The organism is Limnothrix sp. HT2024 (genome assembly GCF_059138625.1).
In genome coordinates this window covers 2965028-3022698 of sequence record NZ_CM181121.1, presented here as the reverse complement: position 1 = coordinate 3022698, position 57671 = coordinate 2965028, and the positions used below count along the sequence as shown (strand labels likewise).

48 protein-coding genes and 1 riboswitch (1 of these 49 cut by a window edge) are annotated in these 57671 nt (G+C 55.8%); of the genes, 29 read left to right on the top strand and 19 right to left on the bottom strand.

The features are described 5' to 3' along the window. Together psaA and psaB are read left to right on the top strand one after the other, a co-directional pair. A protein-coding gene (psaA, locus tag AC2IAX_RS12260; protein WP_099532036.1) for a photosystem I core protein PsaA crosses the window boundary here: on the top strand, window positions 1–1473 show its 3' portion. Its footprint begins 786 nt before the window's first position; 1473 of the gene's 2259 nt are visible here — the last part of the coding sequence; its start codon lies beyond the left edge, outside the window; its stop codon occupies window positions 1471–1473. A gap of 74 nt (window positions 1474–1547) precedes the next feature. Further along, window positions 1548–3761 (top strand): photosystem I core protein PsaB, encoded by a 2214-nt coding sequence (gene psaB / locus AC2IAX_RS12255; protein ID WP_494387735.1) that lies wholly within the window; start codon window positions 1548–1550, stop codon window positions 3759–3761. A 293-nt stretch (window positions 3762–4054) separates the two neighbouring features. Here psaB and AC2IAX_RS12250 read toward each other — a convergent pair whose 3' ends face one another. The 4 genes from AC2IAX_RS12250 to AC2IAX_RS12235 form a co-directional block, all read right to left on the bottom strand. Then, window positions 4055–5593 (bottom strand): beta-barrel domain-containing protein, encoded by a 1539-nt coding sequence (locus AC2IAX_RS12250; protein ID WP_494387734.1) that lies wholly within the window; start codon window positions 5591–5593, stop codon window positions 4055–4057. Window positions 5594–5664: 71 nt separating this feature from the next. After that, the gene (locus AC2IAX_RS12245) at window positions 5665–8730 is read right to left on the bottom strand and encodes an ABC transporter transmembrane domain-containing protein (protein ID WP_494390380.1); all 3066 of its coding nucleotides are present in this window, start codon (window positions 8728–8730) and stop codon (window positions 5665–5667) included. 223 nt (window positions 8731–8953) lie between these two features. Continuing rightward, window positions 8954–9706 carry a peptidylprolyl isomerase gene (locus tag AC2IAX_RS12240; protein ID WP_494387733.1) on the bottom strand — a complete coding sequence of 251 codons (753 nt, stop codon included), beginning with the start codon at window positions 9704–9706 and terminating at the stop codon, window positions 8954–8956. A gap of 414 nt (window positions 9707–10120) precedes the next feature. After that, on the bottom strand, window positions 10121–10279 hold the full coding sequence (locus tag AC2IAX_RS12235) for a hypothetical protein (RefSeq protein ID WP_494387732.1): 159 nt from the start codon (window positions 10277–10279) through the stop codon (window positions 10121–10123). On the opposite strand from AC2IAX_RS12235, the gene AC2IAX_RS12230 reads away from it, so the two are divergent. Continuing rightward, window positions 10258–11976, top strand: a complete 1719-nt coding sequence (locus AC2IAX_RS12230; RefSeq protein ID WP_494387731.1) for a methyltransferase domain-containing protein — start codon at window positions 10258–10260, stop codon at window positions 11974–11976. The genes AC2IAX_RS12235 and AC2IAX_RS12230 overlap by 22 nt on opposite strands. Window positions 11977–12449: 473 nt before the next feature. Here the strand turns inward: AC2IAX_RS12230 and AC2IAX_RS12225 are convergent, their stop codons facing one another. Both AC2IAX_RS12225 and pip read right to left on the bottom strand, forming a co-directional pair. Further along, window positions 12450–12668 carry an NAD(P)H-quinone oxidoreductase subunit O gene (locus AC2IAX_RS12225; protein ID WP_099533059.1) on the bottom strand — a complete coding sequence of 73 codons (219 nt, stop codon included), beginning with the start codon at window positions 12666–12668 and terminating at the stop codon, window positions 12450–12452. 87 nt (window positions 12669–12755) lie between these two features. Beyond that, on the bottom strand, window positions 12756–13706 hold the full coding sequence (gene pip / locus AC2IAX_RS12220) for a prolyl aminopeptidase (RefSeq protein WP_494387730.1): 951 nt from the start codon (window positions 13704–13706) through the stop codon (window positions 12756–12758). Between the two features lie 91 nt (window positions 13707–13797). Here pip and AC2IAX_RS12215 point away from each other — a divergent pair, with 91 nt between their 5' ends. The 11 genes from AC2IAX_RS12215 to crtB all read left to right on the top strand — a co-directional run bounded on the left by AC2IAX_RS12215 (window position 13798) and on the right by crtB (window position 25499). Beyond that, window positions 13798–14391: a peroxiredoxin gene (locus AC2IAX_RS12215; protein ID WP_099533057.1), complete on the top strand. Its 594-nt coding sequence runs from the start codon at window positions 13798–13800 to the stop codon at window positions 14389–14391. Between the two features lie 243 nt (window positions 14392–14634). Continuing rightward, window positions 14635–15789: an RNA-guided endonuclease InsQ/TnpB family protein gene (locus AC2IAX_RS12210; protein ID WP_494387729.1), complete on the top strand. Its 1155-nt coding sequence runs from the start codon at window positions 14635–14637 to the stop codon at window positions 15787–15789. 213 nt (window positions 15790–16002) lie between these two features. Further along, window positions 16003–16431 (top strand): sll0565 family protein, encoded by a 429-nt coding sequence (locus AC2IAX_RS12205; protein ID WP_494387728.1) that lies wholly within the window; start codon window positions 16003–16005, stop codon window positions 16429–16431. Further along, window positions 16404–17693, top strand: coding sequence for a hypothetical protein (locus tag AC2IAX_RS12200; protein ID WP_494387727.1), 1290 nt, complete (start codon window positions 16404–16406; stop codon window positions 17691–17693). The genes AC2IAX_RS12205 and AC2IAX_RS12200 overlap by 28 nt, the downstream gene beginning before the upstream one ends. Before the next feature lie 47 nt (window positions 17694–17740). After that, entirely contained in the window at window positions 17741–17920 is a 180-nt protein-coding gene (locus AC2IAX_RS12195) for a hypothetical protein (RefSeq protein WP_494387726.1), read from the top strand. 77 nt (window positions 17921–17997) lie between these two features. Further along, window positions 17998–20154, top strand: a complete 2157-nt coding sequence (locus AC2IAX_RS12190; RefSeq protein WP_494387725.1) for a polyribonucleotide nucleotidyltransferase — start codon at window positions 17998–18000, stop codon at window positions 20152–20154. Window positions 20155–20956: 802 nt separating this feature from the next. Next, window positions 20957–21349, top strand: coding sequence for a hypothetical protein (locus AC2IAX_RS12185; protein WP_099533052.1), 393 nt, complete (start codon window positions 20957–20959; stop codon window positions 21347–21349). A gap of 4 nt (window positions 21350–21353) precedes the next feature. Continuing rightward, complete coding sequence (locus AC2IAX_RS12180; protein WP_494387724.1) at window positions 21354–22619, top strand: glutamate-5-semialdehyde dehydrogenase; 1266 nt, start codon at window positions 21354–21356, stop codon at window positions 22617–22619. A 363-nt stretch (window positions 22620–22982) separates the two neighbouring features. Continuing rightward, window positions 22983–23759, top strand: a complete 777-nt coding sequence (gene nth / locus AC2IAX_RS12175; RefSeq protein WP_494387723.1) for an endonuclease III — start codon at window positions 22983–22985, stop codon at window positions 23757–23759. A 129-nt stretch (window positions 23760–23888) separates the two neighbouring features. Beyond that, a complete protein-coding gene (locus AC2IAX_RS12170) occupies window positions 23889–24353 on the top strand; it encodes a CBS domain-containing protein (RefSeq protein WP_494387722.1) in 465 nt (154 codons plus the stop codon). A 171-nt stretch (window positions 24354–24524) separates the two neighbouring features. Continuing rightward, complete coding sequence (crtB, locus tag AC2IAX_RS12165) at window positions 24525–25499, top strand: cyanoexosortase B (RefSeq protein WP_494387721.1); 975 nt, start codon at window positions 24525–24527, stop codon at window positions 25497–25499. Between the two features lie 105 nt (window positions 25500–25604). Here crtB and AC2IAX_RS12160 read toward each other — a convergent pair whose 3' ends face one another. Next, entirely contained in the window at window positions 25605–26819 is a 1215-nt protein-coding gene (locus tag AC2IAX_RS12160) for a M20 family metallopeptidase (protein ID WP_494387720.1), read from the bottom strand. 340 nt (window positions 26820–27159) lie between these two features. On the opposite strand from AC2IAX_RS12160, the gene AC2IAX_RS12155 reads away from it, so the two are divergent. Further along, window positions 27160–27642, top strand: coding sequence for a tellurite resistance TerB family protein (locus AC2IAX_RS12155; protein ID WP_393009617.1), 483 nt, complete (start codon window positions 27160–27162; stop codon window positions 27640–27642). Window positions 27643–27913: 271 nt separating this feature from the next. Here the strand turns inward: AC2IAX_RS12155 and AC2IAX_RS12150 are convergent, their stop codons facing one another. Continuing rightward, entirely contained in the window at window positions 27914–29122 is a 1209-nt protein-coding gene (locus tag AC2IAX_RS12150; protein ID WP_494387719.1) for an aldo/keto reductase, read from the bottom strand. A gap of 259 nt (window positions 29123–29381) precedes the next feature. Here AC2IAX_RS12150 and AC2IAX_RS12145 point away from each other — a divergent pair, with 259 nt between their 5' ends. The 5 genes from AC2IAX_RS12145 (at window position 29382) to AC2IAX_RS12125 (ending at window position 34028) form a co-directional block, all read left to right on the top strand. Next, the gene (locus tag AC2IAX_RS12145) at window positions 29382–30407 is read left to right on the top strand and encodes a DUF2325 domain-containing protein (protein ID WP_494387718.1); all 1026 of its coding nucleotides are present in this window, start codon (window positions 29382–29384) and stop codon (window positions 30405–30407) included. A 585-nt stretch (window positions 30408–30992) separates the two neighbouring features. Further along, a complete protein-coding gene (locus tag AC2IAX_RS12140) occupies window positions 30993–32009 on the top strand; it encodes an ABC transporter ATP-binding protein (RefSeq protein ID WP_494387717.1) in 1017 nt (338 codons plus the stop codon). Window positions 32010–32073: 64 nt separating this feature from the next. Further along, window positions 32074–32940, top strand: a complete 867-nt coding sequence (locus AC2IAX_RS12135) for an ABC transporter permease (protein WP_494387716.1) — start codon at window positions 32074–32076, stop codon at window positions 32938–32940. Window positions 32941–32973: 33 nt separating this feature from the next. Next, window positions 32974–33660: a hypothetical protein gene (locus tag AC2IAX_RS12130; protein ID WP_494387715.1), complete on the top strand. Its 687-nt coding sequence runs from the start codon at window positions 32974–32976 to the stop codon at window positions 33658–33660. Further along, window positions 33657–34028, top strand: a complete 372-nt coding sequence (locus tag AC2IAX_RS12125) for a hypothetical protein (RefSeq protein WP_494387714.1) — start codon at window positions 33657–33659, stop codon at window positions 34026–34028. Before AC2IAX_RS12130 ends, AC2IAX_RS12125 begins: the two co-directional genes overlap by 4 nt. Before the next feature lie 341 nt (window positions 34029–34369). Here AC2IAX_RS12125 and ilvD read toward each other — a convergent pair whose 3' ends face one another. The 3 genes from ilvD to AC2IAX_RS12110 form a co-directional block, all read right to left on the bottom strand. After that, on the bottom strand, window positions 34370–36055 hold the full coding sequence (gene ilvD, locus AC2IAX_RS12120) for a dihydroxy-acid dehydratase (RefSeq protein ID WP_494387713.1): 1686 nt from the start codon (window positions 36053–36055) through the stop codon (window positions 34370–34372). 97 nt (window positions 36056–36152) lie between these two features. Continuing rightward, window positions 36153–37127 carry a DNA-methyltransferase gene (locus tag AC2IAX_RS12115; protein ID WP_494387712.1) on the bottom strand — a complete coding sequence of 325 codons (975 nt, stop codon included), beginning with the start codon at window positions 37125–37127 and terminating at the stop codon, window positions 36153–36155. Window positions 37128–37718: 591 nt separating this feature from the next. Beyond that, window positions 37719–38741, bottom strand: a complete 1023-nt coding sequence (locus AC2IAX_RS12110) for a Gfo/Idh/MocA family oxidoreductase (protein WP_494390379.1) — start codon at window positions 38739–38741, stop codon at window positions 37719–37721. Between the two features lie 141 nt (window positions 38742–38882). Here AC2IAX_RS12110 and queC point away from each other — a divergent pair, with 141 nt between their 5' ends. Further along, a complete protein-coding gene (queC, locus tag AC2IAX_RS12105; RefSeq protein ID WP_494387711.1) occupies window positions 38883–39638 on the top strand; it encodes a 7-cyano-7-deazaguanine synthase QueC in 756 nt (251 codons plus the stop codon). Between the two features lie 141 nt (window positions 39639–39779). Then, window positions 39780–41228, top strand: coding sequence for a DNA cytosine methyltransferase (locus AC2IAX_RS12100; protein ID WP_494387710.1), 1449 nt, complete (start codon window positions 39780–39782; stop codon window positions 41226–41228). A 119-nt stretch (window positions 41229–41347) separates the two neighbouring features. Here the strand turns inward: AC2IAX_RS12100 and AC2IAX_RS12095 are convergent, their stop codons facing one another. Next, a complete protein-coding gene (locus AC2IAX_RS12095) occupies window positions 41348–43024 on the bottom strand; it encodes an ATP-binding protein (protein WP_494387709.1) in 1677 nt (558 codons plus the stop codon). Beyond that, on the bottom strand, window positions 42915–43466 hold the full coding sequence (locus AC2IAX_RS12090; RefSeq protein WP_494387708.1) for a heme NO-binding domain-containing protein: 552 nt from the start codon (window positions 43464–43466) through the stop codon (window positions 42915–42917). Before AC2IAX_RS12090 ends, AC2IAX_RS12095 begins: the two co-directional genes overlap by 110 nt. A 344-nt stretch (window positions 43467–43810) precedes the next feature. On the opposite strand from AC2IAX_RS12090, the gene AC2IAX_RS12085 reads away from it, so the two are divergent. After that, window positions 43811–44634 (top strand): IS5 family transposase gene (locus AC2IAX_RS12085; protein ID WP_494387266.1). Its coding sequence is split into 2 segments (ribosomal slippage): window positions 43811–44189 and window positions 44189–44634, totalling 825 coding nucleotides; the frame shifts between segments, so codons are not numbered across the junction. A gap of 402 nt (window positions 44635–45036) precedes the next feature. On the opposite strand, the gene AC2IAX_RS12080 is transcribed toward AC2IAX_RS12085, so the two are convergent. The 3 genes from AC2IAX_RS12080 to recQ all read right to left on the bottom strand — a co-directional run bounded on the left by AC2IAX_RS12080 (window position 45037) and on the right by recQ (window position 49473). After that, window positions 45037–45387 (bottom strand): hypothetical protein, encoded by a 351-nt coding sequence (locus tag AC2IAX_RS12080; RefSeq protein WP_494387707.1) that lies wholly within the window; start codon window positions 45385–45387, stop codon window positions 45037–45039. 379 nt (window positions 45388–45766) lie between these two features. Further along, the gene (locus tag AC2IAX_RS12075; protein WP_494387706.1) at window positions 45767–47158 is read right to left on the bottom strand and encodes an AAA family ATPase; all 1392 of its coding nucleotides are present in this window, start codon (window positions 47156–47158) and stop codon (window positions 45767–45769) included. 68 nt (window positions 47159–47226) lie between these two features. After that, window positions 47227–49473 carry a DNA helicase RecQ gene (recQ, locus tag AC2IAX_RS12070; RefSeq protein WP_494387705.1) on the bottom strand — a complete coding sequence of 749 codons (2247 nt, stop codon included), beginning with the start codon at window positions 49471–49473 and terminating at the stop codon, window positions 47227–47229. 184 nt (window positions 49474–49657) lie between these two features. On the opposite strand from recQ, the gene AC2IAX_RS12065 reads away from it, so the two are divergent. Continuing rightward, window positions 49658–50413 (top strand): prepilin-type N-terminal cleavage/methylation domain-containing protein, encoded by a 756-nt coding sequence (locus AC2IAX_RS12065; protein ID WP_494387704.1) that lies wholly within the window; start codon window positions 49658–49660, stop codon window positions 50411–50413. A gap of 54 nt (window positions 50414–50467) precedes the next feature. On the opposite strand, the gene AC2IAX_RS12060 is transcribed toward AC2IAX_RS12065, so the two are convergent. After that, window positions 50468–50956, bottom strand: coding sequence for a hypothetical protein (locus AC2IAX_RS12060; RefSeq protein ID WP_494387703.1), 489 nt, complete (start codon window positions 50954–50956; stop codon window positions 50468–50470). 305 nt (window positions 50957–51261) lie between these two features. Between AC2IAX_RS12060 and argB the strand changes: the two genes are divergently transcribed. Both argB and AC2IAX_RS12050 read left to right on the top strand, forming a co-directional pair. Next, a complete protein-coding gene (argB, locus tag AC2IAX_RS12055) occupies window positions 51262–52161 on the top strand; it encodes an acetylglutamate kinase (RefSeq protein ID WP_494387702.1) in 900 nt (299 codons plus the stop codon). Between the two features lie 140 nt (window positions 52162–52301). Further along, window positions 52302–53399 (top strand): Gfo/Idh/MocA family protein, encoded by a 1098-nt coding sequence (locus AC2IAX_RS12050; RefSeq protein WP_494387701.1) that lies wholly within the window; start codon window positions 52302–52304, stop codon window positions 53397–53399. A 50-nt stretch (window positions 53400–53449) separates the two neighbouring features. Here the strand turns inward: AC2IAX_RS12050 and AC2IAX_RS12045 are convergent, their stop codons facing one another. Beyond that, entirely contained in the window at window positions 53450–53986 is a 537-nt protein-coding gene (locus AC2IAX_RS12045) for a GNAT family N-acetyltransferase (protein WP_494387700.1), read from the bottom strand. 380 nt (window positions 53987–54366) lie between these two features. Continuing rightward, window positions 54367–54507, top strand: a riboswitch (cobalamin riboswitch). Between the two features lie 23 nt (window positions 54508–54530). Between AC2IAX_RS12045 and AC2IAX_RS12040 the strand changes: the two genes are divergently transcribed. The 3 genes from AC2IAX_RS12040 to cobW all read left to right on the top strand — a co-directional run bounded on the left by AC2IAX_RS12040 (window position 54531) and on the right by cobW (window position 57046). Beyond that, the gene (locus tag AC2IAX_RS12040) at window positions 54531–55091 is read left to right on the top strand and encodes a DUF1636 domain-containing protein (protein ID WP_494387699.1); all 561 of its coding nucleotides are present in this window, start codon (window positions 54531–54533) and stop codon (window positions 55089–55091) included. Window positions 55092–55160: 69 nt separating this feature from the next. Then, window positions 55161–55802, top strand: a complete 642-nt coding sequence (locus AC2IAX_RS12035) for a HupE/UreJ family protein (protein ID WP_494387698.1) — start codon at window positions 55161–55163, stop codon at window positions 55800–55802. A gap of 179 nt (window positions 55803–55981) precedes the next feature. Further along, entirely contained in the window at window positions 55982–57046 is a 1065-nt protein-coding gene (cobW, locus tag AC2IAX_RS12030; RefSeq protein WP_494387697.1) for a cobalamin biosynthesis protein CobW, read from the top strand. Between the two features lie 30 nt (window positions 57047–57076). Here cobW and AC2IAX_RS12025 read toward each other — a convergent pair whose 3' ends face one another. Further along, window positions 57077–57622, bottom strand: a complete 546-nt coding sequence (locus AC2IAX_RS12025; RefSeq protein ID WP_190356245.1) for a DUF456 domain-containing protein — start codon at window positions 57620–57622, stop codon at window positions 57077–57079. Window positions 57623–57671 lie beyond the last annotated feature (49 nt).

Sequence of the window (57671 nt, the reverse complement as noted above, 5' to 3'; positions counted from 1 at the left end):
TTCTTCACGCTGAACTGGGGCGCTTACGCCGATTTCCTCACCTTCAAGGGCGGTCTGAACCCCGTCACGGGTGGTCTGTGGCTGTCGGATACGGCTCACCACCACTTGGCTTTGGCGGTGCTCTTCATCGTTGCTGGTCACATGTACCGCACGAACTGGGGCATTGGTCATTCCATGAAGGAAATCCTGGAAGCCCACAAGGGCCCTTACACCGGCCAAGGCCACAAGGGTCTCTACGAAATCTTCAATACCTCGTGGCACGCACAACTGGCCGTTAACTTGGCTGTGTTGGGTTCGCTGACGATCGTGATCGCGCACCACATGTACGCGATGCCTCCTTACCCCTACATTGCGACGGATTACCCGACGCAGATCTCGCTGTTCACCCACCACATGTGGATTGGCGCGTTCTGCATCGTGGGTGCTGGCGCTCACGCTGCGATCTTCATGGTTCGTGACTACGATCCGGCGAAGAACGTTGATAACTTGCTCGATCGCGTGATTCGTCACCGCGATGCGATCATCTCGCACCTGAACTGGGTGTGCATTTTCCTGGGCTTCCACAGCTTCGGTCTGTACATCCACAACGACACGATGCGTGCTTTGGGTCGCCCCCAAGACATGTTCTCGGATACCGGTATTCAGTTGCAGCCAGTGTTTGCGCAGTGGGTGCAAAACCTGCATGCCCTTGCGCCTGGTAACACGGCTCCTAATGCCTTGGAAATCGTCAGCCACGCTTTTGGCGGCGGCATCGTGGCGGTGGGTGGCAAGGTGGCAATGATGCCGATCACCCTGGGTACGGCGGACTTCATGGTTCACCATATCCACGCCTTCACGATTCACGTGACGGCGCTGATTCTCCTGAAGGGCGTGCTGTATGCGCGTTCGTCTCGCTTGATCCCCGATAAGGCGAACTTGGGCTTCCGGTTCCCTTGCGATGGTCCGGGTCGTGGCGGTACTTGCCAAGTGTCCGGTTGGGATCACGTGTTCCTCGGTCTGTTCTGGATGTATAACTCGCTGTCGATCGTGATCTTCCACTTCTCCTGGAAGATGCAGTCGGATGTGTGGGGCACGGTGAACCCTGATGGGTCGGTGGCTCACATCACGGCGGGTAACTTCGCTCAAAGCGCCATTACCATTAATGGTTGGCTGCGTGACTTCCTGTGGGCACAAGCTTCGCAGGTGATCACCTCCTACGGTTCGGCTTTGTCGGCCTATGGTCTGCTGTTCCTGGGTGCTCACTTTGTGTGGGCGTTCAGCCTGATGTTCCTGTTCAGCGGTCGCGGCTACTGGCAAGAACTGATTGAGTCGATCGTGTGGGCGCACAACAAGCTGAAGGTGGCTCCGGCAATCCAACCCCGTGCTCTGAGCATCACTCAGGGTCGTGCGGTGGGTGTTGCTCACTACCTGCTTGGCGGCATTGTGACCACTTGGTCGTTCTTCCTGGCTCGAATTATTTCGGTCAGCGGCTAATCCCTTTAGCCCCGGATTGCATCTGAGGTCGAGACGCGACTTCGGCAACGAGGATTAAGACAAAAACAGGACTTATGGCAACCAAATTCCCAAAATTTAGCCAGGATCTCGCCGCTGATCCCACGACGCGGCGGATCTGGTACGGGATTGCCACAGCCCACGACTTTGAAAGCCACGATGGCATGACGGAAGAAAATCTTTATCAAAAGATTTTCGCGTCGCACTTCGGTCACCTGGCAATCATCTTCCTGTGGACTTCGGGCAACCTGTTCCATGTGGCCTGGCAAGGCAACTTTGAGCAGTGGGTGAAAGATCCCCTGAACGTCCGTCCGATCGCCCACGCAATTTGGGATCCGCACTTCGGCCAAGCGGCTGTGGATGCGTTCACCCAAGGTGGTGCTTCGGGCCCCGTGAACATTGCGTTCTCTGGCGTTTACCACTGGTGGTACACGATCGGGATGCGCACCGTGGGCGACCTGTACCAAGGCGCTGTGTTCCTGCTGGTGTTGGCGGCTTTGATGCTGTTTGCCGGATGGCTGCACTTGCAACCCAAGTTCCGCCCCAGCCTCTCCTGGTTTAAGAACGCAGAATCGCGTCTGAACCACCACTTGGCGGGTCTGTTCGGCGTGTCGTCGCTGGCTTGGACGGGTCACTTGGTGCACGTGGCGATTCCCGAATCGCGCGGCGTGCATGTGGGTTGGGATAACTTCCTGTCGGTGGCTCCTCACCCGGCTGGTTTGGCTCCCTTCTTCACCGGTAACTGGGGCGTTTATGCCGAGAACCCCGATACGGCTGGCCATGTGTTTGGCACGGCTCAAGGGGCTGGCTCCGCAATTTTGACCTTCCTGGGCGGTTTCCACCCCCAAACGGAATCCCTGTGGCTGACGGATATTGCCCATCACCATCTGGCGATCGCGGTGATCTTCATCGTTGCTGGTCACATGTACCGGACCAACTTTGGTATCGGGCACAGCATCAAGGAAATCTTGGAAGCGCACAAGCCGCCTTCGGGCAAGCTGGGCGACGCTCACAAGGGTCTGTTTGATACGCTGAACAACTCGCTGCACTTCCAACTGGCTCTGGCCCTGGCTTCGCTGGGTGTTGTGACCTCGTTGGTGGCTCAGCACATGTATTCGATGCCGTCGTATGCCTTCATTGCGAAGGACTTTACGACCCAGGCTGCCCTGTTTACTCACCACGAGTACATTGCTGGCTTCCTGATGGTGGGTGCGTTTGCCCACGGCGCAATCTTCCTGGTGCGTGATTACGATCCCGCCCAGAACAAGAACAACGTGCTCGATCGCGTGCTCCAGCATAAAGAAGCGATCATCTCGCACCTGAGCTGGGTCTCGCTGTTCCTGGGTTTCCACACCCTGGGTCTGTACGTTCACAACGATGTGGTTGTGGCATTCGGTACGCCTGAGAAGCAAATCCTGATCGAACCCGTTTTCGCTCAATGGATTCAAGCGGCTCACGGCAAACTGCTCTACGGCTTCGATACGCTGCTGTCGAACCCCGATAGCTTGGCGGCGACGGCTTGGCCGAACCATGGCGATGTGTGGCTGCCCGGTTGGTTGGAAGCCATCAACAGCAACGCTAACTCGCTGTTCCTGACGATCGGCCCTGGCGACTTCCTGGTTCACCATGCGATCGCTCTGGGTCTGCACACCACCACCTTGATCCTGGTGAAGGGTGCTTTGGATGCCCGTGGCTCCAAGCTGATGCCCGACAAGAAGGACTTTGGTTACAGCTTCCCTTGCGACGGTCCCGGCCGTGGCGGTACTTGCGACATCTCGGCTTGGGATGCGTTCTACCTGGCCATGTTCTGGATGCTGAACACGATCGGCTGGATCACCTTCTACTGGCACTGGAAGCACCTGTGCGTGTGGCAAGGCAATGTGGCTCAATTCAATGAGTCCTCGACTTACCTGATGGGCTGGTTCCGCGATTACCTGTGGCTAAATTCGTCGCAGTTGATCAACGGCTACAACCCCTATGGCATGAATAACCTCGCTGTTTGGGCTTGGATGTTCCTGTTCGGTCACCTGATCTGGGCAACGGGCTTCATGTTCCTGATTAGCTGGCGTGGTTACTGGCAAGAATTGATCGAAACCCTGGTTTGGGCGCATGAGCGCACCCCGCTGGCGAACCTGGTTCGTTGGAAGGACAAGCCGGTGGCCCTGTCGATCGTGCAAGCTCGCTTGGTTGGTTTGGCCCACTTCACCGTTGGCTACTTCGTGACCTACGCAGCCTTCTTGATCGCCTCAACTTCGAGCAAGTTCGGCTAAATCTGATTGCCTCCTAGGTAACTAGCAAAAATCCCCCGGTCTCGTTGAGATTGGGGGATTTTGCTATTGAAGAATGGGGCGATCGATTCAATTCAATCGATTGAGATTCCACTGGCTCGCTTGGTAGGGCGCTGCAATCTCTGGAGACCGAGGGCGATCGATTCAGCATCGCTTGAATGACGCAAGTCCCCATTAATTCAACGGGAGACCCATGCAAAAGCGGGGCGCACAGGTTGCCCTGCCTTCGCCCCGCTTAACTATTGCAGTTCTGAGTGGTTGAAAGAGAATGGAGTTTAGCGCACCGTCTCGAAGCTGTCGGCACGTGATTTGAATTGACCCAGGAAGATATCCAAAACCGATCGCTTGCGGGTCTTGATCCGCGCCGAAACCGACATCCCGGCTTGAATCTTTAACTCCAAGCCACGATTGGTTTTCAGGGTTTGCCGTTCTAGCTCAATCCGAATGGGAAACGTATAGGTGGGGCGCTCTTGGGTGGGTGCCAGAGCATCCGACCCGATCGAGACTAGTTTCCCCTTAATGCTGCCAAATTCTAGGGAAGGGAACGTGTCCACACTCACCTCCACCGGCATTCCCACTTCCACAAACCCAATGTCCTTGTTGGTCACATAGACCGATGCCACCAACTCGCCATCGGGCACGATGCTCAGCATGGGTTCCGTGGGGCTAGCCACATAGCCCGGCCCGCTGGCCTTGATATCAAAAACCGTGCCAGCAATCGGGGCGCGTAGCTCCTGATAGCGTACCGCTTGCTCTGCTTTCACCAATTGGCTTTGCACTTGGGCAAGCTGACCAACCACGCTGGCATCCTGGCGACGGTTATCCAGACGGGACTTCGCCAATTGGGTGTCGATATCGGCGATCGCCCGATCGTTGTCCGCAATCCGGTTTTCCAAATCCGCCGCCCAACTGGTTTGGGTGGTGCGAATTTCCGCCAACTGCGTCCCAATCTCCGCCTGCTTCGTTTGAATGGAAGCCATCAGGCGAGCTTCTTGCTCATTCAAACTGGCGATTTGCCCCTCCAGGGTCGCCACCGCATCAGCATTCGACAGCACGGCCTGCTGTTGGTTCTTGAATTGCAGTCGGGCAACGGCCCCTTCTTCAACCAGGGGCTGCAAATCAGCGATGATTCCCTCATTGATATTCAGGCGCTCTTGGGCTTGCCCCAGTCGAATTTGGATGGCCCGGCGTTGGGCGCGGGTGTTGGCCACGTCACTGCGTAATTCGTTGATTTGCGAGTTCAGTTCCGACACGCGTGATTGCAGTTGTGACAGTCGAGAAGCTTGGGCTGCTCGATTTTCTGCCAAACGACCGGCTTGGCCGGCCGGAGCCGCGCGATCGCCCCGCAGCAGCGCCCGCAGGTAGATATTTTCCGCCACCCGCACAGCTCGATTGCGTTGAAGGTCAATGATACTAGCCTGGCCCTCGCGGGTTAAGCCCAAGCCAGCGGCCTCCGCTCGAATCAGTTGCTTTTGGCGTTCGAGGGAGTCCTGGTTGGCCTTCAGGGATTGCACATCCGCCGCCTGCCCCGTGGGGTCAAAGGTGGCGAGCAGTTGGCCCTTTTCGACCCGTTCGCCGTCTTTGACCACAATTTCCCGCACCACCCCACCGGCCGGTGCTTTGATCGGCTTTGTGGAATCCTTAGGCTGCAACTTACCGGCCGCCGGAACGGACTGGTCAATCTGGGCCACTGCGGCCCAAGTGATGCCGCCGACCACAAAGGTCACAATCAACCAAATAAATCCACTGGCGAGCAATGCCGGCCGTTGTAGCAAGACCGGTTGCTCTTCCCGTTCGATAAAGGCCTTTAGCATTGAGTTTCACCAAATTGCAGACTGAAAGGATTGACGGGTCACAAACAAACGGGGTTAGGACTGGGGAAGTGCTAGCTAAACGACCCTTCCTGTTGTTGGAACAGACAATAGTAGCGACCCTTCATGGCCATCAATTCCTCGTGGGTTCCCTGTTCAACCACTGCCCCCTTATCCATCAGGATGATGGAGTCTGCGTTCAGAACCGTGTTCAAGCGGTGGGTAATGAAGAACACCGTGCGGTTTCGGAACTCAACGGCCAGGTTATTACAAACCTGTCGTTCTGAGTTGTAGTCCAGGGCGCTGGTGGCTTCGTCCAAAATCAGGAGCTTGGGTTGTTGCAGAACGGTACGGGCGATCGCAATCCGCTGCCGTTGTCCCCCAGAAAGACCGGTTCCCCGTTCCCCAACCACGGTGTTGTAGCCGTTGGGCAACTGCATGATGAAGTCGTGGGCGGCGGCCACCTTGGCGGCGTGAATTACTTCCTCGGTGGTGGCATCCGGGTTCGCCAGCATGATGTTTTCTTGCACCGTGCCCGTAAACAGGAGGGTGTCTTGTAGCACCATCCCAATTTGTCGGCGCAGGGAGTAGAGTTCCACTTTGCTGATGTCGTAGCCATCAATTTGGATGTAGCCAGCGGTGGGATCGTATAGCCGCTGTAGAAGTTTCATCAGGGTGGATTTCCCGGAACCGGATTCCCCCACAATGCCCACAAAAGTGCCCGGGGCAAAGTCTAGATTGACGTTGGCCAACTGCAAGGGGCCCGTTTCTGCAAAGCGGAAGGAGAGATCGGAGAACTTGACGGAGCCGACCAATTCCGGCATGGGAATGTTGTCGCGATCGGCATCGCTGGACTCCGGTTGGCTGTCAACAATATCCGCCAGACGTTCCACGGAAATTGAAATTTCCTGCACCTGTTGCCAAGCACCCACCAGGCTGAGGAGGGAACCCGTGACGTTTCCGGCCAGGATTTTGAAGGCGATCAATTGCCCCAGGGTGATTTGGTTGCCAATCACCAAATAGGCCCCCGCCCAAAGCAGGGCTAGGGTAGACAGGCTGTTCAGGAAGGAGGTGGCCCCCCCGATCGTGGTGCCGGTCATGATCGTTTTGAAGTTCGCCTGGATCATGCGGGCGTAGCGCTCTTGCCACTGCCACAGCACCTTGGTTTCGATGTTTTGGGCCTTGACGGTTTGGGCCCCGGAAATCACTTCCACCATGTAGGAGTCCACGTCGGCGCGGCGTTCCGCTTGGCGACGAATCAGTTGGCGGATGATCGGGGCAGCGAAGACGATAATCCCGCCCAAGATGGGTACAACCGCCAAGGCCACCAAGGTAAGCAGCCAACTGTAGACCACCATCACCACGATGTAGATCACCGAGAAGATGGCGTTCAGGAAAACGGTCAGGGCCGTACCGGTCAGGAAGTTCCGAATGCTGTCGCGCTCATTGACCCGACCCGCCAGTTCACCCACCCGGCGCACGTCAAAGTAGCCCAGGGGCAAGCGCATCAGGTGGCTAATGATGGCGGAACCGACGTTCATGTCGATCCGGTTCATGGCATCGACAAACAGGTAAGTCCGCAGGATGTTGAGGATCCCTTCAAAGACGGCCACGCCCAACATGAAGAAGCCGAGGGCATCCATGGTTTCGATGCTGCCTTGGCCCAACACTTTGTCGATAATCACCTGGGTGATGATCGGCTGCACCAACCCGAAGGTTTGAACGAAGAAGGACGCGACGACGACTTCGATCAGGGCGCGTTTGTAGGGCAGGATCCAGGGAACGAACCAACTGAGACCGAATTTTTCCGGCAGTTCTTCGACGGGGGCTTCGAGAAGCAACACCATGCCGCTTTCGCCCCAGCTTTCTAGGAACTGTTGGGGGGTCTTGCGCATCACGCCTTCTTCGGGGGTGGCCAGGATGATGCGGGTTTCAGAAATGTCGTAGATGACGGCGAAGCTATCTTTCCAGGGGGTGAGGGCGGGTGCTTTCAGCCGATTGATCAGGACACCGGAAATTTGGATCAGTTGGGGCCGAAAGCCAATGGTTTGGGCGATCGCCCCGCAAACCTGCATGGAAATTTGCCCGGTGGCCCGCAGTTGATCTTCCAGGAGCCGCCGAATTCGGTCTTTGCGGAATTGCAACCCGGGCACGAATTCATTCAGCATCTGGAAGCAGGCCAGGGTGCCGTTGACGGGCCCCCGCCCCCGCACATGGGGATAGGTGGCGGGCTGGGTTAGTAGGGCTTCTCGGGGGAGTTCGGGCGGTTTTTCGGGGGCGAAGGGAATTTCGGGAACGGGAACCGGAGCTGCGGCCACGGGTGCTGGTTCGGTGACGGGGGCCGCATTGCCGGTGACGATATCAACGGGGGGTGGAGGCGGGGCGATCGCGGCTTCGGTTTGGGGGGTGCGCTGCCGGAGCCAGTCTTGGGTGAACCCCACGACGCGGGCCGCATGACCGCCGGTAATGCTAACGGAGCCGCTGCCGGCCCATTGCAGTCGATCGCCCGCGATCAGTTTGCCGCTGACGGTTTCCGCTTGGCCACCACTCAGGAGCCAGACAAGTTGCGGATCGATCAGCCGCTCAAGGGTGGCCTCATCGACAATCCCTTCGGGGATGCCCATCACCTGCACTTCATCGAGCATTCGCAGGGTGATGTCTTTTAGGTTGCCGCGCCGATCGGCTTGGCGCTGAAGCTCCTGGCTGAGCAAACTGAAGAGTTCACAGAGGTTGCAACGCGACTCCCAGGCCTGACGGAAAGTAGCCTCTTCGGCCATCACGGTCAGAAAATCGGCGGCAGGAATGCTGATGCAGGTGGTTTCGGTGGAGGCGATCGCCGTTTCGCAGGCCACGCCTCGCAACAGCCCCGCCCAACCGAGAATTTCGCCGGGAGTGGCTAGTTTGAGGCTGACGGGCCGTTGCGATCGCTCGTCAAACCCCAGAACCCGCACTTGCCCTTGGAACAACACCAGGACTTGGGCCGGCAGGGTTTGGCGATCGAGCAAGGGTTGCCCCACCCGGTAGCGCAGTAGCTGGGCCCCCTGGAGTAAGCGTTCCAAACTGGCGGAGCTGAGGCGACTGAACGGATCGATCTCCGCCAGAAACACTTGAATGGGCTGATGGCTAGCAGCTTGAGTCATAACTCCAGGCACGGGCAAAGACGGGTCAAAGCAGTCAGGCGAGGCGATCGGGATTGGGAGGCGATCGGGGTTGGGAGCCAAATCAGCGCATGGGTTCACGGCTGGCTAACGGTTTCGCAAATTATGGATCGTTTTTATGGATCATTTGCCGAATCAAGCTTGGCCCAATGGGTTGACCCAATTAACCGTAGCGGGCGATCGCCCTGGCTCACCCCGATCGCCCTCAGCTTCCCGAGTCGGAAGCGGCCCAAAGTAACTGGGGCGAACCGAGGGCTTGAATTTGTTCGCGCATCCAGTTTTCAAACATTTCATCGATCATTTGTCGGCGCATGGCTTCATCAAGCTGCGACGGCAAAAACTGTTCCAGCCGCACAATAATAAACCATTCCACCAGGGCGCGCGGGGGCCACAATTGACCCGGTTGGCTCACTTCCAACATGCGGGCAATGAAGGGGTGCGGTTGATTCAAAGGCACGGGCCCCAAAAGACCATTGGTTTGGGCTTCTGGGCCTTGGGAATAGGTGCGAGCCATGTCTGCAAAGGAAGACTCGCCCTCTTCAATGCGGTAATAAATTTCCTGAGCCAGCCCTTCATCCTGCACGCGAATCAGAGAGTAGACCACCTTATCTAGGCGGCTCTTTTGACTGACAAAATAGTTTTCTACCTTGCGCCCAAACTGGATCTCTTTGAACTTTTCCAGCCGCATGGGCCGAATGGCCAGTTCTTCAAGCCCTTCGATGGAAAGGTTGTTTTCCTGCATCCAACGGGCAATGTCTGCTTCTTCAATAATCCGATGTTGCTTCCGAAAGTTGATGATGGCCTGTTGCCGTTCTTCTTCGGTAAATTCCACATCGGCGATCGCTCGATCAATCACCAACCCACGCAAGAATTGCGGCATCAGGTGATAGCGACTGAGCAGCGAGAGCATCTCGTGTGCTTGGATAACATTCGGACCAATTTGGAAGAGACCTGCCATGGTGAATTGATTTGCAGCGATTGCAGGTAAAACGAACGAAAAATATAAACGAAGCGTTGACGACTCATGGGCGATCGGCCAATGGACTTAGCCAGTCATCCATTAACCATATAAGCCGCGATCGGACAATCATCACAGGGTTTGTGTGGCACTTGGGGGTGCGCATCAGTTTTATGTTTGGGTTGCCCTGTCAGTTAAACCGCTCATTCAATCGTGGCTGAATGGGTTGGAGCATGAATCTTCCAAAGAATACCATCGCGCCTGGAATCAAGCCGGATAGGTTGTTGCGTTGGAACAACGGGTGCTCAATGCCTTGGGGACAGGACAGAGGGGACAAAAGCCTTGGCCAGAATGCATTGGAGCGCGGGGACAGATTTAGATCATGAATTTGATCACCTCAATCACAAGGACGAACTAAGGGTGTGGACGCAGGGCCGCCGGGGGAGGTTCCGTTGATGGAAAGTGGCGGCTGTGGCTTGTGTCGGGCGATCGGGCGCGATAGCCTAGGGCGGTGATCTGTTCACCCAATCGCTCGCCATCTTCCTGTTCCGATGACTTCTGAACCCGCCGCATCCCTGGCCTACAGCGACATTCACAATGCCGATTTGTTGAAACTGCTGCCCGGAGATGCCCGATCGATTGTGGAAGTGGGCTGCTTCACAGGGGCCTTGGGACAGGCGTACAAACGGATTAACCCCTTTGCCCAATACATCGGACTAGAACAAGATCCAGCGGCGGCCCAAATCGCGGCGGGTCGGCTCGATCGCGTCTATGTGGGCAATGCGGAAGATCCCCAACTGGGGGCAGAAATTCCCCCGGAAAGCATGGATTGCCTGGTCTATGGGGATGTGCTGGAGCATTTTATTAATCCTTGGCAAACCCTGACCCACCATGCACGCTGGCTGGCTCCCGGCGGCCAAGTGATTGCCTGCATTCCCAATATTCAATATTGGGGAACGATTGTGGATTTGCTGTCGGGCCGTTGGGAATATGCGGATTACGGCATTCTCGATCGGGGTCATTTGCGATTTTTCACCAAGGATTCCATTACCCAGCTTTTTCAGCAGGCGGGCTTAGAAATCGAAGAAATTCGGGGTCGCAGTCGCCCCGACGAGATGCGCGACAAATTCCAAGAGGCGATCGGGCCGCTGCTGGATCGGTTGGGAGTCGATCGGCAGCGGTTTAATCAGCAAAGTGCTTCGGTGCAATACCTGGTGCGAGCCATGCGGCCGGGCGATCGGCCCCAGCGGCACTTTTTTGCCCAAACCCTGGTGATGGAAGCCAAGGTTTGCAAGCGAGTGCGAGTGACCGAACCGAATGAGTTTTTGAATCGCATTCCCGGAATGCGGGCGATCGCCCAGGATCGCACCGCCACCGCCGGAGCCGTGCAGGCCCACGAAGAGCCAATTTTCATTTGGCAACGGGCAATTTTGAACCGGGAACAGGACTTGGTGCAGCAACGCAAACTCCTGGCCCGGGGTTATCTGATCATCTTGGAAGTGGATGACGACCCCTACCGCTGGGCCCGCACCGAAAAAACTGACTTTTTCGCCTATCGCAGCGTCCACGCCATCCAAACCTCCACGGAACCCCTGGCCGCCTTCCTGCGCCAAGTGAACCCCTACGTGGCCGTATTTCCCAATCAATTGGCGGAATTGCCCCCACCCGCCGCCATTGATCCACAACGACCGGTCACCCTCTTTTTTGGGGCCTTGAACCGGGAAAACGATTGGAAACCGCTGATTGATGGCATCAACCGCGTGCTGAATCAACGGGGCGATCGGATCCTGGTGCATGTGATTCACGATCGCCGCTTTTTTGAAGCCCTGCAAACGCCCCACAAAACCTTCCGCCCCTTCTGTCCCTACGAGGAATATGCGGAACTGTTGCACCAAAGCGATGTGGCCCTGTTGCCCCTGGAACGCACCCGCTTCAACGGCATGAAATCGGACTTGAAGTTCATTGAATGCGCCGCCCACAGCACCGCCGCCCTGGCCAGCCCCGTGGTCTATCAACAAACCCTGATGGATGGTCAAACGGGCTTGCTCTACTACAGCCCAGCGGATTTTGAGCAAAAACTAGCCGCCCTGATTGATTACCCCCAATTACGCGAAACCCTGACCCAAAATGCCTATCAGTGGGTGTCCCAAAACCGGCTGATGTGCCAGCACTATCGCCAACGGTATGAGTGGTATCAATCCCTGCGCGATCGCCTGCCGGAGTTGAACGCGGCCTTGCAGCGCCGAATTCCCGATCTGTTTGCAGAATGACTTCAAAGGATGTCTGGGAAGTAACTTGGGGGAATGGCAAGGCACGAGTACTCGTGGGGAGTACTGGTAGGGGCAAGGGGCTTAAGCCCCTGGTCTGGCAGTGTTGGTGAGGTGATGATTTTCGGTAACTGATCGCTTACGCCGCAAAACTTTTACGGACTGATCATGACTGAATTATGGCCCTACCGAAACCTGATTCGTGATCTGTGAAAATGCTCTGCATGATTCATAAAAACTCCTGAATCATGAGAAATTAATCTCTAGAATACTGACTAAACTTTGATCAAAATTGAAGCCTGAAATCAAAAATCTCTTATTCACTGAACAATAAAAATGCGTGATAAAAATCAGATTTATTTTTAAATCAAAATTAACAAAAAGTGCCCTATCGATAGCCAAAGGGTTTCTGATAGGGCACTTTAGGGATTTCTGGAAATGAAATCAGCCAAGACCAGCTTAAGAAAATTAGAGCATTAACCTGAAAATTCTTCGAGTTGATCCAAGCGGAGCCAAATGTTGGGGGTTGGCACTTTACACCACTTCACCAAGGCATAGTCGCCCCGCAGATCGAGTACCTCTCCTTTGCTTTCAAATAGGTAGGAAGAAAAGCGCTGATCACTGGCGGTTGCTTCGACGCTATTTTCTAGTTTTTCGCGAATGGCACGAACAAAGGAACCTTTTTTGACGGGCATAGGAGTTAATGGCGCGATCGCACGTAATCGTTAACTGAGAGCAACCCTTTTTAGGTTGATGCAGATTGTCCCATTTTAAAGCTGAGATCAGACTTTCAGTTGGGCAAAACGTTGGGTTGCCGCCACCAAAGCCCGTAGAATTCCCGGTTCCGCCATGGAGTGGCCCGCGTCGGGGATGATTTGCAGCTCCGCTTCCGGCCAGGCTTGGTGTAATTCCCAGGCGGAAACCACCGGGCAAACCACGTCATAGCGTCCATGAACAATGACGGCGGGCAAATGTCGGATTCGATCGACCTGTTGCAGCAGTTGATCGGCCGGGTCAAACCAGCCCCCATGGACAAAGTAGTGGCACTCAATCCGGGCGAAGGCCTCCGCAAAGAAGGGATCGGCAAAGGCCGCCTGCAAATCCGCGTCGGGAATGAGCTTGCTGGTGCTGGCTTCCCACACGGCCCAGGCTTTGGCCGCTTGTCGTCGCACCGCTGGATTCTTATCGGTCAGGCGACGGTAGTAAGCCCCCATCAGATCCTGTCGTTCGGCTGGGGGAATTGGCTCTAGGTATTGGGCCCAGGCTTCGGGAAACAAGTAGCTGGCTCCCTCTTGATAAAACCAGCGCAGTTCCTGGGGCCGCAGCATGAAAATTCCCCGCAAGATCAATCCCAAACAGCGATCGGGATGGGTTTCTGCATAGGCCAGGGCGAGGGTGCTGCCCCAACTGCCCCCAAACACCACCCACTGCTCGATCGCCAAATGCTCCCGCAATCGCTCAATATCCGCCACCAGATCCCAAGTGGTGTTGTGGGTCAAGTCCGCATGGGGCTGGCTGCGGCCACAGCCGCGTTGGTCAAATTGCACAATTCGCCACTGGGCTGGGTCGCAATATTGCCGATAGCTCGGTTGGCTGCCACCGCCGGGCCCACCATGCAGAATCACGATCGGCTGGCCGGTGGGATTGCCACTTTCCTCAAAGTAAAGGGTGTGGCGATCGGAAACGGGTAGTGTCCCTTGGCGATAGGGGTCGATCGGCGGAAATAAACTCATGGCAATCCGTCATGTCAAAATCGTAATGACTATGATATTCTCGTAACAGTTCGTAATTCATCCAAAACAGCGCAACAGGAGACTCACTCCCATGACCGAAGGTTGCCTCCGTGTGGGCCAAGTTGCCCCTGACTTCACCGCTACGGCCGTTTCTGACCAAGAGTTCAAAGAAATTAAGCTGTCGAACTACCGTGGCAAGTATGTAGTCCTATTTTTCTATCCCCTGGACTTCACTTTTGTCTGCCCCACGGAAATCACGGCCTTCAGCGATCGCTACGCTGAGTTCTCGCAACTGAACGCCGAAGTATTGGGCGTTTCGGTGGACAGCGCCTTCTCGCACCTGGCTTGGATCCAAACCGATCGCAAGTCCGGCGGTGTGGGCGATCTGAGCTACCCGTTGGTTTCGGATATTAAGAAGGAAATCAGCACCGCTTACAACGTGCTGACTGAAGAAGGCATTGCCCTGCGTGGCCTGTTCATTATTGACAAGGAAGGTGTGATTCAACACGCCACCATCAACAACCTGGCCTTCGGCCGCAGCGTGGATGAGACCTTGCGCGTGCTGCAAGCGATTCAATACGTGCAAACTCACCCCGATGAAGTGTGCCCCGCTGGTTGGCAACCGGGTGAAAAGACGATGAATCCGGATCCTGTGAAGTCGAAGGACTACTTCGCCGCCCTGTAATTAACGTAAATTTCGGCGCTCTGGCCAGAATTGGTCGGCTGGTGGCCACCGTTCCGATTGCCCTCAGGCTCGGGTAATGGTGGCCCGAACTCCTCCTTCCTAGGAACCCAACCCGATCGACCGATGAGCCAAAGCCTCTCGATCGACCGGACAGGGTTAATCAACAGTGATTGATTTACTGTCATTAGCTCACATTCTCTGAAAAATGCGAATCCATCCTAGGGGCTGTCATACAATGAACAGATGCTACTCGGATTCAAAACTCAACTCAAGCTCAACAACCAACAACGCACCGCATTAGCTCGCCATGCCGGTGTTGCGCGTCATGCTTGGAATTGGGGTTTGGGACTGACCAAGGAAATCCTTGACCATAACCAATTACATCCCGAAGAAAAGATCAATTTTCCATCCGCTATTGATTTGCACAAGTGGTTGGTAGCCTTGGTCAAGTCTGAACACCCTTGGTACTACGAGGTCTCCAAAAGTTCTCCTCAAAATGCTTTACGTCATTTACGGGCGGCTTGGGATCGATGCTTCAAAAAGACTTCAGGCGCTCCTAAATTCAAGAAAAAGGGTCGCCATGACTCCTTTGAACTGGATGGAGCTATTCATATTAAGGGATTGACTAAAATTCAGGTTCCCAAGATTGGCATCCTGAAGACCTATGAAGCATTACCTCAAAATGTTCAACCCAAATCAGTCACCATCAGCCGCCAAACGAATGATTGGTTTATCTCGTTTCGGATTGAGATCGAACCCGTCATCACGCCTAAATTGGTTAATGTTGTAGGTGTTGACTTGGGTCTCAAATCCTTAGCAACTCTCAGCACTGGAGAATTGTTTGAAGGCGCTAAAGCCTACAGACAACTGGAGTCTCGGCTCTCTCGGTTGCAATGGCTGAATCGCCACAAACAGCGAGGATCTGAGAACTGGAAAAAGGCTCAATCAAAGATCGCCCAGTTGCATCAGCGAATCGTCAACATCCGTAAAGACACGCTCCATAAGCTCACAACCTACCTCGCCAAGAACCACGGCGTGGTGGTCATTGAGGATCTGAATGTGTCCGGGATGATGGCGAATCACAAGCTGTCCAAGGCGATTCAGGATGTGGGGTTCTATGAGTTTCGGCGGCAACTGGATTACAAGACAAAGTTGTATGGCTCTGAACTGGTGATCGTGGATCGTTGGTTTCCATCCAGCAAGACTTGTTCCTGTTGTGGCAAGAAAAAAGAGACCCTATCGCTTTCAGAGCGGGTGTTTGATTGCGATCACTGTGGATTGCAGATTGATCGCGATTTGAATGCCGCGATTAATCTGCAAAGGGCGGCCAGTCCGGTCGTGTCAGTCTGTGGAGCGGATGAAGCCGACTTCGCCGCGATGAAGCAGGAAGCTTCCTGATTGCTGCATTTGCTAGTCAATTGCAGCAATTGTTAGTGAATTAGTGACGGTTGAAGATCATTTCGAGGTTGGCTGAACTGACTCCTGAGAGAGAGTCGCTGTCTTTTGGCAAGATGGCGACTTTTTTGTTGGTTGGGTGTTCAGGATTGGGGTTCGATCGATTAGGTAGACTTTGGGTTGAGTTCTCCTGCTGAATGGTCTCGAAGCTGTCCAATGAGTCGTCGCCCATCCCCATCATCTGCCGATCGCCCGGAGTCTTCGCCCCAGAAGCCTTTGCATGAGGAGGCGGAGTTTTCGGCTTTTTTAGCCCAATTGAGTGATCAGCTAGCGGCGACGGAAACCGCCATGGGACAGGTGCGATCGCGCTTGGAGCAGGTACGGGCCGATCGGGAGCGGCGGGCTAGCTTGGGTCATCAGGTGGAAGTGGTGCGAGCGGATTTGGCCCGGGCGCGCGATCGAGAAATTCGCAGCGAATTAACGCAAACGATCCAGACCTTGCAGCGGGAGCTGGAAGAATTGGACTTGGCCTTGGAAAGTCGCCTATTTGCGGACAGCGGCTTAAAGGAAGTGTTTTGGCAAGCGGTGCGGTTTGGCAGTTTGGGAGTGGTGTTGGGTTGGTTGCTCAAGCTATGGGCCGGTTAATGGGGGCGGGGGCGCTGGCGGGGGCGGCCCTGGTGTTGTTGGGGATCGAGCAAGCCTGGGCCGATCGCCCGATCGAGCCGCCTCAACCCGCGTTGGATCGTCATACCTTGCTGAAAAACTGGGAACTGCCCTCGCCCCCGGAGCGTCGGCGGCCCCTGTGGCCCCTGACTCCGCGCCCGCCGATTTCGCTCGATCGCGCCCGATGGGGGAGTCCTCGGCTGGAATCGCAGTTGCGGCTCTATCGGCAATATTTGGCAACCCATGGCCAGCCGCCGGATTTGTTGATTGTGGGCAGTTCCCGATCGCTCCAGGGCATTGATCCGACGGTTTTGGCCCGTTCGTTGTCAACAACCCTGCGGCGGCCCGTGCGGGTGTTTAACTTTGGCATTAACGGCGCAACGGCCCAGGTGGTGCGTTGGTTGCTGATGGATTTGTTCCCGCCGGACTGGTTGCCTCGGGTGGTGGTTTGGGGCGATGGCTCACGGGCCTTTAACAGTGGTCGGATCGATCGCACCTTTGCCAGCATTGCCGCTTCCGAAGGTTTCCGGCAACTGGCCATGGCTCGCGCCCGGGGCGGTCATCCTTGGTCTGTGTCGCGGTGGCGGGAATCGCCTTGGGGGCGATCGGTCAGTGGGTTGCCATCCTTGACCCTCAACAGCAGCACCTATCCCGGTGCGGCTCTGATGCCCGGCCTGATGCCCGGTGGGCTTCAACAACCACAGCCCTGGCCCCTGCGCCCAGAGCCAGAACTCGATCGGCTGGGATTTTTGGCTGATTTGCGCCGTTTTGCGCCCGATCGCTACTATCAACAATTTCCGAAAGTGCCGGGTCGCTATGACGATATGTACAGCGGTTTTCAGTTGGCAGGCGGTGTTCAAGATCGGGCTGTGCGCCAGTTGATTGCCTTTGCGCGATCGCGCGGGATCCGCTTGAGTTTTGTGAACTTGCCCCTCAGTCAGGATTATTTGGATCCGGCCCGATTGACCTATGAACGGGAATTCCAGACCTATTTGGCACAACTGCGAGATCAGGGGTTAATCGTTCAAGATTGGTTGCTGCGCTGGCCCGATCGCCATGACTATTTCGCAGACCCCAGCCACATCAACCGCTATGGAGCCGCCGCGATCGCCCTGGATTTGGCCCAGGATGCCTGGCTACGTTGGAATTTGACCCCGATCGCCGGTCGGCCTGCACCGGTTTTGGATGAAGCGCCGGATCGGGGGATCAATGGGCGATCGGGGCCACTGCGGCCAGCCCCTTAAAGGATTGGCTTTCGCGTTAGAAATCCGCATGGTTGTGGGCCCGATCGTTGGCAATTGCCCTTGGAATCAACCTTTCGATCGCAGGCGAGATCATGAACCGCGATCGGGTAGGTGAGTGGAACCGGAAGGGGGGCGATCGGCTGAATGAGCCACCGAAGCGATCGGGTCTAAATCCTTATGGAGTCTTGTTTTACGTCCCTTTGTCGAAACAGTTGGCCGTGAATTAACAAACGGTCTAGTATCTAACAAACGGTGTTAGGATTGCCACAGTAATAGAAAGAATCTCCAAGGATCATCATCATTCATGCAAGAAATTGACAAGTCAATATCCTTTGATGGAAGGGATATTCGGCTGAAGATCGGTTTGCTCGCACCCCAAGCTGGTGGATCGGTACTGATTGGGTCGGGCGATACCGCAGTGTTAGTAACCGCCACCCGTTCCTCAGCGCGCGAGGGCATTGATTTTCTTCCCCTCACTGTTGATTACGAAGAACGGCTGTATGCCGCTGGCCGCATTCCGGGTAGCTTCCAGCGCCGCGAAGGTCGCCCGCCGGAAAAGGCGATTTTGACCGGTCGTTTGATCGATCGCCCCATGCGCCCGCTGTTTCCGAATTGGTTGCGCGACGATATCCAAGTGGTGGCCACCACCGTGTCCCTCGATCCCGACGTGCCGCCGGATGTGCTGGCCGTGACGGGTGCTTCGATCGCCACCTTGTTGGCCCAAATTCCCTTCCAGGGGCCGATGGCGGCGGTGCGCGTGGGTTTGGTGGGCGACGAGTTCATCATCAACCCCACCTATGCGGAAATTGAAAAGGGTGAATTGGATCTGGTGGTTGCCGGATCGCCCGATGGCGTGGTGATGGTGGAAGCGGGGGCCAACCAACTGCCCGAAGCGGACATCATCGAAGCGATCGACTTTGGCTATGAGGCCGTGCGCGACCTGATCCAAGCGCAACGGGACATCATCGCTGAATTGGGTCTGGAACTGGTGACGGCGGAACCCCCCGCGATCGACACCACCCTCGAAGACTTCATTCGATCGCGCACCACGGACGAAATCAAAGGCATCTTGTCGCAATTTGAGCTGGGCAAAACCCGGCGCGACGCGGCCTTGGATGCCCTGCAAGCCACCGTGGCCCAGGAAATTGTTGATCGCGCCGACGATGACGCGATTAAAATTGCCGCCACCGCTGACCCCAAGGCCCTGCCCAAGGTCTTTAAGGCGGTCACCAAGTCCTTGATGCGTCGCCAAATCGTCGAAGATGGCGTGCGCGTCGATGGTCGCAAACTGGATGAAGTGCGCCAGGTCTCCTGCCGGGCCGGGGTGTTGCCCTCCCGCGTCCATGGTAGTGGTTTGTTCCAACGGGGCTTAACCCAGGTGATGTCCGTGGTGACACTGGGAACGCCCGGCGATGCCCAGGAACTGGACGATCTGCACCCGGATGAGCAAAAGCGCTATTTGCACCACTACAACTTCCCGCCCTACTCGGTCGGTGAAACCCGTCCGATGCGATCGCCCGGTCGCCGGGAAATCGGTCACGGGGCCTTGGCAGAGCGGGCCCTAGTGCCCGTGTTGCCGACCAAGGAAGCCTTCCCCTACGTGTTGCGCGTGGTGTCGGAAGTGCTGTCCTCGGATGGTTCCACCTCCATGGGGTCGGTCTGTGGCTCAACCCTGTCCCTGATGGATGCCGGTGTGCCGATCGCCAAGCCCGTCAGCGGCGCAGCCATGGGCTTGATCAAGGAAGGCGAAGAAATTCGCGTTCTGACGGACATCCAAGGTCTCGAAGACTTCCTGGGTGACATGGACTTCAAGGTGGCCGGCACCGACAGCGGCATCACCGCCCTGCAAATGGACATGAAGATCACCGGGTTGGACATGGGCACGATCGCCAAGGCGATCGAACAGGCCCGCCCGGCTCGTCTGCACATCCTGGAAAAGATGATGGCGGCGATCGACCAACCGCGTAGCGACCTGTCGAAGTTTGCCCCCCGCTTGCTGACCTTCCGCATCGACCCGAGCGACATCGGCATGGTGATCGGGCCCGGCGGTAAAACGATCAAGGGCATCGTTGAAGAAACCGGCGCGAAAATCGACATCGAAGACAGCGGCTTGGTCACCGTGTCTTCAAACGATGGCGAAAAGGCCAAGCGCGCGGCCCAAATTGTCCAAAACATGACCCGCAAGATCGAAGTGGGCAGCGTGTTTGTGGGCAAAGTCACCCGCACGATTCCGATCGGGGCGTTTGTGGAATTCCTGCCCGGCAAAGAAGGCATGATCCACATTTCCCAACTGGCCGATCGGCGCGTGGGCAAAGTCGAAGACGTGGTGGCCGTGGGCGATGAGGTGATCATCAAGGTGCGCGAAATCGACAATCGCGGCCGGATCAACCTGACTCGTTTGGGCATCCACCCCGACGAAGCGGCGGCGGCCCGCGATGCGGCCGAAGCGGCGGCCACCTAAGTCACTTGGGCCCAAAGGCCCCGCCCCGACCTCCTCCAGCAGTCTAGTGACGGGAGGTATGGGGCCGATTCCATGGCTCTTGCACAAGGGCTAACCAACCTGAAACCGGAGATCGACTGTTCGATCTCCGGTTTTTTGTGGGCATTGTTCTGAATTGGTTCTGAATTTTTGGCAGGACGGCGCTCAAAAATTGGAGGCGATCGAACAAAAACGCCGATCGCCCCATGTCATCAGGCCTCTAGGCAAAAATCACTAGCGAGGTTAACTAGAATCACAGGGAATGATGATGGCGATCGCAGGACTCAGCTCCCGAAATCCTTGACCATAACTCCTTAGCAGAACGGAGGGAATCTTCGTTGTGACGCTTCCCTCCGCTGTTACCAATCTCTCGATGCCTGACCTCATCCTTGTGGAAATGTTCCCCATGGGTGAGGTCAAGCCTCCATATTAACCAAAGAATTTGCTCAAGCCCGACTTTGCCAGCGCGTGGCCTTTTGGTGGTTGGTATTCGGCTCGAATTGTGGTGAAATGCGGACATGAGCCGCCTTTCATAGCCTTGAAATAAACTTGAAACAAAACCGAAGCCGGTTGAATCTTGGATCTTAAATCTTGATTCAAGATGGAATTCGTATTGAACGCCTATGGAATTCGGATGGAATTCGGATGGAATTCGGATGGGATCCATGGGTGATTTGGGTTTGGATCAGGGGTGTTTCCTTGCGGTTGGAGCGGCCCTGTTAAGCTAAGAGCATGAGAAACCCCTGGCCAAGTCGTTTATTCCCACCGGGCGATCGGGCGATCGTTGAAGACTTCTCAGATTGAGCTAACGGAGTCCTACCCTTGTCCCTGTCGGCAACGGGGCACCCTGCGGCCGATCGCACTCATGGATGCATTTGGTTGCGATCGCTGCCAGCAAATTTTTGTGGTGACCGAATCGGGTGACCAAATTGAGCAGGTGTCTTCTGGGGCAATCTACCGACGGCTGTGGCGATGGACCGGAACGCGCTGGCTCTCCGTGCGTCCACCCTTGCGTGAAAATTATTTGCCCATTACCCTTTGGGCTGGATTTGTCTTGGTGTTGGCTTGGTTGCCCCTGATTGTCAAAGGACTGGCAGGCACGGCGGCTTGGCTGCTGCCGGGATTGCTGGTGATTGGGCTACCGCTATTGTTGTTATGGCTGGCATACCGGCGCTGAGATTATGGTTGGAAATCCCCTGGTTAATTCGGGAGCGCTGGATTTATTTGGGGCATTGGCGGCGGCGGCCCGAGGGCGATCGGCCCTGGTGGCCATGCGGGGTGGTGAGCGATCGCGGGCGCTGAAGGTGATGGCCAAGGCCTTGCGAGCCGCCCAAAACGAAATTTTGGAAGCCAACACGCTGGATTTGGAAGCCAGCCGCGAAAAGGCCAGCAGTGGCTTGCCGTCCCTGTGGATTAAGTTCACGCCCGATCGACTGCAACAGGTGGCCGATATGCTCGATCGGCTGGCGGATTTGCCCGACCCCACCCGGCAGGCCATTCGCGCCACCCACCAAACTCAATATCTACAAAGCTATTGCCAACTGATGCCCCTGGGGACGATCGCCCTGGTGCATGAGGGACTACCGGAGCTGGGGGCGATCGCGGCGGGCATGGGCATCAAAACCGGCAACAGCATGATTTTGTATGGCAGCAGCGACACCAAACACACCAACGCGGCGATCGCGGCGGCCCTCACCGATGGGCTGACGGCTGGGGAATTGCCGCCCGAATGTGTCACGGCCATTCCGCCCGATCGGGATATTTCCATGCGCGACCTGCTGGCCCAGGAGCGCTACTTGAACCTGATTGTGGCCTATGGCCGGCCAAAGCTGGTGCAACAGGCCAGTCAGTTTGCCACCGTGCCCATTTTGGGGGCCGCGATCGGCAATTGTTATCTCTACTGGGCCCTGTCCGGCGAGTTAGACGTGGTGCGCTGGGCCATTTCTGACAGCCACCAGGGCGATCCGGAAGCGGTGAACGCGATCGAAAAGGTGCTGGTTCACGAGCGCCACAATCGATCGATGCTGGGGGTGCTCTTTGGCTCCTTGCAAACGGACGGGTTTGAAGTGCGAGTCGATGCCCACCTGCAACAGGATTTTCCCGACTTGCCCTTGGCGGCCGATGATGAGTGGAATCGGCCCTATTTAACCAAAACCGTTGCGTTTCGCACGGTGGCCAGTGTGGAAGAGGCGATCGCGGTGATTCACACCCAAAGCAGCGGCCATGCGGACTGCATCGCCACCGAGTCCTATCGAGAAGCCCACCAATTCGCCTCCCGCCTCGACAGCGCCTCCACCTACATCAATGCTTCACCCCGATTCCAACGCAATCCCCGGGGCAGTGCCTCGGTGTTTTTGGGCATGTCGAATCAAAAGGGCTACCGACGCGGGGCGATCGGCCTGGACATGTTAACCACCATCAAGCAAATTGTCCAAGGGGACGGCTAATTTGGCCCCATTTCCAGGGCTAGTGATCTGTGTAATCAAATTCAATTTTGATCACGGATCTGATGGATTTTTGCAATAGTTGATTATCCTCGCCCAATTGCCCCCAACAAGGGGCTTAGGGCCTGTCGTCATTATTTCGAGGTGATGCTGAAACAGTTGATCTTCCATGCCCTAGTCGTTGCAACAAGATGCTCAAGCCCCTTGTCCCCCACGATCCGCTAACGGCAGATCTAGGGTTTCGTGCTCAACGACGACAGGCCCTAAGCCCCTTGTCCCTCGACCTCGCCACGGCAGGATCGGAGCCTTGGGGATTGGATGACGGCTTCTTCATCGGTTCAGGCTCCTTTTAATTGATTCCCAACCATGCCGGTAAGCACTCGTAAGTGGGCCGCCAAACAACAGGTGGCGATCGAAATTCTCGATCGCCTGACACTGCTCTATCCCGATGCCACATGCAGCCTGGACTATGAAACGCCCGTGCAATTGTTGGTGGCGACGATTCTGTCGGCCCAATGCACCGATGAGCGGGTAAACAAGGTCACGCCAGCCCTATTTGGGCGGTTTCCCGACGCGGCGGCCCTGGCCGGGGCCGATCTCGCCGAGCTGGAGGAACTGGTGCGATCGACCGGCTTCTATCGCAACAAAGCTAAGAATATCCAGGGCGCTTGCCGAATGATCCTGGAACGATTTGGCGGCAACCTGCCCAAGCGGATGGAGGAACTGCTGTTGCTGCCGGGGGTGGCGCGCAAAACGGCGAATGTGGTGTTAGCCCACGCCTTTGGCATCAATGCGGGCGTGACGGTGGACACCCACGTCAAACGCCTGGCCTATCGCTTGGGCATGACTGAGCATCAGGATCCGGTGCGGATTGAGCGCGATTTGATGCGGCTGTTGCCCCAACCAGACTGGGAAAATTGGTCGATTCGGCTGATTTATCACGGGCGGGCCGTTTGCGATGCCCGGAAACCGGCTTGCGATCGCTGCCAGTTGGCGGATCTATGTCCCCAAAAGGGACTGGGCGCAACGACAACCCAGGCCAAATCCCAATCCCCTGCCCGATCGCCCGGTAAAACCAACGGCAAATCTAATAACAAAGCCAGTTCCAGCACAGCTAAGGCCAAAACGCCCCCCAAACCCTAGCCCCCGTTCAGCGATCGAGTCCTTCGCTTCCGAGCTGGGGCCACAGAGCGTGTCAAATCGTTACCAGTTGCGCTCTCCAACCGATCGCCCGTCCTAGAATGAGGGCAGAAGCATTTAGGGATCGAGCGAATGGCTGCAACGGTTGCCGATGTAATGAGCCGCGATCCGATCGTCGTCCGTCGTGACACCTCCCTGGTTGAGGTCATCAAACTCCTGGCGGAACAGCGCATTAGCGGCGTGCCCGTGGTGGATGAAGCGGGGCAGTTGATTGGGGTTGTGTCGGAAAGCGATCTGATGTGGCAAGAGACCGGCGTGGATGTGCCGCCGTTCATCACCATCTTGGACAGTGTGATTTATCTCAAAAATCCCCTGCAATTTGAAAAGGAATTGCACAAGGCCCTGGGCAGTACGGTGGCCGATGTGATGAGCGATCGGGTGAAAACCACCAAACCCGATACATTGCTGCGCGATGCCACGCGGCATTTGCTGGAAGGCAATATTCACCGAATGCCCGTGGTGGACGATGCGGGGGCGATCGTGGGCATTCTGACTCGGGGCGACATCATCCGAGCCATGGCGGCCGGGTTGCAGTAGGCGAGCGTTGCGCGGGCTGCTAAGGGACGGCTCAGGCATGATCTGGGACAATTTGGGCCGATCGAGCCGGATTTGAGGGCGATCGCCTAGCATCAACAGTGGTTAGGGTTCGGCGGCTGTGGCATTTTGGAAGAGGCCGTTGGAATTTGCTGATCGCTGAGGTGGAAGTTCATGACTGCCGATCGCCCCGTTGCGAATCGTTCTGACTGGCTCGATCAGGCCCTGTTGCCAGCGGGGGCGGCCTGCTTGGCCCTGGCCTATGGGCCGCTGTTGGTGCATTGGGTGCGCGGTTGGCTCACCAAAGACATCAGCATTGAGCATGAATATTTCAGCTACGGCCTGATTGGGCTGCCCTTTGCGGCTTACCTGGCTTGGGAAAAGCGATCGCGCTGGCAGCAGTTGGCCGATCGATCGCACCCGGTGGGCTGGGGGCTGTTGGGGTTGAGCGTGGCGTTTTATCTGAGCGGCGTGGCCGATTGGGTGAACCTGTCGTTCCCGATCGCCCTCTGGGGTCTTTGTGGCATTTGGAAAGGGGCCGCCGGTTGGCGGTTGATGGCGGCTCCTTTGATCTTCACCACCCTGGCCACGCCCAACGAAATTCCCTATCTGATTTCGCCCTACGTGGTGGGGTTGCAGCGGTTCATTGCCGCCATGGCTGGTTTTTTGCTGAACCAAGTGGGACTGGAAGCGCAGGTGGAGGGCATTTATCTCTACGTGCGCGATCGGGCGGTGGAAGTGGCTCCCCACTGTGCGGGCCTGAAAATGCTCCTGACCTGCTGGTATGTGGGACTGATGGCCATCTACTGGTGCGGCACGGTGCGGGGGCGATCGCCCATTGCCCTGTTTTTGGTGGGAACCACGGCCATCAGCGTGTTGATGAATGTGTTTCGGAACACGATTTTGGCCTACTTGCACGGCACGGGTCAGGATGGCCTGTTCGACTTCATGCATGAGGGAACCGGCGGCGACCTCTATTCAGCCGTGATGTTGCTGACTGTGGTGCTGTGGTTCCGAGTGATTGAGCGGTTTGTGGGCGACGGACTGGATGCGGCCCCATCGCCCGCCAAGGTTGCGCCCCGATCGAAGCCTGACCCGATCGCGCCGGAGGATGAGCCGGAAGCCGCAGAACGAGACCCCGATTTCTAACGATCGGCTCCTGTGTCCTGACCGTCCTTACCACCCTAGACAAGGGGCTTCAGCCCCTTGCCCCCCGATCGGGATGTGCAAGATCGGGGATTAAGGAATTTGAGCTTAGGGCGTGCCGAAGGATTCGATGATTCGCAAAAATAACTCCACTCCCATGGCCAGCGCCGTTTCATCAAAATCAAAGCGGGGGTGGTGATGGGGGAACGCTAAACCCCGATCGGGATTGGCCGCCCCCACAAAGAAATAGCAACCGGGAACTTCCTTCAGGAAAAAGGACATATCCTCACCGCCCATGGTTTGGCAGTTGGGCACAACCCCGATCGGCGTTTCAATCACCGTTTCGGCCACCCGTCGCACCCGATCGGCTGCGGCCGGATCGTTGACCGTGGCCGGATAGATCGATCGATAGTCCAGTTCGTACCGGGCCCCGTGGGCGGCGCAAATGCCCGCAATAATCGACTCCACCCGCTCTCGAATCACCCCCTCCAGGGCCGGATTGAAATAGCGCACCGTGCCGGCCAAGCGGGCCTGATCCGCGATCACGTTTTTGGCCGTGCCCGCGTGAAACTCGCCCACGGTCACCACCGCTGAATCGATCGGGTCAATGTTGCGAGCCACAATCGTTTGCAGGGCCGTGACAATTTGCGCCCCCACCAACACCGAGTCGATCGTTTGGTGAGGCATGGCTCCATGGCCGCCCTTCCCGAACAGGGTGCAAGCAAACAACTCCACCGCCGCCATCAGCGGCCCCGGCCGCACGCCCACTGTGCCCAGCGGCAGGTTATTCCACAAATGCAGCCCAAAGATGGCATCCACATCGGGATTGTGCAGCACCCCGGCTTCGATCATCGGTTTTGCGCCGCCGGGCCCTTCTTCGGCCGGCTGAAAAATCAGCTTGATGGTTCCGGCCAGTTGCGATCGGTGCTGGGCCAAATAATAGGCCGTGCCCAAAGCGATCGCCGTGTGGCCATCGTGGCCGCAGGCGTGCATTTTGCCCTCGTGGCGCGATCGATAGGGTACTTCGTTTTGCTCTTGCACGGGCAAGGCATCCATATCAGCCCGCAAGGCAATGGTTGGGCCCGGTTGGCTGCCTTCAATGACCGCCACAATGCCGGTTTTGGCGATGCCCGCTTCGTAATCAATGCCCCACTCTCGCAGGCGATCGCTCACAAAAGCGGCCGTCAAGGCCTCTTGAAATCCCAACTCTGGGTATTGATGAAACTGTCGCCGCCAAGACACCAATTGCGGCAACAAATTTCGCACATCTAACCGTAACTTCGATAGGTCAATTCCTGGAGCGGTGGGTAAGGTGGAAATCACGGAAGTTCAGATACTTTTTAGATTTTCCTTAGACCTTAGCTTAGAGTTTTTCCGTTGGGCGATGCACGAATGGCGATCGGGATCGAGATCGCGATCGGGGCGAAATCCCAAACCGCCTGATCGCCCTGAAAATGCGAAAAATATTCGGTCTGGAAACCCTGGGATCTGCCACAAATCTTGATGCAATCCCCCCAAGGTGACGGTCAGTGACGACCAATTGTGGACTTTCATCAATTTCCATCGCGAATTGATCCAGAACGCCCCGATCGCCCTGGCCATTGGCTAGATCGAAAAGAGAATTCAGCGCTAATCACCGGATCCCAAACCGGAGGGAGCCACCATGCTAAAACCGCCACCACCTCCCCCGATCGCCCCTAAGCAAATGAACCTGCTGCGGGTGGTTGCTGCCATGGCCTGGGCCGACGGACATTTGGCCGACGAAGAAATTGAAGTGATGCTCGATCGCTTCAGCCAACTGTTTGCCCGCGACGGCCAACAATCGATCGAACTGAAACAAGACTTGCGAGAATATTTGGTGCAAAATCTGCCCTTGGCGGAAATTGTGCCCAAGCTCACCAGTGACGCGGACAAAGAATTGGCCCTGGAATTGGCCTATGAAACCATCGCCTCCAGCGCCCGCACGCCCGATGAAGCGGTGATTAATGCCGAAGAATCCGCCGCCTATGGTGAATTGGTGCGGCTGTTGGCCCTGTCGCCGGACGTGGTGAAACGGATTGAATCGAACAGCAATCAGGCCGGGGCTTCCAAGCAAGACCTAATTGAGTTCTTGGCTCAAAAGCTCGCAGAAACTGACCTATCCTAAGGCTCGATCGGGAGCAGACCGGCAGCAACGATCCGCCACTTGCTCCCCAGATCTGACCCAGGCAAGGGGCTTAAGCCCCTTGTCCCCATGAGCCTTGGTGCAACGATCCGCCACTTACTCCTCAGATCTGACCCAGACAAGGGGCTTAAGCCCCTTGTCCCCGTGAGCCTTGGTGCTTGGTCAGTCTCCCAAAATACTGATCAGGCATCTGCTAAAACTTCCGCCAAGATCTCAACAAAAACCTCAGCCAAGACTTCAGCAAAAACTTCAGCTAAGACGATTGCGAGAGTCGCTTCACCGCCCCGCCCGCCAGTAACTGGTGCGCCTCCGTCAGAATATTCAAGACCCGATCGGGATAGGGACTGCGGGCTAAACAGGGGCGCAAATCTAGCTCCGACAAGCGATCGCCCCGTTGCCCTGGAAACCAGTGGCCCCCATTGCCCAACAGGTTGTAGCGCATTTTGCCATAGGCCACCATGTCAAAGGCCTTCACCAAATTCCAAAGCCACACGATCGTCTGCACACTGATTTCGCCCGGCACTTCTTCCGGCTTCGGCAACCCCTGTTCCCAAGTGCGCAGCCAAGCCTTCCCTTCCCCGGGGCCAAATTCGCGATCAAACGCCTCGATCGCCGCTTGCTCCAACCGTCGCGTAATCATGGGCAGCAACTGGCCCGGTTGATCCAAAAAGGACAGGGTTTTCAGGTGCTCATCAAAATCGCTAGGCCGAGCGGCCCCCAGGCTCAGGGTATGCACCTGCGGATGGCTTAAACAAAACAAATTGTTAAACACCATCGGACTCAGGGGCTTGCAGAGTTCCACCAATTTGGGCGATGGCTCATAGAGCAGCCCCCCCTTATTGGCTGGACTGATAATAAACACGCCCATATCCAACTGGGTGGCCGCCTCGATCGCCCGCCAATTGGTTTGGTTGATGTAATACCAATGCAAATTGACGTAATCAAATTGGTTGGACTGAATCGTCTCCATGATTACGTCCAAGGGCCCGTGGGTGGAAAATCCAATGAACCGCACTCGCCCCTCCGCCTGCCAGCGTCTGGCCCGATCGAGGCAGCCCCCCGGCCGCAACGTCCAGTCCAAATGCTCACGGGTATTAATCCCGTGAATGCCCAGCAAGTCCACATAGTCGAGCTTGAGGTAGCCCATGGACTGTTCAAAGTCCCGCTCAAAGTCGGCCACCTGGGCAGTAGGCCCCACCTTCGTTTGCACAATCAAATCCTGACGGGGATATTGCGGCAGCACCCAACCCAGTTGCATCTCGGAGCTGCCATAGCCCCTGGCCGTCTCAATGTGGTTAATGCCCACAGCAAGGGCCCGCTCGATCGTGGCGGCCAAATTGGCTTGGCCCGCCGCGTCAATTTGTGTGGGTGAGAGGTCTTGCCAGGCCTGCTGGTAGCGCATTCCACCACAGGAAAACACCGGCATTGATAGCTCTGTGCGCCCAAACCGTCGATAAAGCATGGGTTTTTGGGATCTGAGGAATTGTTTTAGAAGCAAGGGAATGCGTGGCAAGGTTCAATAACCCAATGCTAGGCAGCCATACCCAATGCTAGACAGCGATGCTGAATGCCGCGCCGGATCGCCAATTCAGCCATGCTTGCTGGGGTGGACTGGATCCGTGGCCCGTAACGCACCGTTGAAGGGAAGCGATAGGATTAAGTCATGTTTAAAATGGCCGCCCATTTCCTAATCCCCAACCCCTTGTGTTAGGAGTCTTCCCATGGATATCACAGAATTGAATGAACTCGAAAGTTCCGTGCAAGACCTGATTTCGGCAGCAAAGGTCGAGCTAGAAGCGAAACGCCTAGAAAAGCAGCGAGATGAATACTATCAACATGCCCTTGCGGAAATCGAAGCCCGCTTGAACACGGTGTTAGCGCAAGTGCAAACCACCCTCAAAGAGTTGCCGGCCGATGAGTTTGGCGACAGCATAACCCGCCGCAAACTCCAAGAAAAGGAAGCGGATATTTTGCAGCAACTGGCCGATGCGCCGCGCTTGGCTTCAGAAGCGGCCGATCGGCAGTTGATTTTGCAAGAAGAACGACTGATTGAGGAACGCTTACTGGATCAAACAAATCGGTGGCGCTATGAGCTAAAGGAAGACCTGCTGGACATGATTCGCGACCAGCAGGATTTTTATAGCGCAACGGACGCAGCCGTGGCGATTCGGGGTTATATGCATGACCTGAAGGCGATCGATGCCCTCACGGAAGTGCTGGAAGCCTTGATGGATCAAATTAACCAACACAGTGAAGAAGGGCCGGTGGCCAAGCGTCGGGGCAATGATGAACAGACGCTGATGTTTATTTATGAAAAGGCGATGCAAAATCGGGCGCGGGTGGAGCGCAGTCCCGATGTGCGGCCCCAAACGCGGCATCGATCGTCTGAGCGCCGCCCCAATCCCTACTCGGAGCTGGCGGGCAAGGTGGTGGTTTTTGGGGGACACGATCGCCTGGAGTCGGCGGTGCGCAATCGCTTGCGGGAATCGAAGGTGGAATTGGTTTGGTGTACGGCCCAAGCGGGTCTGAACATGGCTCAGCAGGGGGAAAGCCACATCTCTAGCGCGGACTTGGTGATTATCGTGACCGGTTATGCCAGCCATTCTTTGACGGAAAAGGCGATTCAGTCGTCCAAGAAAATGGGGATTGCGCCGGAGATGGTGAACACTACGGGGATGACCAAGCTGCTGGAGACGATCGAGTTTGGGTTGAAGGCTAAGTTGCTGGCGAAGCGCTTGGGGGGTTAGGGCTTGTGGCTCAATCGCCTGCAACCCTGATTCCGCCGTGACGAAATCGTGAGGGGCAAGGGGCTTAGGATGTGTCGTCAAATCGCTTGAAACCCTAATTCCGCCGTTGGCAGATCTTGGAGGCAAGGGGCTTAGAATGTGTCGTCAAATCGCCTGAAACCCTGATTTCGCCGTGACGAAATCGTGGGGGACAAGGGGCTTAAGCCCCTTGTCTAGGGTGGTTAGCGTCATGACGACAGGCCCTTGGGTTAAGGATGGGTTGGTTGGCGGGTCGGCTGGCCCGACCGTTGCCCGGCGGTTTAGAATGGATTGCGCATCAGTTTGAAGATTTGTTGAGTCATGGCGAGATGGTGCGATCGCCTGGGTGGGGAGGATCTAGCCCCTTTCGGTGATCTAAGGCATTTGTTGGGCGTTTCTTGAGAAGTCTTCTTTGAGAACTGCTCCTGAAAAATCCCGCTTGTCTTGCCTTGCTCCGGTTTTCGGCTGCTGTTTTAGCTACCTGCCAGCCCCGGTCTCTGTTCTGGTTGCTATCCAACGGTGTCAGACCCTGGGGCCGGGCGATCGCCCCTGACTCTCGCGCGGCCTATGACCCCTGCAATTGCGATTCGGAACCTACAAAAACGCTATGGCGATGTTACCGCCGTTGATAACGTATCGCTGGAGGTGAAACCCGGCGAGATTTTTGGCCTGTTAGGGCCCAACGGTGCGGGCAAAACCACCACGATTCGCTGTCTTTGTACCTTGGCCCAGCCGGACGGGGGAGAAATTTTTGTGTCGGGGGTGTCGGTGTTGCGCGAACCCCGATCGGCCCGCAAACGGTTGGGCTATGTGGCGCAGGATGCTGCGCTGGACAAGGTGTTAACCGGGCGGGAAATGCTGGAGTTGCATGGCGCGCTCTATCACTTGCGACGCGAGGCGATCGGGCAGCGAATTGCGGCCATGGCAGATCTGCTGGGGCTGGGTGACTGGCTCGATCGCAAAACGGGAACCTATTCCGGCGGCATTCGCAAGCGCTTGGACTTGGCCACGGGGCTGCTCCACGAGCCAGATGTGCTGGTGTTGGATGAACCCACGGCGGGGCTGGATATTGAAAGCCGGATGGCCGTGTGGGAGTTTTTGCGGAAGTTGCCCCAGTGGGGGACAACGGTTTTGATCACCAGTCATTACCTGGAAGAGATTGATGCGCTGGCCGATCGCGTGGCCATTCTGGATCAAGGCCAGGTGATTGCCTTGGGCACACCGTCGGAGTTGAAGGCTCGGTTGGGGGGCGATCGAATTTCCCTGCGCATTCGGGAGTTTACCCCCGCTGCCGAGGCGGAGACGGCCCAAACCCTGCTAACGGCGCTGCCCTGTGTCAAGGATGCGATGATCAACCGGAGCCAGGGAAATACGCTGAATTTGGTGGTGGATGATCTCGATCGGGGGTTGACCCTGGTGCAGCAGGCCTTGGAGCAGGCGGGTTTGCCGGTGTTTGGCATTGCCCAATCGCGCCCGAGTTTGGATGATGTTTATCTGGCTGCGACGGGCCGGACATTGCTCGATGCAGATTTGGCAGCGGGCGATCGGGATCCCAAGCTGGCCCGCAAACAGAATATGCGCTAGACCCTAGACCATACTTCCCCAAGTTTCCAGTTCCCTACATTCACCCCCATCCCCCTCAACCGTCATGAGCACGACTTTGCCCACGGACAGTCCCACCCGATCGGCCGCCTTGGAACCCTCACCCCTGGCGGAATTTTGGCAAGAAACGGCGGCCCTGCTGCGGCGATTGTTGATTCAACTGCAACGGCGGCCGGTGACCTTGGTGGCCGGCACGATTCAGCCCCTGATGTGGTTGGTGTTGTTTGGGGCCCTGTTCCAAAACGTCCCGGCCGATTTGTTTGGCGATCATGTGGGCTATGGGCAGTTTTTGGGGGCAGGGACGATCGCCTTTGCGGCCTTTAGCGGGGCGCTGAATGCGGGCTTGCCGGTGATGTTCGATCGGGAATTTGGCTTTCTGAATCGGCTGTTGGTGGCTCCCTTGGTGTCGCGCTTTTCGATCATCACCGCCTCGGCCCTGTATATCGGCTTGCTGGCCTTGATCCAAACCGTGGCGATCGTGATTGCGGCGGCTGTTTTGGGGGCTGGGCTGCCGGGGGTGGCGGGGCTGGCCGTGGTCGGGGCGATCGTGCTGCTGTTGGTGGCGGGGGTCACCTCCCTCAGCTTGGGTCTGGCTTTTGCGCTGCCGGGCCATGTGGAATTAATTGCCGCCATTTTTATCACCAACCTGCCCCTGCTCTTTGCCAGCACGGCCTTGGCTCCCCTGTCGTTCATGCCCGGTTGGCTGCAGTGGGTGGCGGTGTTGAATCCCCTGAGCTACGCGATCGAACCCATTCGCTACCTTTACCTGCATCCGGACTGGAGTTTTAGCAGCATTGTCATGCAAGCGCCGTTTGGATCGGTTAGTTTTGGTATGGCCCTCGGGGTTCTATTCATTTTTGATTTGGTGGCGATTGGGCTTGTGCGGCCATTGCTGCAACGGCGGATGGCATAGGGCATTGGAGCGCAGGAGCAGGCTAGACGTGGCATGGAGCAAAATTTAAAAGACAAGCTGGATTGCTTTTTAGGATCCCCCTATGGACGCACGATGCTGGGGGAATACAATTACCTCCACGCCTCGGAGTGGTTGCAACAATATTGCGAAGCAGCCGGCGCAATCGCTAATCTGCCGGATTGGTTGCTCCTTCTGTTGGAATTGGGGCAAGAGTCGGCGGAAATTTTTGCAAGTTTGACCGATGCCGGAACCTTAGAGACCGATCGCAAAACCATGTCTCTGTTGCTGGAGCGGCGGGGGCCCCTCTTGGCCCAAACCAGCGGCCGGCTGCGACAGACCTTGGAACTCCATCGCCCGGGCCTTGACCTCAGCCAGGATGCGATCGAAGACGCTAGCCTATTGGCATCAACCCATCCATCGCGATCGGGGTTGGCGGGTTCCGGCCGTCGCGACAACCGCGACAACATTGTTAACCGCAACCACTGGGAACCGAAGGCGGACTTTTTGCCTCACAGTGAAAGACGGGTGATTGGCGATGTGGGGGGCACACCTCTGCTGTTGGTGGGCTACGAAAAAAACCAGTCCCGATCGCCCATGGTTGCTCGCGCCACTTCCGGTAACCCTCAACAGGATTCACTGTTTGCGGTTCCCCTGTCCGATCTGCTGGTGCATTCTAACGAACCCGTTAATATCCCTGAATTGGAGTTAGCCGAATCATGAGCCATCCCTTGATCGCTCCCTCGATCGCCTGGTTGTCGGGATCCTCGATCGTCACCATCTTGAGCATTCTGGCCTTGGGCAGCAACCCCGCGATCGCTCAATCCTCGGCCCTGGGTGACCCGAATGCTAATGGGTCGTCCGGTGATGTGCGCCCCAATGAAGTGTTTCAAGGCTCTGGTGTTTCTGCCCAAGACTTGATTCGCAATATCATGCTGGCTCCGGGGCAAACCCTGGATGATTTCAATCAACAACAATCGGGACGGATTGACAACGCTGCCAATGAATTTTTGCGCCAGCGTCAGCAGCGATTGGAACAAAACGGCCAAGGCGGTGCGAGCGTGACCCCCAGCAGCCCGACTCGCAATTAATTTGCAATATTGTTAGGGCCTGTCGTTATGGCTGGGGATCCAGTGGAAACGGTTAATTTCCCAAGCCCCAATCGTCGTAACAAGGGGCTTAAGCCCCTGGTCTCCCACAATCCGCTAACGGAGAAATCAGGGTTTCAGGTGATTTGGCAACAAGCCCTCAGCCTTTTCCCACGATCTGCTAACGGAGGAATCGCAGTTGCGGACGATTTGACGACAGACCTTAACAAAACCCCGTCGATCGAGTCGCGATCGAGCGGGGCTTTGCAGATCTGAATAATGATCGGAAATAACTGGGTGGATTGGGTCGCGCTGAATGGCCGGATTGACCCAGCCCCCAACCCTTACAGCAAGTTCAAATCCGTCACGGCTCCCAGGCTGCTGGAAGAGACCAACTTGGCATATTTCGCCAACGTGCCTCGCTTGTAGCGCGGTTCCGGCGGTTGCCAGTTGGCCCGGCGGGCCGCCAGTTCCTCATCGGACAGATTCAGTTGCAACTTGCGGTTGGGCGCATCGATCGTGATGCTGTCACCCTCTTGCACCAGGGCGATCGTGCCACCCACGGCCGCCTCGGGAGCCACGTGACCCACCACCATGCCATAGGTTCCACCCGAGAAGCGCCCATCGGTGATCAGTCCCACCGAGTCGCCCAGACCCGCACCGATGATCGCCGCTGTCGGAGCCAACATCTCCCGCATTCCGGGGCCACCCTTGGGCCCTTCATAGCGAATTACCACCACATCACCAGGGTTGATTTGATTCGCCAAGATCGCCTTTAAGCAATCCTCTTCCGACTCAAACACCCGCGCCGGGCCGGTGATCACGGGATTCTTCACGCCGCTGATTTTGGCCACGGAACCTTCGCTGGCCAGGTTGCCCTTCAGGATCGCCAAGTGACCCTGTTGATAAAGGGGTTTGTCGAAGGGACGGATGACATCTTGGTCGGGGCGCGGTTCGTCGGGGATCTCTGCCAGGGTTTCCGCGATCGTCTTGCCGGTGATCGTCAGGCAGTCGCCGTGGAGCAGCCCCCGATTCAGCAGAACTTTCATCACTTGGGGGATGCCGCCGGCCTTGTGCAAGTCCGTGGCCACGTAGCGGCCGCTGGGCTTCAGGTCGCAGAAGACGGGCACGCGAGCGCGGATTTCTTCAAAGTCGTCCAGGGTGAGGGGCACGCCGATCGTGTTGGCGATCGCCAGCAGGTGCAAGACCGAGTTGGTGGAACCACCCACGGCCATGATCACGGAAATGGCGTTTTCAAAGGCCTTGCGGGTCAAGATTTGCTTGGGCGTGCGGCGGGCTTTGATCGCTTCGGCCAACACGCGGGCAGACTCGGCCGCGCTGGCGGTCTTCTCGTCATCCTCAGCGGCCATGGTTGAGGAGTAGGGCAGGCTCATGCCCATGGCCTCGTAGGCGCTGGACATGGTGTTGGCGGTGAACATGCCGCCGCAGGAACCCGCACCGGGACAGGCGTTGTGTTCCACGGCCATCAGCCGGGCTTCGTCAATTTTGCCAGCGCTGAATTGGCCCACGGCTTCAAAGGCGCTGACGACGGTGAGATCTTCGCCATGCAAATGGCCGGGTTTGATCGTGCCGCCATAGACGAAGATGGCGGGAATATCCAAGCGGGCCATGGCGATCATGGCTCCGGGCATGTTCTTATCGCAACCGCCGATCGCCAGGATGCCATCCAGGCTTTGGCCATTGCAGACGGTTTCGATCGAGTCGGCAATTACGTCCCGCGACACCAGGGAATATTTCATCCCTTCGGTGCCCATGGAAATTCCGTCACTGATCGTGATCGTGCCGAAAATTTGGGGCATCACGCCAGCTTCGCGGGCTGCAGCCATGGCGCTGTCGGCCAGGGTGGCAATGCCCATGTTGCAGGGGGTGATGGTGCTGTAGGCGCTGGCGATGCCGACGATCGGTTTGCTGAAGTCATTGTCACCAAAGCCCACTGCACGGAGCATGGCGCGGTTGGGCGATCGCTGCACACCGCTGGTGACCTGTTGGCTGCGGAAATTGTCGGACATGGGGTTTTGCTCTCTCTAGCCGATCCAGAAAAGCGATCTTTTATTGTCGCACTGGGTCTGGCGAATCAAGCTGATCAAATCCCGATCGCCTGGTTTCTTAATGGTTTGGCTGGCTTGGAGAACTGGGATGGCTTGGTTTGGGGCTGATGGGATCGAGGGTTGATGCCCCAGTCGGTGGATTGGCGGTTTTACGGTTGGGTTGATTACGGGTTTTACTGCTGGGTTTGCCGTTGGCCAAGACGCGATCGCCTTCGGTGATCTCGGAGCCTGGCAGGGGTGCGGTGGTGAAGCGATCGACCGCCAATTGCAGATAAGCCGCTTCTTTTTCGATGCCAATAAAGGCGCGATCACCTCGTAGGGCCGAAAGGCCCGTCGTGCCGCTGCCGCTGAAGGGATCGAGTACCAGATCTCCCGGATTGGTGCTGGCGGAAAGGATTCGATCGAGTAAATCCAACGGCTTTTGGGTGGGGTGTTTACCTTGCAATTTCTCCGAAGCCGGTGGGGTGGGAATTGACCAAACACTCCGCATTTGTCGGCCAGAAAGCTTGAGGGGATCGCGTGGAAAATCGCCCAGCTTCATGGCTTCGTAGTTAAAGACGTGTTTTCCCTTTTTGCTTTTGCGGGCCCAAATTAGGGTTTCATGGCTGGCTGTGAAAAAGCGGCAGGATAAATTAGGGCTGGCGTTGGGTTTGTACCAACAAATATCATTCAAAACATGGAAATCCAAACATTGCAGCGCAAAGCCACAGGCGTAGATATTGTGATAGGTTCCTGAAATCCAAATTGTGCCATTGGGTTTCAAGATCCGCCGACATTCTTGAATCCAAGCGCGGTGAAATTCAAAATCCTGTTCAATGCCATTGCTGCGATCCCAATCGCCTTTATTGACACTGACAGCCCGGCCGCCATGGCAGGTAAACCCGTTATTAGACAGGTTATAGGGCGGATCGGCAAAGATTAGATCCACACTATTGGCCGGGAACAGGGGCAAAATTTCAAGGCAATCGCCCTGGTAAAGGGTGCATCGATCGCGCTGGTAGAACGGCTGGACTGCCACAAAAGGCTCGGACATGGTTCTAGGCCCAACGACACACCAAAAGGAAGGCTGGAACGGGACAAAACCACGCCCCGATCGATACAGAAAAATCAGCTTATCGAGAAAACAAGATTGTGGCTAGCTAAATCCGCTGCTTAAACTTAGTCGCAAACCTAATCTAAACCGTTGGTTAACTCTACTATCAACCCTAATCTAATGCAGGGAACCGTAGCTAGGTTAGCCAGAAAATAACAATCTGGCTAGGTAATTTGCCAATTCTGTTGACTGATCAATGGGCTAATCTTGACGCTGGGCCAGCTCTTGAGGGCTTTTGGGAAACGACAAATCGAGACCGATGCCGCTGTGAACTGCCTGAAAATTTTGAAACGGGAGCCAAGTTGTTGTCGGAGGGCATCCACTGCCACCGGCTGATGGGCGATCGCCCGCCGAGTGAGTCGCGATCGCCGGTTAACAAGCCGGTTCAGTTGATTGGGCCGGTCAAATGATTGGGCCGATCGAACCGATCGAACCGATCGAACCGAACCAACGGATTGCGCCAAGACTTCATGGGCAAATTGGGCCGCTGGGCCCGTTATGGAAGGGGATGCTCGATGGTCTAACGGTTGATTAACCCCACCGATCGTCGCCTTTGCCCAAGGGTTCGTCCAGGGCCATTTGTTCGATCGCGCTGGCAATTTTTAGGGCCTTCAGGGCCTGTTCGCCGCCGATCGAGGGTTGCATCTCGCCCCGCACACAGTTCACAAAGTGCTCCAATTCCGCATGGAGCGGCTCCGTGTTCCCGATCGCCACCGACTCGATCGATCCATCCAGTCGATAGCAAGCCTGACCGGCGCGATCGCCCGCCGGATAGCTGGAAGTTTTGCGATGAACCAAAATTTGACGCGCCAAGAAATCCGCCTCCACCAACGAATCTTGGCAATGGGCGGCAATTCGGCGAATTTTGCGGTGGGTCACCTTGCTGGCCGTCAGGGTGGCCACAATTCCATTGGCAAAACCCAGGGTTGCCGTCACATAGTCCAACTGGCCGGAAGCGGCCCGGCTGCCGCTGGCCGACAGACGCACCACCGATGAGTTGGCAATTTCCAAAATCAGATCAATGTCATGGATCATCAAGTCCAACACCACCGACACATCATTGGCGCGATCGGCGTGGGGACTCATGCGATGGGCTTCGAGCGCTAACACCCGCTCCGTTTTCAGAACATTGAAGCATTCTTGAAACGTGGGGTTAAACCGTTCGATATGTCCCACCAGCAAAATGCATTGACGTTCAGCCGCCGCATTCACCAAGGCTTCCGCTTCAATGATGCTGGCGGCGATCGGTTTTTCCATGAGCACATGCACCCCGGCCCGCAGGCAGTCCATGCCCACGGTGTAGTGCAGCTTGGTGGGAACCGCGATGCAAACCGCATCCACCAACGGCAGCATGTCTTTGTAATCTTCAAAAAACCGGACGCGGTATTTGCTGGCCAGTTCCAGCCCCCGCTCCACATTCAGATCTGAAATTCCCACCAATTCGGCATCCTTAAGCAAGCTCAGGATCCGGGCGTGGTGTTGTCCCATGTTGCCGACCCCGATCGCGCCAACGCGGATGGGATGGTGGCTCGGCCGGGCGAGGGCAGGCCGAATTTGAGCATCGAGCGATTCGCTACGGGATTGCACGCGCGTTTAACAGCAGCAGTGAAGGGGCAATGGGGCGAGGAGTGATGCCGCCAGCGTCGGCCGGCCACATCCTACCATAGGGTGGATTTTCGCAAGAATTCTTGACCCATGACCGTCGTACCGCCTGGAACTCCGGAAGCCGCCCCAACGCCCTCTGCCCGATCGCCCCAGCGCCAACCGCCCAAAGCCGTTGTGTTGCTCTCCGGTGGTTTGGACTCATCCACGGTGCTCTATCAAGCCAAGGCCGATGGTTGCGACTGCTACGCCCTGTCTTTTGATTATCAGCAACGCCACCGTCGGGAACTGCAAGCGGCTGTGGCGATCGCCCAAGCGGCCGGCGTGGTGGCCCATCAAGTGGTGCGGTTTGACCTCACCCAATGGGGTGGCTCGGCGCTGACGGATACAGACTTGGAGTTACCCAGCGATCGCCCCCTGGACGGCATGGCGGCGGAAATTCCGATCACCTATGTGCCGGCCCGCAACACGATCTTTTTGAGCTTTGCCCTGGCCTATGCGGAGGCGATCGACGCGCAACGGGTTTATATCGGTGTCAATGCCCTGGACTATTCCGGCTATCCCGACTGCCGACCCGACTACTTGGCGGCCATGCAATCGGTGTTTCAGTTGGGCACGCGCCAGGGCCGGGAAGGCCAGCCGATCGAAATCGTTGCGCCCTTGGTGGAACTGCGCAAAACGGACATTATCGAGCTGGGCAATCGCTTAGGTGTGCCTTGGGCGGAAACTTGGTCTTGCTATGCGGGGGGCGATCGCTCCTGTGGCCGCTGCGATTCCTGTCGGCTGCGGCTGGCGGCCTTTGCGGAATTGGGCTTAACCGATCCAGTGCCCTACGAGGCGCATGGTTAAGCTTGCGCATGGTTAGGCGGATACATTAGGCGGGCGCATTCCAGCAGGAGCCGATCGGCTTGTTCTGACAGGCCGCTCGCTCAGAATTCCGCTACCATATGGGTCGCTTGATTGCCGTTGCTGAGCGCCAGCCCCTTTGCCGTGACCGTTTCCCGCCGCCCGATCGCCGTTGACCTGTTTGCCGGAGCCGGAGGGATGTCCTTAGGCTTTGAAATGGCGGGGTTTGATGTGGCGGTGGCGGTGGAAATTGACCCGATTCACTGTTTAACCCATCAGTACAACTTTCCACAGGGGGCGGTGCTTTGTCGGAGCGCGGCGGAGGTGACGGGGGCAGAAATTCGGCAGCAATTGGCGGCGGTGTTGCGGGCCGATCGCCCCAGTGATTCAGCCTTGACTCATCACGCAAAGGGCCAAACATGCCAACAGTCGATCGATCTGCTGCCGATCGCGACAAAGGGCCCCAGCTTGCAACCCGCCGCGATCGAACTAGGGCTAGAAGAACCAGAACTGGAAATTGATGTGCTCTTTGGGGGGCCGCCTTGCCAGGGATTTTCGATGATGGGAAAGCGGGCCTTTGATGATCCGCGTAATGCCTTGATGTTTCACTTTGCGCGGCTGGTGAATGAGCTGCGGCCCAAATATTTCGTGATTGAAAATGTGCGGGGCATGACCCTGGGCAAACATCGAGCGTTTTTGAGCGAATTAATCGACTTATTCGCTGATTTTGGCTACCAAGTGGAGGCTAATTATCAGGTTTTGAATGCGGCCCATTACGGCGTGCCGCAGGATCGCCAACGCTTGTTTCTGCTGGGGGCCCGATCGGGCTGGCCGCTGCCCAGCTATCCAGCCCCCCAAACTCGTCGCCCGCCGGTTTGCAAAAGTGCCAAGCGCGATCGAACCCTGGCCGATTTGCCGATTTGCCCCACCGTGGCCGGGGCGATCGGGGACTTGCCCGACGTGGATCACTATCCCGAACTGCGATCGGGCGATTGGTTGGACTCGGGCCAACTGGCCGATCCCCCCGGCGACTATGCCCGCTGGTTACGGGGCGCATTGCGGGATCCCGCTGACTTTAGCTATTCCCGCCGATCGCGCCGATCGGGCCTGTCCGGTTGTTTGCGCACCGACCACAGCGCCGCCTCAGTGGCCCGGTTCCAAACCACGCTCCCCGGCGAAGTCGATCGCATCAGTCGCTTTTTAAAACTGCATCCCGAAGGCATCTGCAACACCCTACGGGCCGGAACCCCCAGCAATCGCGGTGCGTTCACCTCGCCCCGACCCATTCACCCCATCCAAGGGCGCTGCATCACCGTGCGCGAAGCGGCCCGCCTTCACTCCTACCCCGACTGGTTCTGTTTCCACGGCACGAAATGGCATGGAATGCGGCAAATTGGTAACTCGGTGCCGCCCCTGTTGGCGCGGGCCGTGGCTGCCCAGGTGCGATCGTGCCTGCCCGGCGAACCCACCTTGCCCGATCGCCCCCTCATAACCGGCGATCCTCAGTGGTTGAGCTACACCATGAGCCAAGCCGCCGATTTTTACGCCGTCAGTCGCCATGCGATCGCCCCGCGTCGCCGCCAAGGATCCTAGGGGCTGTCATCATTACGCCACCCCCCTAGACAAGGGGCTTAAGCCCCTTGCCCCCCACGATCCGCCAACGGTGGAATCAGGGTTTCGGGCGATGTGACGACAAGCCCTAGGGACTGTGCCTAAACCGCGCTCTTGCCTTGCAGTTGGGCCGGCTCGATCGGCAGTTCAATCACAAATTCCGTGCCCTGGCAAGGTTCCGAGATGCAGCGCAACCGGCCTCCGTGGCGCTCCGTCACAATTTTGTAGCTAATTGACATGCCCAAACCCGTACCCCGGCGAGCAGACTTGGTTGTGAAAAACGGCTCAAACATCCTCGATTGGATATCCCTTGGCATTCCGCATCCATTGTCACGAATCGAGATCCGCAGCCATCCAGAGCTGATCAAAACCGTTTCAATCCAAATCTTAGGCGGTTCCCGTTTTGGGCCCGATCGCGCTGGTAATTCACAAGCTTGATTTTGATCCTCAAGGGCATCGATCGCATTCGCCAAAATATTCATAAAAACCTGATTAAGCTGTCCTCCATAGCAGGAAATTAATGGTACATCGCCATAGTTTTTAATAATTTCAATACCTGAAGTAACCTTCGCCTTGTTTAGTCTGCTCTTGAGAATCATCAATGTATTATCAATACCTTCATGAATATCAAACCAATCGAGCGCACTGGCATCCAAGCGCGAAAATTGGCGCAATCCCTCCACAATTTCACGAATTCGCTGACTGCCAATCTGCATGGACTGAAGCACCTTCGGAAAATCATCCAAAGCAAAAATAAGGTTTTCCAAGTCCAAATTTGCCAAAGCCACAGCAGCATCAAAAGAATCGCCAGCATCAGGATCGAGGCTTTGAGAATTTTGATCGAACGTCGCCTCACTCAACCAATTTTCTGACAACTTGGCACGAGATAACTCATCCCACTCCCTTGCTCGGGGAGAGGCTTTTAATAAAACCTGACAAGCCTCTAGCAAATCTTGAGCATAATTGAGGCAATGATCTAAGTTGCCGTAAATGAAATGTAAAGGGTTATTGATTTCATGAACAATGCCCGAAATCATTTGCCCTAAGGTAGACATTTTTTCGGCCTGTACAAGCTGAATTTGTGTTTCCTTCAGCTCCTTCAGCTGTTGTTCAAGCTGGCGTGCTTGTTTTTCTGCCTTAAATCGCAAATGTTCCTGAATCGATAAAGCATCCTTTAATTGTTCTTGGCTGGCAATTAACTGCTGATTGAGAGTCTCCACTTGCTTCACAGACATCTGCGTCGTTTGTTGCAGAAAAACCAAATCTGGTGTTACATCATGCAGCGGAAAATCCTTCAGCTTAATTCCTATATCTGTCAATTTTTGTGCGTTGATTGCAGATGGTGAACATAGAAAAAGAATAATTTCTGGTTCTAGTAATTCCACCATTTGCCCCTTTAAAACCAAAGGGATATTCTGAGATTCCAACAGAAATAGGGATTGTTTTTTCCTCAGAAAAGCCTCAACACTCATGGAAATCCGAGGACGGCTAATCGAGAAATGATCTGCAAAAGACCGCCCCTTCAACGGGTGGGGATAGATTCGATCGAGCGCTTGCCCCACCTGAACAATTTGCAGTTGATGATTGAGGGCCAGATGAAACGGAAAGAGCTGCACCAGCAACTCCGCTGAAAGACTGAATTGGGGTGAGGGCAACTGATCCATAGCCCTAGTCAGTGGTGTAGTGGATGAGGAACGTATCGCATTCATCACCCTGAGCACGATCGGCAATTTGGGTAATTTCCACTTCCGTATCGAAGCGATCGCCCAGTCCTTCAATCAAGCCTTCCACCATGGGCCCCAATCCTTGGCGGGTCGATCGATAGTGTAATTCCACCGTTTGATGGCCGACCTGATCACAGTCGAAGGATGGGGGACGAAAGGAGGGAAACTGCACCCCTAGTCGCGTGTGCAAATCATCCAAGTTGCCCAAAAAATCCACCAGGTTATCACCACACATATCCATGATTTCCTGATAGCCAGCCGTCTTGGTGTAACCCACCCAATAGTGGCCAAATTTGCGCAACAAGTCCGTTGCAGAAATATCTAAAATCGTGGTTGCCGCTTGCACAATGTTATGGGTGATGTCGTCAGGATAGGACTTCATCACGAAAAAATGTTCTTCCGAGAGCTGAGCATGGGCCATGATGTCGTCCCAGATCTCCTGGCCATATTGCTCGCACATCATCATCCGCAAGGCGCTGTTAATTAAGCCATACATAAAAATAAAGTAAAATCCTAATCTAATGGAGTAGGGAGTTTTGAGTGCATGATCAGCCGTCTTGCTGAATCATGTTCATTATATAAAGATGGCAGTTTTGAGCGTCAAGGGATCTTGATGGTTATCCTAATGATGCTCAGGAATTTATGAGATAAATTTGGTTAAAATTAACACCTTCAATTAATCCGAAAATTTTTGACTGTTCACTTGAACACAGTTACTTTAAAGAATTTCTGTAAAGAATCGAACATAAATTAGAGCTAATTTATAAAGAGAAGCTAAAGCCGACTTGGCAGCTCTAAATCCGGTTTTAGGCTAGACCTACCCGAAGCATCATCCAGCTCATGAGTCGTCTCCCGGTCATTGCCAATCCTACCCGCAAAGCCTATCCCAGTGATTTGAGCGACGATGAGTGGGTGCTCCTCCAGCCGCTGCTGCCCGCTCCTAAAGGCTTTGGACATCCGATAGAAGTTGATTTCCGAGAAATCCTCAATGGCATCTTTTACGTCCAGCGGACTGGCTGCCAGTGGGAAATGCTGCCTCACGATTTACCCCCTTACAGTACGGTCTACCATTACTTCCAGAAATGGCAACGAAAAGGAATTTGGCAGCAAATGCATGACCAAATTCGAGAGCAACTGCGGAGCAAATTAGGTCGTTCAGAGCAATCTAGGGTCAGTATCGGTGATTCTCAGTCGGTGAAAACCACGGAAAAAAGGGGGTGGTCTACGGCTTCGATGGTGGCAAAAAGGTTAAGGGACGTAAACGCCACATTATCGTTGACTCGCAAGGGTTCCTAATGGGCGTGTTGGTGACTGAAGCGAATGCTTCTGAGCGATTGGGAGGGATTGTGGTGTTAGAGGAAGTGAAGGAGAAGCTATCTCGGCTAGAGGTTATTTGGGTTGATCAGGGGTATTCCGGGAAAAAGTTTGCGGATGCTGTGAAGCATGTGTGTGGTGAGAGTGTGCGCGTGGAGGTGATCAGCCGAATCAGTAAAGGGTTTGAGACGTTGCCCAAGCGGTGGATCGTTGAGCGGACGTTTGGCTGGCTGAACCGATTTCGGCGATTGAGCAAGGACTATGAGTTGTATTCGGAGACGAGTGAAGGGATGATCTATGGCTGCTTAATGCATTTGATGGTGAGAAGATTGGCTGCTCTAGATGCTTAATAATTGATTTATAAATCAGCTCTTAAAGACGAGGCTCAAACCTTTCAATCAAAAGTTTTGTATCTGTGACATTGCGCGATCAGGTTGTTTTGGTACAGGAGAGACCGTAACAAAACTTGGCAACCTGGATCCATCCTCAGTTGAGAAAGAGCAGATCTGGGCGATCGCGTGAGACTTAATGAATGAGTTCTGAATTACTAAATCGCTTAATGCGTGATTAGCGATTAAAAAGAGCAGTGGTTCACAAATTGCTGAGGCGTTGAACTCAGGTTGCGTCCATTCACGCTGCCCAGAACGCCCCAAGGGTCATTGGCTGGCTTTGGGTTTGCGTTTGCGCGGGGTGGGTTGTTGGGCGCGATCGGCTCGAATCCGTTCTAGCAATACTGCGGCGGGTTCAAAAATTTAAGCAATGAGTTCTCCCAAACTAACCTGATTAGCATGAATAGCCATTCGCTTGATAAGGTCAGTATCCTGGTACGGAGGCTTCGTCTGTTTAGTCAGTTGAGAGTAAGGCTTTTGGGCATTTCGGATTTTTCTTTTGTCTAGGGTGACTTGGGTAATCGCAATATTTTTACGTTGATATTGGCTTAGGAAATCTGATTGATTCCAAAAGCGTTGACCGATCGCAGTGCAGTAATGAAGAATGCATTGTGCGCCTAAAATTTGCTGCTTGATGGACTTTAGATCAGCATCAGACTTTTTCAATTCAATATATAAAATCCACTGACCGATAGCAGCATCGTCGCAAATCAAAATACAGCCTTTACCTCAAACGATTGGTACGTCAGATCGCAGATGATACGAAGCTGTTAGTCGATGGGCATTGCTCACCCTACAGTCTGCTGTACTTATTAAGCGAGGTAAGGGCTGTATAGTCGGCACAGCGCTGCTCACCCCTGCTTCCTTGGAATAGCTTGCGCCGATCCCAAAATTGATCGGCACGGATCACCAGCGTTTGCTCAGGGCAGTTAGTCACAGTAAGAGAATAGATCTTGTGTATAGCTCCTCCCTGTTTTTGCCGCTCCGTCAGTTCTACTTGATAGCAATGGCGACCATACTGGATGTCTTGGGGCTGGCAGGGAACTAGTAAGTGCTCATGAATCATAGAGCGCAAAATTTCTATCTCCGACATCTAATCCATACCCCAAATAATTGCCTCTTGAATTTGATTCATTTGATCAATTGTTTGATCGAAGCTGCCTACTTCGATACCCTGCTCGGCATTAATATCCGCAGCAGCAAGCGTTTGGCGTTTGACTTTGCCTTTGCGCCCAGGAATAGAAATTAAAGCCTGTTGAGCAATATAGACTCTCATTTGTTCGGGAGTTAATAGCTCTTCGGATTGATATCCCCATTGGTCTCGAATTTTCTGAAGATGGGGTCGATCGCGATTGAGCATGATTAGGTGGTTAATTTCCTTAATCAAATAATCACTATGGGTGGTAATACAAACCTTGATACCCACATTCACCAGTTTTGCTAACAGCCGCGCAATACGACGCTGGTTTTCTGGGTGTAAGTTTAGTTCTGGCTCGTCGATGATGAAAAGATCACCCGGCTGGGCAGCGTGCTTTAAATAAAACCCGATATCGAGGAGCGATCGCACTGCACTGGAACTTTCATCCATCGTTAGCCTCAGGCTTTTACGATGGCTGGGACTATAGTAAATACCATCGTTGCGAACGCTATATTCACCACCCACTAATTTTCTGAAATCTTCTAAGATTTCGGGAAACTGACGAACTAAGAAGCTTTCCTCTTTCGCAATAACTTCAAGATTTTGGGTGAAATCCACGTTCTGCTTAACCGGTAATGCATAGTCTCGATAGACCTTGAAAAGTAGTCCCATCGGATCAAAATCTTCATTAGATTGTCTCATTTCTTCTAGCAAGCGATTGCGAGCAAAAATCAGTTCATTACGAAAAATAACCGCACCTGTTGTTCTTTCAGCACTCGCAATGAAGGGATTCGGAAGGTAATCCGAGAAGATCAGATCTTTTAGTGCATTTGAGATAATACTTGCAACAACTGACTCGGGAATTAAATTGTTTTCATTAGAAATCAAAAGTGTAATTGTTAATTCAAGACTGTTTTGAGGCTTGATCAAGGAAAATATTTCTACGTTTCTAGATTGAATATTATTTTCAAATTTTTGATTAAATTGAAGTCGCGAAAAATCTAATTTAATCCTAAATTCAGCATCTCCGAACTTGTTTTCTGGGGCGGCAAAGATTTTATAAAGCTGCTGGCTATAAAGTCGGCAGCCCTGTTCAAGGATCTCTTGGGCTTGCGTAAGATAGCTGGGAATATGCAGTGAAACAGTTCCTTTTGAAAAAAGCTCGCTGATAATGCTTGGCTCAATTTCAAAGTTTAGATTATGAGCCCAAGTCCCTAATAAAAAGCCAAATAGGGCATAAACTGCATAAGTCTTGCCGGTATTATTCGATCCACAAATGATTGTGAAGTCTCCTAGGGTGAATTTTGCATCTTGAATTGGCCCTAAGTTTTTAACCTGAATTTCCATAGGTTCGTAACACTACTGATGCATGATTATTACGACTAATTATAGAAAGTGGATCAGAGTAAGAAAAGCTAGTGGGCGAGTTGGTCGGTGGTTTCGGCTGCCCAGGCGGCGCGGACGAGGCGAATATCGGCGTAGGTGTGGCGCTGTTGTAAGAATTCGTAGATTTCTGTGAGGCGTTGGGCTCCGCAATGGTCGATCGCCCGAACAATGTCTTGCTGGATGTCGGGAGCCACGAAATCATCGATGTTGATCGCGTAGCCCTTGCGAATCAGCTCTTCGATGTGGGTGGTGATCGTGGTGGTGCGTAGGTTGCGGGCTTCGGCGATGTCGGCCAGGCGGTGGCCCTGTTGGTAGAGTTCCCAGGTGCTGTAGATCGTGGTGCTGACGGCGCGGCTGGTGCGATCGCTGATTCGTTGGTCGATCGCCTTGGCCGGTGAATCGAGGTTGAATTCCTGGCAGAAGGCCCCGATCGCCGCCGTGAAGGTTTGGCCGTATTGCTCCAGTTTGCGGCGACCCACTCCGGGCACATCGGCAAATTGCGCCAAATCCAGGGGCCGCAGCTTGGCCATGGCCCGCAGGCTGGCATCGGTGAACACCACGTAGGGCGGCACGTTTTGCTCGTCGGCCAGTTGTTTGCGCAGTTGCCGCAGCCGATCGAACAGGGGTTGCTCTTCGGGGGCCAGGTCTTCGGTGTTGCTGGTGGGGCGATCGCGCCGTTGGGGTGGCACGGCGACCCAGACTTCTCGCTGTTTGCGCAACACTTCCCAACTGAGGGCGTTTAACCGCAAAACCCGATAGCCATCGGTGGTTTCATCGACCAAGCCTTCGTGCCGGAGCGATCGCGCCAGCAAATGCCACTGTTCCGCCGTCCGATCCTTGCCAATGCCGTAGGTCGAGAGTTCTTGGTGGTTATTACGCAAAATTTTTTCGTTTTTGGAGCCGCGCAACACATCGATGATGTATTGCGTGCCGAACCGCTCCCGCACCCGGGCCACGCAGGAGAGGAATTTTTGGGCCGGAATCGTCCAATCCTCTAGGGGTTTGGGGTCGCGGCAGTTGTCGCAGCCGTTGCAGTTGCCGGGAAAGGCTTCGCCAAAATAGCCCAGTTGGATCGTGCGGCGGCAAACGGTGCTTTCGGCATAGTCGATCGTCTGGCGCAGTTGCTGTTGGGCGATCCGCTGTTCGTTGGGGTCGGGCTTTTGGCCGATCAAATATTCAATGCTGCGAATGTCGCCCGTGCCGAAATAGAGGATGCAGCGGGCGGGGTCGCCATCGCGGCCGGCGCGGCCCGATTCTTGGTAATAGCCTTCCAGGTTGCGGGGCAGGTCATAATGCACCACCAGCCGCACATCGGGCTTGTTGATGCCCATGCCAAAGGCGATTGTCGCCACCATCACCCGCACATCGTCACGAATAAAGCGGGTTTGGTTGTCAGCGCGGCTTTCGTTGTCCATGCCCGCGTGGTAGGACAAGGCTCCGATGCCATCCATCTGTAGCTTGCGGGTCAGCTCGTCCACCCGTTTGCGACTGAAGCAATAGACGATCGCGGAGCCATCGGTGGTGCGCAACAACCGCAACAGTTCGGGATAGGTGTTGCGATCCTTGGGCCGCACTTCGTAATACAAATTGGGGCGGTTGAAGCTGGCAATGTGGATGCGTGGATCGCGCAACTGCAACTGATGCACGATGTCTTGGCGGACGCGATCGGTGGCCGTGGCGGTCAGGGCCATGAAGGGCACATTTGGATAGCGATCGCGCAGGCTCCAAAGTTGCCGATATTCCGGGCGGAAGTCGTGGCCCCACTCGGAAACGCAATGGGCCTCATCGATCGCAAATTGCGCCAAACCAACCGTCTGATGGATTCGATCGATTAGGGGCAAAAACCCTTCGGTCATCAACCGTTCAGGCGCAACGTAGACCAACCTATAGACGTTATTCAGCAACTCCAATTCGCGCGATCGCAACTCGGCTACGCCCAAACTGCTGTTCAGAAAGGTGGCGGAAATGCCGTTATCGCGCAGGGCGGCCACCTGGTCTTGCATCAGGGCGATCAGCGGCGACACCACCACGGTCAGGCCGGGTTGCAACAGGGCGGGCAGTTGGAAACAAAGGGATTTGCCGCCACCCGTGGGAATCACGACCAGTTGATCGCGCCCGGCCAGTGCTGCTTCCACGATTTCCCGCTGGCCGGGCCGAAAGCTGCGATAGCCAAAATACTGCTTGAGGGCCTGGTCAAGGTTGGGATCGGTAACCCGATCGGGCGCTGTGAAGGGTTGCCCCGCCGTTTGGTTTGTTGTCTGACCAACCCCGATCATGTGCCTTGCCGTCACTCGCCGTGCAATTCCTTGCTGAATTTAGCTCAAAACGGCAGTCCATACCGATCGGGCTGGGGAGGGGCGATCGATCCAAGTCTGGGGTTCATGGGCAACCTGGCATAAGCAAGAAAATAGTCCTCATCAATGTCAAAATAATCACCAATGGGCTAATCTGCATACGGGCATGAACTCTTCCTTTTTGTGGCGGTGGCTTGTGCGACAATCCTGCACAGCCGAGATGCTGCCCGTGAATAATCCGTTTTCTGGATTGGGTTTTGGCTCCGTGGTTTTGGGTGATGACCTGGATTCTGGATTGGGTTCTGGCGCTGTAACATTGAGTGACGAGCTATCAGGTCATCCAAGGCAGGAACCTTCTCACTCAATTTCGGGCTGTTTATTGACAGATCCTACAGTTTTGGGTCACTCAGGGGCGGGGTTTACGCTGCTGGAATTGTTGATGGTGGCGGCGCTGGTGGGCATCCTCAGCGCGATCGCTGCGCCCGTTTGGCTATCTTTTGCCGATAACCAACGCCTCAGCGCAGCCCAGGATGCGGCCTTTCGGACGATGCGGATTGCCCAGGCCCGGGCCCGCCACAATCGACGGATTTGGGAAGTATGTTTTCGGGATACGGGTCGATCGGTTGAGTTGGCGGTGCAGCCCGCTCGGACGGGATTTTGTAACAATGCCCGGTGGGAACCTCTGCTGGCGGAGGCCACGGGCACGATCGGTGTAGCGATCGATGGGGACAACAGCACCCTGCGATCGCGCAGTGGCGTTTACCGAATGCAATTCCAGGGCAGTGGCTGGGTGAATGGGCAACTGGGCCGAGTCACCTTTCAACTGCGCGATCGGGGGGATGATAGCCGCCGGAGTTGCGTGTTTGTGTCAACCCTCTTGGGTGCGTTACGGGGCGATCGCGATCGGGCCTGTTTGCGCTGATTCGCTGGTGCTGATCCCGATGGTTCGCTGGCGGCTGTTTTAAGTTCCAGCTTTTTAATTTCCAGTTTTTTCGCTTGCGCCCTGGCCCAACTCGGGAGCCACGGGATACCAACGCCAGCGCTGGAGCCGAAACTGTAATGTTGTGAACCGGGCCCGTTCCGCCATTGGGAGATTGAGCAATTGCTCCACGGGTCTTACTGTGCCATCGGTCTGCACAGCCAAATTATCCGCGTCTAGTTCCAACATCCAATTGCCGAACCGACAGGTAACCGGCGCAATCCGAAAGCCACTCAAGGACTCGATCGGGTGGCCAATGCGGGCCCCCACGCAAAACACATCCTCCGGGGCCCGACTCACGCCCCGCAGCGCGATCGCCACTTCCTCGCGTAATTGCTCAGATTGCTCAATTAACGATTGCCACTCGGCCAGGCTGGAGGAACCACCGGCCAAAGCAGGCTGGACTTCCCAGCCAACGGTGGTCGCTCGGACAACGCCCACCAGAATGGTGATTAGCCCCAAAGTCCAATGTACGTATTTACCCATTGATCGGGAAGCAACCGCCGAGCGCCCAGACGATTACGTAGCCTCTGTTACAGTTTTAGCCCGATCGCCTCGACCTCCGCTCGGTTCTCAAGAAAACCACACAGCAATTTCAGTGCGTCTGGTCACCACGATCCGATCGCCTGCCTCGTATCATGCAACCGAAGCGGGCCCCTCATCGGATTGGCCCACGGAAAACGGCCGAGAGGTGAGTTAAGCACAGCACTGACAACCCTCCTCCACCCGGCCGCTATTCACCGGGCAATCCTAACCTCACCCCAGCAAACCCTCAGAGCCACTGACTGACCATGGATCACGAAAGCGAATACATCAGCAAAGCCGAAGCCACCCGGGTGCGCGTTCTCAGCGAAGCCCTGCCCTACATTCAGCAGTTTGCCGGGCGCACGGTGGTGGTGAAATATGGCGGCGCAGCCATGAAAGACGATCGCCTCAAGGACAAGGTGATTCGTGATGTTGTGTTCATGTCCTGCGTGGGGCTACGTCCGGTGGTGGTGCATGGGGGCGGGCCGGAAATTAACAACTGGCTGGGCAAACTCAACATCGAGCCACAGTTTCGCGACGGGCTGCGGGTGACCGACTCCGACACCATGGACGTGGTGGAAATGGTGTTGGTGGGCCGTGTGAATAAGGAATTGGTCTCGCTGATTAACCAGGCCGGCGGCATGGCGATCGGGCTGTGCGGCAAAGATGGCAACCTGGTGACCGCTCGCCAAAAGGGCAATCGTGAGGAAATTGGCTTTGTGGGCGAAGTCAACAGCATCAACATCGATGTGTTGGAACCGATGCTGAACAATGGCTACATTCCCGTGATTTCCAGTGTGGCGGCCGATGCGGATGGCCAGGCTTACAACATCAATGCGGACACGGTGGCCGGGGAGTTGGCCGCCGCCCTAGGAGCCGAAAAGATGATTCTGCTGACGGATACGGCCGGGGTGCTGCGGGACTATAAAGATCCTTCAACCCTAATCCCCAAGGTGGATATTCAAGGGGCCCGGGAGCTAATTTCCCAAGGCGTTGTCGGCGGCGGCATGATTCCCAAGGTGAACTGTTGTGTCCGATCGCTGGCCCAGGGGGTGCGAGCGGCTCACATTATTGATGGCCGGATTCCCCACGCCCTGTTGCTGGAAATTTTTACGGACGCGGGAATCGGAACCATGATTGTGGCCTCCGATCTGATGAAGTCCTAGGGGGTGGGCGCGGTTCTTCACAATCCGGATCCGGTTGCTATGAGACAGTGGGGGCAAGGGGCTGAAGCCCCTTGTCTAGTATGGATATTGCGGAAGTTCCCTGAAGCAACCTGAACCGTTCTGAACTGTTTCGAGCAATCATGACCTATTCCACAAACATCCTGGGCGTGGCGATCGCCGGTACGGGGTTTGGCCAAAAAATCCATCTGCCGGTGTTGCAGCAGCACCATCGCACTCGCCCGATCGCCCTGTACCACCGCCAAGTTCAAACGGCCCAGGCGATCGCCCAACGGCATCAGCTTCCCTATGCCTTCGATAGCTTTGAGGAAATGGTGGCCCTGCCGGAGGTGCAAGCGGTGATGATTTCTACGCCGCCTTTTTTGCACTACGCCATGGCCCAAACGGCCCTGGCGGCCGGGAAGCATGTGCTGTTGGAAAAACCGGTGACGATGACGGCGCAAGAGGCGATCGCCCTGGAGCAGTTGGCTACAAAAACAGGGGCGATCGTGGCGGTGGATTTTGAGTTTCGGATGGTTCCGGCTTGGCAATATTTGGCGGAGCTGCTGGCGGACGATCACGTGGGTCAAAAACGCCTGATCAAAATCGACTGGATGGCCTCCAGTCGGGCCGATGCCAGCCGGCCTTGGAATTGGTATGCCCAGCGATCGAGCGGCGGCGGGGCCCTCGGGGCGATCGGGTCTCACACCTTCGACTACATCCATTGGCTATTTGGGCCCGTGCGGCGGTTATTTGCCCATTTGGTTACCTCCGTGCCCGATCGACCCGACCCCAGCAGCGGCCAACTGAAACCGGTGGATTCCGATGATATTTGCCAAATCTTGCTGGAGCTGACCGACGGCACGCCGGTTCAGGTCTGTTTAAGCTCCACAACCTACCAAGGGCGGGGTCATTGGGTGGAAATCTATGGCGATCGGGGCACGCTGATTCTGGGCAGCGACAACCAAGCGGACTATATCCACGGGTTCAAGCTCTGGTATGCACCCGCAGGCGAGCCGTTGCAGGAATTGCCCATTCCCGATCGGCTGGCGTTTCCCCAAACCTATCCCGATGGGCGGATGGCGGCCGTGTTGCGGGTGGTCGATCGCTGGGTGCAGGCGATCGATCAAGGCCAGGCGATCGCCCCATCCCTCCGCGAGGGGATTGCGTCTCAGCAGCTCATGGACTTGGCCCACGAATCCCACGATCGGGGGCAATGGGTGACGGTTCCCGGCACTTGAAAACCTTGGTTTGCTGCAATTGAACAGTCGTATTCCGCAACAACGATGATCTACCAGTACTCGGGGTTGTTGAGAGCTTGGACACAGGAAGACTTTCCCTTGATCGATCGAATCTGATCCCCCGTCAACGATTGAGCTAACCACCCTTCTGGACGCTGTAGCGTGAAGGGGGGCGGAATCACCGCTTCCGTTACCCCTTGGAATCCCACTTTGGAGTAGAACTTGGGATCACCGTAGGTCACAACCAGGTCTACTCCATCCTTGGCGAGAGTATCTAAGCCAAATCTAATCAACCGTTGGCCAATCCCTTGGCGCTGAAAGTCAGTCCGAACAGCAACAGGAGACAGAATGAAGGAATTAGCTCCATTCTCAAAGATCAGTCGTGAGAAAAAAATCCCTCCGATAATTTGGTCAGCTTCTGTGGCAACAAAGCCATAGAAATTACTTGGGTCAGTGCTACTGATTAAGTCTTTTACCAGTCGCCCAACGATCGCTCCTTCGGCCTGACCTTCAGAGTTGGTGAATGTTTGGATGAACAGTTGCTCGATTTCCACTGCATCATTGGGCTGGTATACCGACAGTTTCACGGTTACTCCTTGCGAATGTGGAAGGTCGAAATATGGGTTCGGAATATGTGTAATTTTGCGGTTGATTCAGCACTAATTCAGCATTAGTTGATTCAGCACGAATTGTAGGGTAGGCAATACCCAACACCCTCTAGTCAAGGTACATTCAATCCCCAAGTCATGATTCCCCTCTCCCAAGGTGGGATCGGATTCGTTGAGTGATGCATCATTCAGTGGGCAACGCTCCACAGACGACTTGCCCCTTGAGCATAGGAGTGGCGAGCGACCCCTGTTGAAATGTCTGCGATCTGAATTATGCTCTTGGGATGAATCTGCCCAGCTCGATCGACGGCGGCCACAGCCAAGCCATTTGGCATCCCGTCGCCAGCCGCTGGGCAACCCGATCGTGATTCAACTGCGGTTCTGGTGGAGATCAGCCACCAGAGGTAACGGGGAAAGTCCGGTGCAAGTCCGGCGCTGTCCCGCAACTGTGATGGGCGATCGCCCTGAGTCAGGATGCCCGCCGCGCGGTGTTTATTCCTTCCACTTCTGCGAGGTTCGGACTGTGGAGTCCTCACAACTTTTGTCACCGACGGGCGAAACGCTCGCGGCCAGTTCCGCATCCCCATCCGTTGTTTTCAGCCAAGCTGGCTCCGGGAAAACTAGCCCAGCGCCAGCCAGTGGAGCCACCTCGGTTACCTTGACCCAAGCGGCCGACCAACCCGCCACCGTTCCCATGGCCCTGTTGGTTTGCACAACCTGTGCCAGCACTTGGCAAAACGGCCAGCGAGTGGGCATCAGTGGCGGTGAGCAATTGCTCGATCGCCTGCAAAGCCGTTTGGCGGATGGGGGCAATGGCGCGATCGCCCTGACTCCCACTCAATGCATGAGCGCCTGTAGCCATGCCTGTGTGGTGGCCTTTGCGGCAACCGGTAAACACAGCTACCTGTTTGGGGATTTGCCCCACGATCCGGCCCACCTGGATCAAACCGTGGAGGCGATCGCCGCCTGTGCCGATCTCTATCTCGATCGCCCCGATGGTCTTTTGGCTTGGGGTGAACGGCCGGAACCCTTGAAAAACGGCGTTTTGGCCCGCATTCCCCCCACCACGGTTTCAATCACCTAGGGGCTGTTGCCCACTCCCTAGAATTGTGCATTCATCCCATCCTCCCACTAGGGCTTGGAGAAATTACCCATGCGACAAACCAAAACATTGGCATCGGTTCAAGGTCATTTTGCTGGCGCTGTGGCCGGTTTAGCCCTGCTGTTGGCTGCGTTGCCCGCATCGGCGCACCACATGATGGGTGGTCAGGTGCCCAGCAACGGCTTTGAGGGATTCATGTCCGGTTTGGCTCACCCGGTGATCGGCTTGGATCACTTGGCCTTTGTGGTGGCCTCCGGCTTGGTGGCGATCGGGGCGGCCCGAGGCTGGATTGTGCCTGTGATCTTTGCGATCGCGGCCTTGGGCGGCACGGGTCTACACCTGCAAAGTTGGGATTTACCCTTCCCGGAGCTGATGGTTTCCGGTTCGGTGGTGCTGTTTGGGTTGTTGCTGGCCATGGGTCACCAACTGCCGACGGTGGCCTTGGGGGCGATCGCCCTGGTGGCTGGCCTGTTTCATGGTTATGCCTACGGCGAATCGATCGTCGGGGCGGGCATGGTTCCGCTCACGGCCTATCTGATTGGATTCACGGCCATTCAGCTCACGATCGCCCTGGGGGTGCGGGGGGTGGTGCAACGGTTGGCGGAAGGCTCGATCGCCCAAACCCTGCGCTACATCGGTTTTGCCATTGTGGGTGCGGGCGCGGCATTCTTAGCCTCGGCCTTGGGCGCTTAGGGGATACCTGAGAACTAACTTGAGAGACTTGCAAAGCACGAGTCGTCGTGGGGCAAGGGGCTTAAGCCCCTTGTCTGCGTCAGTTGAGGAGACTCGCAAGGGAGCAGTGATGGCTGTTCAGCCATTCCCTTAGGGCCGCTCAGAACTGGAGTTCCAGAATTGATTCAATACCAATAACCATGCACAAAATTCCCGTTACCGTTGTTACCGGCTTTTTGGGCGCGGGCAAAACCACCCTGCTGCGCCATTTGTTGCAAAATCCCCAAGGCCGCCGGATTGCCGTTTTGGTGAATGAGTTTGGGGAAGTGGGGATTGATGGGGACTTGCTGCGATCGTGCCAAGTCTGTGACGAAGAGGAGACGACTGGCCCCAATAACGGCCCCAGCAACGTGATTGAGCTAACCAATGGTTGCTTGTGCTGCACGGTGCAAGAGGAATTTTTACCGACGATGCAACTGTTGCTCGATCGCCGGGAAGATATCGATTGCATTGTGATTGAAACTTCGGGGCTAGCGCTGCCCAAGCCGTTGGTGCAAGCTTTCCGTTGGCCGGAAATTCGCACGGGGGCCACGGTCGATGGCGTGATTGCCACGGTGGACTGCGAAGCCCTGGCGGCTGGTCGCGTGGTGGGCGATGTGGCAGCGCTGTTGGAGCAGCGGGCCGCCGATGACAGCCTGGAGCACGAAACCCCGATCGAGGAATTATTTGAAGACCAGCTTGCCTGTGCTGATTTGGTGCTGTTGACCAAGTGCGATCGGGTGGAGCCGATCGAGGTGGCGCGGGTGGAAACCTGGCTAAAGCAGGAGTTGCGACCCGGGGTGAAAATTGTCCGTTGCCAACGGGGGGCGATCGCGCCGGAACTGTTGCTGGGCTTCAATGCGGCCGTGGAAGACAACCTGGACGATCGCCCCAACCACCACGACCATCATGATCATGACGATGACCATGACCACGATCATGATCATGACGACGACATCAGCGCGATCGCCCTCACCCTCGGAGCCGTGGAGCCTCGCGCCCTGGTGCAACGCCTAGAGCGGCTGGTGCAGGAGTGGGAAATCTACCGCATTAAGGGATTTGCCGATGTGGCCGGCAAGCCGATGCGGTTGGTGGTGCAGGGGGTGGGGCCACGGTTCGAGACCTTTTTTGATCGGCCCTGGCGGCCCGATGAAGCGCGATCGACCCAATTGGTGATCATTGGTCGCGATTTGGATCGATCGGCGATCGCGGCGGCCATTGGCTAAGTTCAGGCGAAAAAAGGGTTGATCAACAGCTCACATCGCCTGATTCCAGGTCGTGCCCACAAACACGATCGCCGCCATCAGGGCCAACAGTCCTTGAATCACGTTGCCAATAATTGATCCCAACAGGATGCCCAAGGCTGCTTTTAGGGAAACTTTGAAGCGGGGCACGAGCGGTATGGTGCGCCGGTAGAGCATTTCCCCCACCACGGCTCCCAACACCGGGCCCAACAGAATGCCTGCCAAGGGCCCTCCGATCGGGAGGGCCGGCAACAGGCCAAAGAACCCCAACAGCAACCCCACGATCGAGCCAATTTGCCCCCACTGGCTGGCTCCGGCCTTTTGTGCGCCAATGATGCCCGCCAGGTTGTCGATTAACAGGCTCAAGACCAACACAGCGATCGACACCCACAGGGCCGTGGTCACCAGGGCCCAGCCCTTGACGGCTCCCCAAATCACCACGGCCAACACCACCAAACTGGGCCCCGGAATGGCAGGGATGAAGGATCCCAACACGCCCACCAAGGCCATGGCGATTAAGCCCAAATACAAAATTGTCTGACCTGTTTGCCCGTCCATGTTGAGTTGCGAATTGAGCTGCGAGTTGGTTGGCGAATTTGGGCGCGTT

Coding starts and splice junctions, on each gene's coding strand:
- AC2IAX_RS12190 (WP_494387725.1), top strand. CDS start 17,998: ATGCAAGAAATTGACAAGTCAATATCCTTTGATGGAAGGGATATTCGG.
- recQ (WP_494387705.1), bottom strand. CDS start 49,473: ATGATCGGGGTTGGTCAGACAACAAACCAAACGGCGGGGCAACCCTTC.
- AC2IAX_RS12245 (WP_494390380.1), bottom strand. CDS start 8,730: ATGACTCAAGCTGCTAGCCATCAGCCCATTCAAGTGTTTCTGGCGGAG.
- AC2IAX_RS12250 (WP_494387734.1), bottom strand. CDS start 5,593: ATGCTAAAGGCCTTTATCGAACGGGAAGAGCAACCGGTCTTGCTACAA.
- crtB (WP_494387721.1), top strand. CDS start 24,525: ATGACTGCCGATCGCCCCGTTGCGAATCGTTCTGACTGGCTCGATCAG.
- AC2IAX_RS12075 (WP_494387706.1), bottom strand. CDS start 47,158: ATGGAAATTCAGGTTAAAAACTTAGGGCCAATTCAAGATGCAAAATTC.
- nth (WP_494387723.1), top strand. CDS start 22,983: ATGCCGGTAAGCACTCGTAAGTGGGCCGCCAAACAACAGGTGGCGATC.
- AC2IAX_RS12150 (WP_494387719.1), bottom strand. CDS start 29,122: ATGCTTTATCGACGGTTTGGGCGCACAGAGCTATCAATGCCGGTGTTT.
- queC (WP_494387711.1), top strand. CDS start 38,883: ATGACCGTCGTACCGCCTGGAACTCCGGAAGCCGCCCCAACGCCCTCT.
- AC2IAX_RS12125 (WP_494387714.1), top strand. CDS start 33,657: ATGAGCCATCCCTTGATCGCTCCCTCGATCGCCTGGTTGTCGGGATCC.
- AC2IAX_RS12170 (WP_494387722.1), top strand. CDS start 23,889: ATGGCTGCAACGGTTGCCGATGTAATGAGCCGCGATCCGATCGTCGTC.
- argB (WP_494387702.1), top strand. CDS start 51,262: ATGGATCACGAAAGCGAATACATCAGCAAAGCCGAAGCCACCCGGGTG.
- AC2IAX_RS12230 (WP_494387731.1), top strand. CDS start 10,258: ATGACTTCTGAACCCGCCGCATCCCTGGCCTACAGCGACATTCACAAT.
- AC2IAX_RS12215 (WP_099533057.1), top strand. CDS start 13,798: ATGACCGAAGGTTGCCTCCGTGTGGGCCAAGTTGCCCCTGACTTCACC.
- AC2IAX_RS12025 (WP_190356245.1), bottom strand. CDS start 57,622: ATGGACGGGCAAACAGGTCAGACAATTTTGTATTTGGGCTTAATCGCC.
- AC2IAX_RS12135 (WP_494387716.1), top strand. CDS start 32,074: ATGAGCACGACTTTGCCCACGGACAGTCCCACCCGATCGGCCGCCTTG.
- psaB (WP_494387735.1), top strand. CDS start 1,548: ATGGCAACCAAATTCCCAAAATTTAGCCAGGATCTCGCCGCTGATCCC.
- AC2IAX_RS12180 (WP_494387724.1), top strand. CDS start 21,354: ATGGTTGGAAATCCCCTGGTTAATTCGGGAGCGCTGGATTTATTTGGG.
- AC2IAX_RS12140 (WP_494387717.1), top strand. CDS start 30,993: ATGACCCCTGCAATTGCGATTCGGAACCTACAAAAACGCTATGGCGAT.
- AC2IAX_RS12115 (WP_494387712.1), bottom strand. CDS start 37,127: ATGTCCGAGCCTTTTGTGGCAGTCCAGCCGTTCTACCAGCGCGATCGA.
- ilvD (WP_494387713.1), bottom strand. CDS start 36,055: ATGTCCGACAATTTCCGCAGCCAACAGGTCACCAGCGGTGTGCAGCGA.
- AC2IAX_RS12240 (WP_494387733.1), bottom strand. CDS start 9,706: ATGGCAGGTCTCTTCCAAATTGGTCCGAATGTTATCCAAGCACACGAG.
- AC2IAX_RS12060 (WP_494387703.1), bottom strand. CDS start 50,956: ATGGGTAAATACGTACATTGGACTTTGGGGCTAATCACCATTCTGGTG.
- AC2IAX_RS12145 (WP_494387718.1), top strand. CDS start 29,382: ATGGATATCACAGAATTGAATGAACTCGAAAGTTCCGTGCAAGACCTG.
- AC2IAX_RS12205 (WP_494387728.1), top strand. CDS start 16,003: ATGAGTCGTCGCCCATCCCCATCATCTGCCGATCGCCCGGAGTCTTCG.
- AC2IAX_RS12235 (WP_494387732.1), bottom strand. CDS start 10,279: ATGCGGCGGGTTCAGAAGTCATCGGAACAGGAAGATGGCGAGCGATTG.
- AC2IAX_RS12155 (WP_393009617.1), top strand. CDS start 27,160: ATGCTAAAACCGCCACCACCTCCCCCGATCGCCCCTAAGCAAATGAAC.
- AC2IAX_RS12065 (WP_494387704.1), top strand. CDS start 49,658: ATGAACTCTTCCTTTTTGTGGCGGTGGCTTGTGCGACAATCCTGCACA.
- pip (WP_494387730.1), bottom strand. CDS start 13,706: ATGAGTTTATTTCCGCCGATCGACCCCTATCGCCAAGGGACACTACCC.
- AC2IAX_RS12225 (WP_099533059.1), bottom strand. CDS start 12,668: ATGCCCGTCAAAAAAGGTTCCTTTGTTCGTGCCATTCGCGAAAAACTA.
- AC2IAX_RS12210 (WP_494387729.1), top strand. CDS start 14,635: ATGCTACTCGGATTCAAAACTCAACTCAAGCTCAACAACCAACAACGC.
- AC2IAX_RS12130 (WP_494387715.1), top strand. CDS start 32,974: ATGGAGCAAAATTTAAAAGACAAGCTGGATTGCTTTTTAGGATCCCCC.
- AC2IAX_RS12050 (WP_494387701.1), top strand. CDS start 52,302: ATGACCTATTCCACAAACATCCTGGGCGTGGCGATCGCCGGTACGGGG.
- AC2IAX_RS12035 (WP_494387698.1), top strand. CDS start 55,161: ATGCGACAAACCAAAACATTGGCATCGGTTCAAGGTCATTTTGCTGGC.
- AC2IAX_RS12090 (WP_494387708.1), bottom strand. CDS start 43,466: ATGTATGGCTTAATTAACAGCGCCTTGCGGATGATGATGTGCGAGCAA.
- cobW (WP_494387697.1), top strand. CDS start 55,982: ATGCACAAAATTCCCGTTACCGTTGTTACCGGCTTTTTGGGCGCGGGC.